Below are 44,435 nucleotides of genomic sequence, written 5' to 3'. Positions count from 1 at the left end.
GGCCGGATCGTCCTTCAGGCGCCCATAGGCCTCGGAGAGCTGCCGCAGCGGCTCCATCAGGGTCTCGGCGACGAACTGGCCGCCATAGGGGCCAAAATGGCCCTTCGCATCGGGAAAGTCGTAGGCCATCGTGTTGCCCGGCGAGCGGCAAAGGCTCAGGACTCGCCGGCACTGGCGGGCAGGAAGCGGAGCAGCTGGTTGCGCAGGCTCTCGTCCTGCTGGAATTTCCCGCGCAGGCTGCTGGTCAGCATGGAGGCTGCCTGCTTCTCGACGCCGCGCATCAGCATGCACATGTGCCGGGCCTCCACGATCACCGCAACACCCCGCGCCAGGGTGACCTGCTCGATGCACTGGGCGATCTGCTCCGTGAGGTTCTCCTGGATCTGCAGGCGGCGGGCGAACACATCGACGATCCTGGGAATCTTGGAAAGCCCGATGACCTTGCCGGCAGGCAGATACGCCACATGCACCTTGCCGAAGAACGGCAGGATGTGATGCTCGCAGAGCGAGTAGAACTCGATATTCCTCACCAGCACCATGTCCTGGCTCGTGGACTGGAAGACCGCACCGTTCACCAGCGACTCGATGTCTTCGCGATAGCCCCGGGTCAGGAATTCGAAAGCCTTGGCAGCCCGGTTGGGGGTGCCCACCAGCCCTTCGCGCCTAACATCCTCGCCGATGCCTCGCATCAGTTCCCGGTACAGGCCCGCCAGGCGATGCTCCTGGGGGGCATCGACCTCGCCCTCCGGTCCGGCGGTTTCGAATTCCTTGGATTCGGTCGAAAAGGGGTGAAGGTCGTCCACGGCGGTTTCCTATACAATAGATGAACAGTGGCGATGCTACATCGCTTCCTCTTCAATAGCTATACAAAAGAGATCTGCGCCGTCTCGAGGGTGAGCCTCCAATGAAAAGCACCGACCCCCAACCCGCCGCCGCCCGTGAGGATGCCTATCGCATCGCGGCGGTTTCGAGGCTGACCGGGATGCCGATTCCGACGATCCGCATGTGGGAGCGCCGCTACGGGGTGGTGGCCCCCGCCCGCAGCACCGGCAACGGTCGCCTGTACTCGCGGAGCGACATCGACCGGCTGGTGTTGCTAAAGGCGGCGGTGGACGCCGGGCATGCGATCGGCACCATTGCCTCCTTGAGTGACGACCAGATTCGCGCCCGCCTCGGCGGCGCGATGCACCGGCTGCCGCCCCAGGCGCGCTCGAGTTGCCGCATCGGCGTGGAAGGCGCGGCCCTGCTGGATCGCCTCCGCCAGGCTTGGAGCGCGCGCACGGACATCCAGCTCTCGGCGGCGTCAGCATCGCCCGACAGCCCGGGCGAGGAGGGGCTGGATGCCTTGATCGTCGAGATCGCCACGCTCGCGCCGCCCGCGCTGAAAGCCCTGAGGCAGCTCCGGTCCGCAGTGCGGCCGGGCCTGACCGTCGTGGTCTACGGATTCGGCACCCGCCAGGCACTGGCGCGCCTCGATGAGGAAGGCGTGCTGGCCGTGGGAATGCCGGCCGATCCTGCCCACCTGGCGAGAATCTGCCTGCTGGGGGTTGCCTACGCGGAGTCTCCCAGGGGCGGCATCGAGCAGATGCTGCTCCAGCCGGCCGGCCCTCGGCGCTACGACGCGCAGTTTCTCGCCGCCATCGCACGCCGGCCGGGCGCCATGCGCTGCGAATGTCCCAGCCATCTTTCGGATCTGCTCGTAAAGCTCAATGCCTTCGAGCAATACAGCCTGGAATGCGAAAGCGCTGAATTGGCGGACGCCTCGGTGCACGCGCTGCTCTACTCTGCGGCGGCTCATTGCCGCGAAGTGCTGGAGCATGCCCTCGAGCGCGTGCTGGCGCACGAAGGCGTGCAGCCGCCCCCGGCGCCGTTGCGGCAGGGCGGCGCCGATCCGGCATGACGCCGATCCGGAGGCCCTCGAAAAAAAGAGGCCGGCAGAGTCGGCCAGGGCGATTGATCGTCGGGGGGCGCTTGGGAATGAGCAGGAGAGCGCCGGATCAATCAGGCTTCAGGATAGGCGACGCGTTCGGTATTGTAAAGCTTTAGTTAAGTTTTACTTAAAAATAAGTATACAAAAGATTTTCAAGTAGATAGAGTCTCGGTCGTCAGGATTGTTCTGGGACTGCCGATGAGCTACTTGCTGATAACGGGCGCGAGCGGAGGGATCGGCCAAGCCGTGGCCCGCCTGGGTGCCTCGCGAGGCTTCGACCCCATTTGCGTCGGCCGTTCGGACGAACGCCTGGCGGATCTGTTTCCCGGCTTCCGCCGCCTCAGGGCCGACGTCAGCACGGAGGAGGGCGTGGAGGCCGTTTTTTCCGCCCTGGAGGCGGCGGATATCGTCCCGCAGGCCTTGGTGCACTGCGTGGGTTCCGCTCGGGCCGGCTCGCTGGAGCGGGCCCGGCTCGAAGATCTGGCCGAGGCCCTGCGGATCAACCTTCACTCCGCGTTCCTGATGAGCCGGCAGTACGCCGCCTTGCTGCGCCGGCGGGTGCTTCCCGGCAGCGTCGTGCTGTTTTCCTCCGTGGTGGCCCGTATCGGAGTGGCCCAGCATGAACTGATCGCCGCGGCGAAGGCGGGCGTGGAGGGCTTTGCGCTTTCTGCGGCGGCCAGCCATGCCGAGCAGGGAGTGCGGTTCAACGTGGTTGCGCCGGGCCTCACCGAGACGCCGCTGACACAGAAGATCCTGGCCGGCGGCGCGGCGCGTGCCGCCGCCGAGCGGCAGTATCCCCTGCGGGGGGTCAATCAACCGGGCGATGTCGCCGAGGCGGCGCTCTGGCTGGCCTCGCCGCAGTCGAGCCGCGTGACGGGCCAGGTGATCGGCGTCGATGGCGGCTTTTCCCGAATCCGTCCCCTGGTGCGCTAGACGCCATGTACGAGACGCTTCTCAACGAGCATGTCGATGTGCGGCGACCCTTGCAGGATTGCTTTCGCTACCTGCTCGATTTTTCGACGGCGGAGCAATGGGACCCCGGGGTGTACCGGGCGGAAAAGCTGACGCCCGGACCGGTGCGCCTGGGTTCGGAGTTCCGGCTGGTTCTCGCCGGCCTCGGCCGCGGCACGGTGATGCAGTATCGCCTGACCGGCTTGCGCCACGGAGAGTCCTTGCACCTGACGGGGGTGGGCGACGGCGTGCAGGCCGAGGACTCCATCCGCTTCCTGCCGCTGGCGGCAGGCCGGACGCGCATCAGCTACGCCGCGCGACTCCGGCTGCCAGGGTTCGGCGGCCTGTCCGGGCCCATCCTGCAGCCGCTCCTGACGCGGCTCGGCCGCCGTGCCGTCGCCGGTCTCGGGGCGGCGCTCGAAGAAACGCGGCCCGGCATTTCCGGCCCGCGATCGCCCACCCTGTCGCAGCGCCTGCTGCTGCCCGCCGCGATCGGATTCACCGAGCGCGGCTACCTGGCGATGCCGCGCAAGGCGCTCAGCCGCTTCATGGACGGGAAGACCGTGCTGATCACCGGGCCCACGAGCGGAATCGGGCTGGCGGCGGCTTGCGAGATCGCCCGGCTCGGGGCGAGATTGATCCTGGTGGGCAGGCACTCGCGCAGGCTCGAGGCTGCCGCGGAGGTCATCGAGGACTTTGCGGGAACGCCGAGCGGCCTGCGGCTGATCGAGGCCGACCTCTCGGAGCGGGAGCAGCTGCAGCGGGCGGCCGGCGAAGTCCTGGCCCTCGAATCGCGCCTTGACGTTCTGGTCAACAACGCCGGCGTGCTGCTCGACCGGCGCGAACTGACGGCCGAGGGGCAGGAACGATCCCTGGCGACCAATCTCCTGGCGCCGCTGCGCCTGGCGCGCGCGCTCATGCCCCTGCTGGCGCGCTCGCAGGGACGCGTCATCAACGTCTCGTCGGGAGGGCAGTACCTGCAGGCGCTGGGTCGCGATTACCCGGCGGGGAACGATGGCCGCTTCAACGGCATCAGGGCCTATGCCGAGGCCAAGCGAGCGCTGGTCTCTGCCAGTGCCAGCCTGGCGGCCCGGCATCCCGATGTCGCCTTCCATGCGATGCACCCGGGGTGGGTTGCGACGCCTGGAGTGAACCGCTCGCTGCCGCGATTCGAGCGTGCGATGAAGCGATGGCTGCGCGACGCCCGCATGGGTGCGGACACGATCGTATGGCTGGCGTCGGAAGATGCCGCATTGCTCGGCACCGGCAACTTCTGGCTGGACCGCCGCGTGCAGCCCAGGGATGTGCTGCCGACCACCGTCATGCTTCCTGAAAGGGAGCGCCAGTTGATGCTGGCCCTGGATTCCCTCTCGTAAGGCGGGCGCGCGAGGTCGCCGTGCGGAACGGCGAGGTGGGCGAACCGGGCGCGTGCACGCCCAGTGCCGATGATCAGAGGAAGAAATCCTGGTTCTCTCCGCCCAGGAGGGCGCTGCCGAAATTGCGGGCGAAAGGAACCGGATGATTGGCGATGTGGGCGCGGGCGACGTGCAGGTCCAGGAAGCGCTGCTGGATTTCACTGCCGCTGTATACAGAGCGGCCGCCGGCGACCGAGAACAGGCTGTCGACCACCGACAGGCATTTCTCGATCACGACGGACGCCTGGTACCGGAACTTGATCCGATCCAGCATCGAAACGTCCTCCCCCGCGGCTGCCCGGTCCATGAGGTGTCCGAGGTTGCGGTACATCACGACCTCGATCTCGTCCAGGCAATGGGCGGCCTCCGCGATGCGTCGCTGCGTGTCGACATCCGCCGCCAGCTTCGTGGGGTCGTTTGACGAGGGGCCCTTCACGCCGGCGATGTGGAGCTCCAAGGCGGCCTTGGCGGCTCCGATGGCGGCGCAGGAGACGGTGCGTACGAAGAGCTGCCCCCAGGGTATGCGATACATCGGATGGCTGTCGGGAGTCACGCCCGGATTGGTGAGCCGGAAGCCGTCCGACTGACGGTGAGTGCGGTGATGGGGCACGAACGCGTCCTGCACCACGATGTCGTTGCTGCCGGTGCCCTGGAGGCCCATGGAATGCCAGGTGTCCTCGACGCGATAGTCCGACCTCGGCACCAGGAAGGTCCGGTATCCGTCGCCGGGAACGATGGCGCCAAGCAGTGCCCAGCTGCAGTGGTCGCTGCCGCTGGACCAGGCCCAGCGCCCGCTCAGGCGAAAGCCGCCTTCCACGGCGGACACCCGGCCGACCGGGGCATACGCCGACGAAACCAGGGTGTCCGGATCGCTGCCGAAGACATCGTCCTGCGCCCGGCGATCCATCAGCGCGATCTGGAATGGGTGTACCGCGATGATGCCGCCCGCCCAGGCGGTCGACATGCAGGCCTCGCCCAGCATGACCTGCAGGCGGAAGAATTCGGCGGGCGGCAGTTCCATGCCGCCGAACTGCCGGGGAAGAAGGGCGCGGAAGAATCCGCAGGCCTTGAGGTCCGCAATGGTCTGGTCGGGAAGGCGCCGCAGGGACTTGGCTTGCGGCGCGCGCGCCCTCAATGCGGGCAGCAGGGCCCGAACCTGCTGATGAAGTCCTGGCGCGGCGTCCGTCGCGGACGACGGCGGGGTCAAGGGGATCATGGGCCCGGCTCCGAAAAAGGTCTTGCAGTCAATGAATCTTGTCGGCGGGTGTCAGTGTCTCGATGCGAAGCTGCTCCAGCCCGCGCCGCACCCAGGATTTGATGGTGCCGAGGGGCGCGCCAAGAATGCGGGCCCCCTCCGCATGGGAATGTCCGGCGTAGCAGGTCAGCAGGATGCTGTCCCGGACGGTAGCGGGCAGCGCAGCAAGCGGTGCCGCGAGGCGGCGAAGCGCCAGGGCCACGTCGGTTTCCCGTTCCAGATCGACACCGTCGTCCGCCTGCGCGGCCGCGATGGATTCGAGCTCATCGAAGCATTCCTCCGGAACCTTCTTCCGCAGTGCATCGATGCCCTGGTTGCGCGCCACCGCCGCCAGCCAGGCCATGGCCGATCCCCGCGAGGGATCGTAGGTCGAGGCCTTCTGCCAGATTCTCAGGAAGCACTCCTGCAGCACGTCCTCGGCCATGTCGCGGCGCCCCAGTCTGCGGATGAGAAGGCCCAGCAGAATGGGACTTGCGGCCTCGTAGAGCCGCCGGAAGGCCCGGTCATTGCCCTGTCCCGTGGCGACGATGAGGTCGGCCAGGAAATCAGGCTCCTTGGCGCCCTCAGGCATGGGGCTGCCCGCCCGGGGTGGAGGCTGCGACGCGCGGGGCAAACCGGCAACTGCGCCTGGTGTCAAGGATTTGTCCATGTATCGAGTGCGGGGATCGCCGCGGTCCGCGGCTTCCGCGGCGGAGGACGTGGGAGGCCCGGAATCCCCACGGACCGGTGATCTCGACTGGACGGCGGCGCAGGTCTGAGCGGTTTGTCACGGCAGGGCCCCCATGGGATTTGGCGTTTATATTATGTATATTTTTTACCATACACAATATTTATATCCGAGCGGTGCTCAGCCTCACGAGGCGAGGCTGGCCAGCCCAAGCGCGACCGGGGAAGCTGCCGGCTGCAGTCCGGCTCCAATGAATGCCCCGGTCAGGGAGCCGCCTCCGGCCAATGCTGGGGAATACGGACCAGCTTCGAGGTGTCGTATCCCCAGCTGGCGATCAGGGCGGCGTAGCGGGCGTAGTCGTCGTCCGACATGTCCGGGCTGCGGCTCATGAGCCAGACGAAGTCGCGGCGGCTGCGGCCGATGATCGTCACCGAATAGTCCGGCTCCAGGTGCGAGATGCGGAACTCCAGCCCGAGGGGAAGCCAGCGAATGAAGCGCATGGCCCATAACGCGTTGCCGCTGCCCTCCTGGACGTGCCCTATGGGCCGGGAGATTTTTTCCGGGGCCTCAAAGCTGCCGGGCCTGCGGCGATAGGTGGTGCTGACGCGTCCATTTTCGAGCACGTAGCTTTCCACGGCGTTGTGTGCGTCGCGGTCGATGCCGGGAGGGATGTGGGCGATGACATACCAGTCGCCCATGAAGCGGGGAAGATCCACTTCGGGTGCCAGCGGAACGGCGGCGGATGCGCCGCCCAAGGCTGCGGTGCTCCAGGCCAGCAGTGATGCCAACAGGAATGCGCCCAGGTGTCTTCTCATGCCGTGCCTCCGGCCTTGCGTTTTCCTTTCCTACGCAAAATGCACGGCGATGGATGACGGGAGCGACCGTTCCGTCGCTGGGGCTCACCAGCCGCGGAGCGTCATGCCGATCAGCGGGGCGCCGGAATCCAGCGCTGGCGCTGCGACGGCGAAGGCTGAAGGCGCCGCCAAGCCCTGCCTCTCCCTGCGGGCAGAGGACGATGGGCCCACGCAGGATCGAGCCGGCGGCTCATGCTTTTCGGCGAGCCGGATCAGCAGGCTGGATCGACAGGAATCCGTCCGACCGGCGGGAGCAGGGACGCCGCGGCGTCCCTGCTCCCTCGACCGGGGTCAGGCCGCTTGCTCGATGGACACGACGTTGGCGCCCGCCACCGGCTTGGGTTCTGCGTTGACGGTGATGCGGCGCGGCTTTGCTTCTTCCGGCAGGCGGCGAACCAGGTCGACATGCAGGAGGCCGTTCTTCAGCGTGGCGCCCTGAACCTCGATGTAGTCGTCGAGCCGGAAGGACAGCTTGAAGGCGCGCTGCGCGATTCCCTGGTACAGGTACTGCGCATCTTCCTGGGCCGGCTCGCGGCGGGCGCTGCTGATGGTCAGCACGTTGCGGACGACCTGGATGTCCAGATCCGCTTCCTCCATGCCGGCAGCCGCCACCACGATGCGATAGGCATCGTCGCCGCGCTTTTCGACGTTGTAAGGGGGGTAGGAAGCAGCCTGGGTCGTCAGGGCGGTCTCGAAGAAGTCGCTCAAGCGATCGAAGCCGATGGAGGAGCGGAACAGCGGGGTCAGCGACATCGTATTCATAACAACCTCCTAGGTATTAGCGAAGTCAGGTCGAAGCCCGTACGGCGGCGCCTCGACGAGGCCGATGTAGGTGCCCACCCGGGATTTTCAAGGGGGCGCCAGGGTCAGCCCAGACCGCTCGAATGGGGCTCGGACCCCCCCTCCCGTCGCCGGTGGATGACCCCCTCATGAGGCCATGGTGGGAACCTTTTGCCCGGCGGCGCCGTTCTCCCACCCGCAGGCCGGGGCTTGAGGTTTTGCGGACTCGCCCCCAAGGGCTTGAACAGCGGGAAGCCGATCCGCGGGAGCATCCGAAGGTGGGAAATGACGTTTCGTCCATGGCATCGCCAATCTGATCCGTCCGTATCGTCCAGCGCTCGCGGAGGATCGAACCTGCTGCTGCTCGCCCTGGTCGCTGCGGTCGCCTGGCTCTATGTCAGGCCGCCGGCGGCAGTGCCTTCAGGGGAGCCTCGCGTCGTCGCCGCCCGCGGCGCCTTGGCGCCGGACGAGCAGGCGACGACGGCCCTGTTCGAGGCGGTGAGTCCATCGGTCGTCTTCATCAGCACGACGGGAAGTGCCGTCGATTTCTGGACGCGCAATGAGTTCGAGGTTCCGCGTGGTACCGGAACGGGCTTCGTCTGGGATGAAGCCGGCCATATCGTGACCAATTATCACGTCATCGCCGGAGCCACGAGTGCGGAGGTGCGTCTGGCGGATCAGCGCAGGTTTTCGGCGAGACTGGTCGGCGCGAGCCCTGACCACGATCTGGCGGTGCTGAGCATCGAGGTGCCTGACAAGGCTCCGCCGAAAATCGCCCTGGGGACGAGCCGAGACCTCAAGGTCGGCCAAAGCGTTTTCGCCATCGGCAATCCATTCGGCCTGGACCAGTCGCTGACCACAGGCATCATCTCCGCCCTGGATCGCAGCATTCCCGGTGAAGGGGGGCGCGAAATTCATCATCTCATCCAGACGGACGCTGCAATCAATCCCGGGAACTCGGGAGGGCCGCTCACCGACAGCGCGGGCCGGCTGATCGGTGTCAATACCGCAATATTCTCACCCTCCGGTGCCTATGCCGGCGTGGGTTTCGCGGTGCCGGCGGATACGGTCAACCGGGTGGTTCCTCAACTCATTGCGAAGGGCCGGTACTTCCGGCCGGCGCTCGGCATTACCGCCAATGACGAATTGTCCGCGAGGGTGGGTGCGGCCATGCAGATCACGGGCCTGCTCGTGCTGGAGGTGCAGCCAGGTTCGCCGGCCGAGCGTGCCGGCCTGCGCGGATCGCAATTCCAGCCGGAGGGAGGCTTGATCCCGGGCGACTTCATCACGGCCGTGGACGGCAGGACGATCGAAACGCTTGATGATCTTCTGGCGATCATCGACGAGAAAAAGGGCGGCGAGCAGGTTCGGCTTGCGATAAGCCGCAAGGGAAAAGCCGGCGTCCTCACGGCGCGGCTCGAGAGCGACGCTGCGCCTTAGCCAAGGGCAATGCCGCGGGAACCGGGTACTGACCGCTTCTGCAGAGGCTTCTCATCCGGAGGCGGGAGGCGCGGAGCCGGCAGGGAGATGGCCTTGAACCCTCCGCGCCTGACGGCGAATGGGCGTTGGTGGCTCTAACGCTAACGCCGGATATGTGGCTTGCAAAACGCCACATTTCCCTTCCCGCCGCTTTGCGAGTAGGTTAAGCACTCGCCCGCCGGGCGAAATCAACAAGATGCGGAGGGCACATGGATTGTGGCCGTAAGGTCGGACCTTCAGGTCCGGCATCTCGCGAGGGCTATGTCCCCGCGCAGCCGGGCTCCAAGCCACGGACCCCGGCACATTCGGATCGGCAAGACCCCGTCGTCGTAGCCGACGGACCTGCTGCCGTTCTCTTCCGGTTCACCGATCGCCTTTACCGCGCCTCGAACATCCGCGAGGTCTACCCGGCGGCGCTGGAAGCCATCATGTCCGCGATGGGCTGCTCCCGCGCTGCCATTCTGCTCTCGGATCAGGACAGCGTCATGCGCTTTGTGGCCTGGAACGGGCTGAGCGATGGCTATCGTGCCGCCGTGGAGGGCCACTCCCCCTGGCGATTGGACGATCCCAACCCGCAGCCGGTCTACATCCCCGACGTTGCGAGTGCGGATCTTGGCGGAGCGCTGAAGTCGGCCGTGCTGGATGAGCGCATATTGAGCGTCTGCTTCATGCCTCTCGTGGCCGAAGGCAGGCTCGTGGGGAAGTTCATGGCCTACCATGACGCGCCCCATGGCTTTGGCAAGGACCAGATCTCGCTGGGGGTTGTCGTGGCCCGGCAGCTTGCATTCACGATCGAGCGGCAGCGCAGCGCGCAGCAGGCCCGGGAGGCCGAAGCGTCCTTGCGGGAGGCGGACCGCCGCAAGGAGGAGTTTCTTGCCATCATCGCCCACGAACTCCGCAATCCCCTGGGGACGATGGCGCTGGCACTGGATGTTCTCGAGAGCTGCCGTGCGGATGCGCAAGCACAGAGCAATGCGCGCCAGGCCATCCGGCGCCAGAAGGATCTTCTCGCCCGGCTCGTGAACGATCTGCTCGACATCGCGCGAGTGACGCAGGGAAAGCTGGAATTGCGTAAAGGCCCTGTCATGGCCGCCGATGTCCTGAAGATGGCGATCGAGATCTGCCAGCCATTGCTGGACCAGAAGCATCAGCGCCTGGAAATCGCAGGCCTCGATCAAGGCCTTGCCCTGAATGTGGACCCGGCTCGCGTGGCCCAGGTGCTGTCCAATCTCATCGGCAATGCTTCGAAATTCAGCAACGAAATGGCCACCATATGGCTGGAAATCCAGGCCATGCCCATGGCGGTGGAGATTGCCGTGCGGGATGAAGGCATGGGGATTCCCGCGGAGTTCCTGCCGCATATTTTCGAGATGTATTCGCAGGATGATCGCACCAGGCCCCGCTCCATCGGCGGCCTGGGCATAGGGCTGCACCTGGTGAAGCGCCTGGTCGATCTCCATGGAGGCAGCGTGGAAGCGACGAGCCCCGGCCCCGGAAGAGGCAGCATCTTTACTGTCCGCCTTCCCAGGCCCGGCTGACCGCGCATCGCGCAGGCCGTGGCGGCCCGCCAACCCGCGGCGCCAGACGTGTCGCTGAACCCATGCATACTGCACTCACGCCGAGGTATCGATGCCGCATGCGGCAGGCGTCCGGTCTCCGGGCGAGCCGCCCTGGAAGACCCGTCGGGAGGGCTGGCGGCCTGGCGCCGGCCGGTGTCGCCCATGGAGCCCCGCGCCCCGCATTCTCCCCGGGCTTCCCGCTTGCTGCAGGAATGCAGGCAAACCCTTATCCCCGCCAGCGTTCGAGCAACCCGCATGCTAGATCCTCCGATTGGCCCTGAGCGCTTGAGCCGGCCCCTGGGCGCAAGACCCATTCGCGCCGAGGATTTCCAGAGCATGGTGGAGGCGATAGGGGACTACGCCATCTTCCTCCTCGATATCAATGGCGCCATTCGCAGCTGGAACGTCGGGGCGAAGAAGCTCAAGGGCTGGAGTTTCCCGGAGGTCGAGGGAAAGCACTTCTCCATTTTCTACCCCCAGGAGATGGTGGAACGGCAGTGGCCGCAGCACGAGCTGCAGCAGGCCCTCTTGATCGGACGATTCGAAGACGAGGGCTGGAGAGTCCGCAAGGACGGCAGTCGTTTCTGGGCCAATGTGATCATCACGCGACTCGACGACGAAAATGGAGTTCCCTGGGGCTTCACCAAGGTAACGCGCGATCTGACCGAGCGAAGAGAACAGGAAATCCTGCTTCGGACCAGCGAGGAGCGGTTCAGGCTGCTGGTGGAGAACGTGAAGGACTATGCGATCTTCATGCTCGACCCTGCCGGTTTCGTCGTGAGCTGGAACGCCGGGGCGGAAAAGAACACGGGCTACTCCAGCCGTGAAGTCATCGGCCAGCACTTCGGCATTTTCTATCCCGCGGCGCAGGCCGCATCTGGCGCGCTGGAGCGCGAGATGGCCGGGGCGCTGGAGACGGGCCGCTTCGTCGATGAGGGGTGGAGGCTCCGCAAAGATGGCACTCGCTACTGGGCGGGGGTGGTCTTGACGCCGGTATTCGACGAGCGTGGCAAGCACCGCGGCTTCGCCAAGGTCATGCGAGACCTCACGGACGCACGCCGTATCGCCACGCTGGAGTCCGAAAGCCGGCAGGTCTCTTCATACCTGGCGATGCTGGGGCATGAGTTGCGCAATCCCTTGGCCCCCGTAGTGAATGCCGTGGCCATACTGAAGCAAGTCCCCTGCGACTCGGAGATGGCGCGGGCAGCCAGTGAAGTGATCGATCGCCAGATCAGCCATCTCACGCGCCTGATCGATGATCTGCTGGATGTGAGCAGGATCACCAGCGGGAAAATCCGGCTCGACCGAAAGCCTGTCCCGATCGCGGACGTGATCGACCAGGCGATCGAGTCGGTGCAGCCCGCCATGAAGCAGAAGGAGCATACGCTGACGGTCACTGCGAGGTCCCCGGCGTGGGTGAGCGGTGACCGCGTCCGCCTGGTCCAGATCGTCACCAACCTCCTCGCCAACGCCGCCAAGTACTGCCCGCGGCACGGGCGCATCGACATTTCCACCGTGGTGGTGGGGGAGAGCGTGGAGATCCGGGTGAAGGATGACGGCGTAGGAATCCCGGCGGAACTGCAGGATTCTGTTTTCGATCTCTTTGTCCAGGGCGAGCAGGATATCGACCGGCCGGAAGGAGGCCTGGGGATAGGCTTGGCGCTTTGCCGGCAGCTGGCTCACCTTCACGGTGGAAGCATCCATCTGTTCAGCGCCGGCGAGCCCGGCAAGGGCAGCGAGTTCGTCGTGGAGCTTCCCGTCATCGTCAGGCCGGAAAGCCGCCTTGCACGCGACCAGCGGCAGAAACTGGTCTTGGTCGTGGATGACAATCAGGATGCGGCGAACATGCTGTCGATGCTGGTGGCATCGCTGGGCTACCGGGCAGAGACGGCATACGACGGCCTCGCCGCCCTGGAGGCCATAAAGCGGCTCGGACCCGAGGTCGTCCTGCTCGACATAGGCCTTCCGGTCATGAATGGACGCGAGGTGGCCAGGAGGATCGCCGCCGAGATCATCGATCCCCCGAAGCTCATCGCGATCTCCGGTTACGGGCAGGACAGCGACCGCGCGGCGAGCATAGAGGCCGGCTTCCAGGCCCACCTCACCAAGCCGGTCGAAGCAGGCCGGATTGCGTCCATGCTGAAGACCTTGCTGGTGGAGCCCTAGACGGCGTCGGCCGGACAACCCGGCCCGGAGGGTCGGCGCCGAGATTCCGCGCGCCAAAGCTGGATTCGTAATGGTGGCCGGGGGCGGAATCGACAATGGCGCTGGAGCGCCATTGCGCGTAGCCCGAGCGCGAGCGAGGGGACGGCACGAGGACGTGCCGGACAACCCCGACCCGGAGGGGCGGCGGCGAGATTCCGCGCGCCAAAGCTGGATTCGTCATGGTGGCGGGGGACGGAATCGACAATGGCGCAGGAGCGCCATTGCGCGTAGCCCGAGCGTGAGCGAGGGGACGGCACAAGGATGTGCCGGACAACCCCGACCCGAAGGGTCGGCGGTGAGATTCCGCGCGCCAAAGCTGGATTCGTAATGGTGGCCGGGGACGGAATCGAACCGCCGACACGGGGATTTTCAATCCCCTGCTCTACCGACTGAGCTACCCGGCCAAACTGCGATTTGCTGCTTGAAACCCTGCCGCATTGCGCGGCGAGGGCGCGTATTAAAGCGGGGCGAGGGAGGGGAGTCAAGGAAAACGGCGTTTTCCCTGGGACTTCCCCGCGCGTTGATCAAAATTTAACCGATCTGTCCTCGCTTTTTTCCTGCCGCAAGCGTCGGCTATCGAAGCGCCGGCGTGGGGACTTTCAATCCCCGGCCTTCGGCGGCGGGGTGAAGCCGGTCTGCGCCAGGTCGCCGCCGAAGAAAAACTTCTCCATTTCTTCGGCCAGGAACTTGCGGGCCTGGGCATCGGCCAGGGCCAGGCGGTATTCGTTGATCAGGCGGGTCTGGTGGGCCAGCCAGTCGTTCCAGGCCTGCTTGGACACGCTGTCGTAGATGCGCTTGCCCAGGGGGCCGGGGTAGGGGGGGCGGTCCAGGCCTTCGGCTTCGGTGCCGAGCTTTACGCAGTGGATGGTTCGGGGCATGTCTCGTCGTTCTCGAAGGGGCCGGCTTTCCGGCGCGCGTCCAGCAGCTTGCGGATCGGCGCGGGCAGGCCTTTGTTGGGGTCGCCCATTTTAGTCCAGGCCAGCTCCGCGGTTTCGCGGACGGTGCTGGCCGGCTTGGCCCGCATCCGCAGCGGACGCAGTTCCAGGTCGAAATGGCTGAAGGCGTGGTGCAGCGGCGGCAGTGCCTGCGCGGGGCCGGGTTCCAGGGCGTAGCGCTCGCGGCAGGCGGCGGCGGGGTCTGCCCCCTCGTCCACCAGCGGCGGGCACCACAGGCCGCCCCAGATGCCCGCGGGCGGGCGGCGCTCCAGCAGCAGTTCGCCGCGCTCGTTCTCGATCAGCAGCACCTGCGTGGCCCGCTCCGGTCGCTGCTGCCTCGGCTTGGGCTTGGCGCCGGGGATCTGCGCGGTGCGGCCGGCGATGCGGGCGCCGCAGTCCTGCGTCAGCGGGCAGAGGGCGCAGGCCGGCTTGCGCGTGCTGCAGACGCTGGCGCCCAGGTCCATGATGGCCTGCGTATAGTCGGCCATGCGCACCTGCGGCAGCAGGCTTTCGGAGACCGTCCACAGCTGTTTCTGCACGCCCGGCGCGCCGGGCCAGCCCTCGATGGCGGCATGGCGCGAGAGCACGCGCCGCACGTTGCCGTCGAGGATCGCATGGCGGTCGCCATGCGCCTGGCTGAGGATCGCCCCGGCGGTGCTGCGGCCGATGCCGGGCAGCGCCTGCAGTGCCTCGATGTCGCGCGGGAATTCGCCGCCGTGTGCGTTCACCACGGCCTGCGCGCAGCGGTGCAGGTTGCGGGCCCGGGCGTAGTAGCCCAGCCCCGCCCACAGCGCCAGCACGTCGTCCACCGGAGCGGCGGCCAGAGAAGCGACATCGGGGAAGCGCTGCAGGAAGCGCTCGAAGTAGGGGATGACCGTAGCCACCTGCGTCTGCTGCAGCATGATCTCCGACAGCCACACGCGGTAGGGCGTGCGCGGATGCTGCCAGGGCAGGTCGTGGCGGCCGTGGACGTCGAACCAGGCGAGCAGGCGGTCGGAGAAGGACGCGAGCGCAGCGGTTCTCTTAGCGGGCGGCATGAGACGGCCCCCGTTCGCGCCGAGCCTGTCGAAGTGCGGGCGGTTTCAGGTAACGGCCGGCGCGGGAAATCCGTTCATGCTTCGACAGGCTCGGCATGAACGGATTTCTGGGACCTTGCTGGGGATGGCCTGGCAGGAAGCTCACTTGGCCGGCGCAGCCTCCGCGGGCTTCTGCTCGGCGGGGGCGGCCGGTTCGGCAGGGGCCGGTGCGGGCGCGGGCGCCGCTTCCTGCTTTTTCTTCTTGCCGAACAGGAGGTCGCCGAGCTTGTTGTTGAGCTCCTGCTTCAACTCCTGCTTGTCCAGCGGCTTGCCGTCCTTCTCGGTGGGGATGCCCAGCTTCTCGCCGAGCTTGGCCTTGAGCTTGTCTTCCTCGCCCTTGAGGTTCTCGCGCAGCTTCTCGGTGGCCTGCTGCTGCAGCGCGGCCTTGAGGTCCAGCGAGACCTTGGGCTTGTACATGTTCCCGCTGAGGCGGATGGGAATCATGATGCCCTTGAGCTGCTCCAGGCCCTTGCCTTCCTGGCCGGTGATCGTGTTCACGATCGTCGGCTTGGCCAGGTAGTTGATGGTCTCGTTCACCAGGTCCACCTGGCCTTCGCCAGCCACGCGGAACAGGGGGCTGGCGGCATCCAGCAGGTCGCTCTTGAGCACGCCGTTGATGATCTTGGCGGTGGCGGTGAACACGGTGAAGTCGGTGACGGGCTGCTCGGTCTCGGTGTAGTTCATGTTGCCGGCCAGCGTTGCCTTGGCCTTGCGCACGGTCTGCGCCAGGTTGAAGCCTTTCACCGCACCGTTCTCGATGCGAAAGGACAGGTCTCCGTTGAGGGCCTTCTTGAATTCGCCGTAGGTGTTGCCGCGGCTGTTCAGGCTCACGTCAAAGTTCCCCAGGCCGCTGACCGGGTCCTTGCCGATCAGGTCCTTCAGGAACGGCGCGGCCTGCAGCGCGCTGAGCTGCGTCCTGATGGCGTAGCCCGGCTCCTTTCCCGGCGTCATGGCGTTGCTCAGGGACACCTTGCCGCCGTAGAGCTGCGCGGAGATGTTCTGCGCCTGGGTGGCACCGGGCGCGCCGCTGAGCTTGAGGCTGACGTTGCTCAGCTTCAGGCCGTTGATGGTCAGCTTGCCGATGTCCAGCGTGCCGTTGGCGTTGAGCTTCTGCAGGGCCTCGGTCGGCAGCGGCTGGTCGTCGAACTTCTTGTCGCCGGCGGCGGCCACCGGCTTTTCCTGGCCCGGCTTCTTCGGCGGCAGGTAGCGGTCGGCATTGATCTCGTCGATCTTCAGCGCCATCTCCATCGCCTTGGCCTTGAAGTCGCGCAGGCCGAACATGCCCTGCATCGTGGTCTGGTCCAGCTTGAAGTTCATCTGCTCGAAGCGCGCGGAGCTGAAGGTGCCGGAGTAGTTCGCGGCCAGGCTCACGCTCTTCAGCGCCTCGGGGTCCGCCGTCTCCAGCTTGATGCCCAGCTGGTTCATCAGCGGCCGCGGGTTGAAGGGCGCGATGCTGATGGGTCCGTGCAGGCGCGGCGTGCCGCCTTCGCCCAGGCCTTCGCCGCGGATCGTGGTCTTCAGGTCCAGCCCGGCCACCGCCAGCGCGCCTTTCTCGAAGGCCATGGCGCCCTTGGCGCCGTCGTAGGAGAAGTCGCCGCTGAGCTTGAGCGGCTGCTTGCCGCCCGGTACGCCCTGGCCCGCTACCGTGCCGGTGAAGACCAGGCCCTTGGCGTTGTAGAGCTTCTGGCCGTAGTCGGCCAGGACCTGCGCCGCCAGCTCGGTGTCGGCGTCCAGGCCCATGCCCTGGCCCTTGAGCTTGAGCTTGAGGTTCTCGGTGCCCACCCGCTTCCTGGCCATGTCCACGGTGGCGGCGCCGCTCAGCTCCAGGTCGGCGTTGGCGTCCTTGCCGCCGGCCACCTGCTTGCCGGCCGCCTTGAGCTTCAGGGCCAGGTCGCTGAGCTTCAGCAGCGAGGTCTCGGCCTGGTAGTCCACGGTGGTCTTCAGGTCCAGGTCGGCGCTGGCGGCCGGCGCGCTGGCGATGGCGGTGAGGCCCAGCGCCACGTCGAAGGGCTTGCCCGGCGACAGCGCGCCGGTCTCCAGGCGCAGCTTGTCGATCTGGTAGCTCTTGCCGCTGCGGGCGTCGCTGTACTTGGCGGAGGAGTCGCTGATCTCGACGCCACTGATGTCCAGCGACTTCATGTCGAAGCCGCCCGCCTTGTCCTCCTTCTTCTCTTCCTCGGGCTTGTCCTTGGCCAGGTCCGCCCAGTTGTTCCTGCCGTCCTTGTCCACCTGCAGATTCAGGCGCAGGCCCGAGAGCTTCACCGTGCTGACCTCCACCTTGCGGTCGAACAGCAGCGGGAAGAGCTTCACGCCGACGTCGGCCTCGCCGACCTGGGCGAAGGGTTCGCTGCCGAAGTCCGGTGCATTGCCGAGCACCACGCCCCTGGCGCTGGCCTTGAGCCAGGGGAAGACCTTGAGTCCGATCTCGCCCAGCTGGAGATCACGGCCGGTCTGTTCCTTGACCTTGGCCGCGATGGTGTCGCGGTAGTCGTTGGGGTCGAACAGCGTCGCGGCGGCGGCCAGGGCGCCCGCCAGCAGCAGGATCACCACGCCAACGCCGATGAGCAGGTACTTCAGGGGCTTGTTCATGGGATCCGTCCGTGATTATTTATTTAACTTTTGTTGTTTATGCAAACAAAAATCTCGATCAGCCGCCGCCGATGGCCTGCACGATCTCCAGCTGGTCGCCGTCGGCCAGCCAGGTCTGGGCATAGGTGGAGCGGGGCACGATATCGCCGTTGCGCTCCACCGCCAGGCGCTTGCCCGCGAGCTGCAGGCGCTCCACCAGCTGTGCCACCGAGCAGGGCTCGGCCTGATGTTGGACTTCACCGTTGATCTGTAGGTTCATGCCCGGATTCTATCGCGCTGGCCTTGCAGACCAGAGTCCCTGCGCGGCCAGGGTGGTGACTCGGCGAGGCGATGGCTTAAACTGGCGGTCCTGCGCGGGTGTAGTTCAATGGTAGAACTGCAGCTTCCCAAGCGTGCGACGCGAGTCGCGTAGGTAGTTAGCCTAGTCACCACGGGGCCGAAAGGTCGCAGAGTGATAAAACTAGCAGCATCACAAGTGGTAACCCATGGGTGTCGCCGCGGTATACGGCCCCATGTCTACGCGGCGTAAGCCGCATAAGTAATTGTCTGACCGGAGTTTCGGATCAGACCAGGGTTTCTGCACCCTGTAGCCTAAGAGCGGTGCGGGTCTGGTAACGGGCCTGTGCTGAGCGCTCTGAGAATGTAGCTCCCTTCAGGGGGACAGTACCCCCGTGAGGGGGATTGTGCACGCGAGAAACGCACTCGCGGCGGCGCTAGGCTGGGTTGCAGGACTAACGCAAGTGAACTGTCGTTGAACCGTCGTCAAGCTAAACGGACGCATGGCGTTTGACGCGTCCGGCTCGCAAGAGCACGTGGTCGGATGTGCTGCTGCTTGGTCAGCGCACGCAGACAACGGGACCACCGGCGGAAAGACAGAGTCCTCGCAACACCTGTTACTTATGTGGAACGCGGTAAGCCCGTCGGGGCGTCCGGTGATCGAGCAAGGGCAGTTACATCAGCCTCCAATCGAGATCGGACAAGGTAGGCCGCAAGGTCTGCTGATGCTCAGGCGGGTAAAGGATGTCGGAAAAAGCGAATGGCAGCCTATAATGGGCTGTATAGGGGATGAAATGATCGCCCCGACGCGAAAGCGTGCTGACTTCCGGCAGGTGGCTTATCGCTAGATAAGTCTTGTAGCCACTCCGCCCCAAAGGGGAACGCAAATCCCCTGCGGGGGATACGTGCGTCTCTCCGATGGGTTTTTCCTCGGTGCGGGTGTAGCTCAATGGTAGAGCGGCGGCTTCCCAAGCCGTTGACGTGGGTTCGATTCCCATCACCCGCTCCACTGTATCAATCTGCGGACTTCCGCAGAAGTCCAAGAGAGTCTGCAAGTCGTTGCCGCACAAAGACTTTTCCTCTCTTTGACGGTCTGCCGTAGTCCACTGCGATCCGCCTACAGCCGGGACTTTTAAGTCCACAAACAAGTCCATTTTTGTGGGCGCGGCTGATTCCGGATTGTTGATGGAGGGGCGAGGTCGACGTGACCAGCATCTGGTTCCTGACTCATGTTCAGGAGCAAGAGCATGGCACTCTCAGACCTGGCCGTTCGACAGGCCAAGGCAACTGGCAAGGCATACACCCTCCCTGACTTGGATGGCCTCTCCCTGGCCGTCACGGCTGCAGGGGGCAGGACTTGGCACTTCCGCTACTACTGGGCGGGCAAGCAGAAGCGGATGTCGCTCGGCACCTACCCGGAGGTGACGCTTCGCGAGGCCCGCAGCCTGCGCGACGAAGCGCGCGCCCTGCTGGCCAAAGGCACCAATCCTCGCGTTCACCGCAAGCAGAAGCGCACCGCTGTCCGGCTCGCCGACGAAAACACCTTCGAGGCGGTGTATCGCAAGTGGCTCAAGCATCGCGGGCTCAGCCTCAAGGAAGGCCGGCAGACGACCCTCTCGATACTTCCGCGCATCTTCGACAAGGATGTGCTGCCCGCCTTGGGCAAGCGGTCGGTCTATGAGATCAAGCGTCCCGACCTCTTGGAGGTGATCGCCAAGATCGAGAAGCGCAAGGCGCTCTCCGTCGCCGAGAAAGTCAGGACGTGGTTCAACCAACTGTTCCGCTACGCGCTGGTGATCGTGCCGGGCCTGGAACAGAACCCCGCCTCCGATCTCGATGTGGTGGCGCTGCCGCTGCCACCCGTCAACCACAACCCGTTCCTGCGCATGGCCGAACTGCCGAAGCTGTTGCAGCGGCTACGCAGCTATCGCGGCAGGCGGCAGACCCAGCTCGGGCTGCGGCTATTGCTGCTGACCGGCGTGCGAACCGGAGAGCTGCGACAGGCGACGCCGGATCAATTCGATCTGGACCGTGGGCTGTGGATCATCCCGCCCGACGTCGTGAAGCAACTCCAATTGGATATGCGCAAGAAGCGGCAGCAGCCAAAGGACATCCCGCCCTACATCGTGCCGCTGTCGATTCAGGCCATGGAGATCGTCCGGCACCTGCTGGATGAGTTCAAGCCGGCCCAGCGCCACCTGTTCCGGCACGACAGCGACTTGAAGAAGCGCATCAGCGAGAACACGCTCAATGGTGCGCTCAAGCGCATGGGCTATCAGGAACGCCTGACCGGACACGGCATCCGCGGCACGATGTCCACTGCGCTCAACGAGATCGGCTACCCGAAGGTCTGGGTGGATGCACAGCTCTCGCATGTCGATCCCAACAAGGTCAGCGCGACCTACAACCATGCCGAGTACGTGGAGCAGCGTCGCCGCATGATGCAGGACTGGGCCGATCGGCTCGACCTCTTCGAGCAGAACCAGGTCGAGGCAGCCAGCATGCCGCTCACCGTGCATCTGGAAGGCGTGCCCGCGTTCCCGAGTGAGCAAACCGCAAGCGCGCCCTCCACGCCGGTTGCCGCTTCGCCAATCCTGCTGGTGACGAAGCCGGGTGACGCCATGCCGTTGGTTTCTGCCGCCGCACATCGGCTGCCGGCGGTTCCGCCCCCTCGATCGGCCGCGCCGCTGGTGCCTTCGGACATTCAGCGCGAGAGGATGGAACTGTTCGATGTCTTCGAGGCGCCGCACAACCTTCCCGTCGCTGCGTTTGCCAAGATGGCAGGCAAATCCCGCAGGTGGATCAGCTACGAGATCAAGGCGGGCAACTTGCTGGCGTTGAACGTAGGCAACCGCGGCCAGCGCGTGCCGGACTGGCACCTCGACCCACTCAAGCACGAGCTGATCCAGTCCGTCCTGAAGCTGACCAGGGGTGCGGATCCTTGGCAGATCTACCATGCACTGCTGCAACCGCGCTCGATGCTGCGGGGGCATTCGGCACTGGAGGGCGTGACGGCCAGCAATCTCGACAAGCTCGTCATGGCAGTGAGCGCAGCCGTGAAGGAAAGCGAATGGACCCCGCTGCGAGTCGGAGTCGCCTAGCAGCAGGAATGCGGGATCGTGGCGAAACCCCGATCCCCGCGCCTCTGTCAGGACACCAAGCGCGCGCGGCGGGCGAATCTGGCCTGGGTGTCCGACAAGGAAGCGTCGCGGCGGAGCAGGTAAGCCATCACGATCGTTGGTGCGCCGGCCAGCGGCCGCACGGCGATGCCTCGGCGTAAGTAGCTCGCCAGTCTCGCGGCAGGTGCAATGGCGATCCCGTACCCGGCGGCAACCAGCGTCATCGCCACATCGAATGTCTCCACCGTTTGCTCTCGCTCTTGCAGCGCGTTTTCGAACACACGCTGCACGGTCATGCGCCATGGTTCATCGGCCGTGGACTGCGAGCAGATCAAGCGCTGCTTGAGCACTTCACCGCACGGCACTTCACGGTAGGCCAGCAGGTGGGAGCGCTTGGCCACGGCGACCGCCAGCGTGTCATGCCACAGCGGTTCGCATACCCAGCCAGGCCACTGCCGGGAAACCGCAGACAAGGCGAAGTCGAAGCCGTCGTCCGGCAGCTCCGCGCCTCGACCGGGATCTGTCCAGCCGGCCAGGACGGCATGAGTCTCCGGCTCTTCGGCACGCTGCAGGGCGAGCACGTCGGCGAGCTGGGGAGGCACCCATTCGCCGAGGACGGCCATGCGAATTTCGGCGGTGATGTCACTCGATTCCACGTCCAGCTCCCCCCAGGCGGTGAACTCGTGGCAACTGATCTCGAAGCCGTTGAATGAGTTAAGTTTAACGTGGTTTAAATCGTGACCGTGTTCGACGCTCTTGGCAATGCCAAAGCGTTCGATCCAAAGGGGCCGCCCCACCGGCACCACTACCTACGAAGCGGAACCAGCCATCGCGTTTGGGGCTGCCGTGCGGGAAGAAAGAACCAACCAGGGCATCGCTCAGGAAACGCTGGCCCACATGGCCGGCATCGAACGGTCGCACATGGGCAAGATCGAGCGCGGCGAGCATGTCCCCACGCTCCCTCTCATCCTCAAGATTGCCCGTGCGCTGAAATGCAGTTCCGCCCACTTGATGACTCTGACCGAAGCCAAGCTGGCAGAGTCGGCCCCATCCGCGGATTGAAGCCGGCCCGCACAGCGGCCGCATGCCTACGCCTGATCGTCGTCCTTGCCCCCAAGGGCTGAATCTTCGCGCTTTGCGGCCTCGTTGACGAGCCGCAGGTATGGGTTGTCTGGCGGCGTCTCCTGGAACAGCGTATCCGGGCTGACGAGCAGGTAGCCGTGCAGCCGGCGCGACTTGCGCGGCCCCGTGACTTCGCAGGTCCAGATGTTCAGCCCGCTCGGCTGCTTGCGGTGCTGTCCCAACTTCTCGAAGCGCTTCTGCACCCACTGCCACCCCTCCAGCTTCTCCTGCTTGGCCAGCGCGGCGACTTGAAGGTACTCCTGCGCGTAGCGCTGGAACACGCCGGGGCTGACGAGATAGGTCGTACCGGCGACGGTATGCACCAGGGCCTTGGCGTCGTTGATGATGAGCTTGCGCGTCTGGATGCTCTGACGCAGCCAGGCCATGAAGTGCGCCCCGGAGGGCTCCGCGCGATCCTGGGAAGGCGCGAGGCTCATCTGCGGCGGGGGCACGGTCGAAGGGGCCGGCTCGGCCTCGGCGATCTCCGGCGCTGTGGATGGAGCAGTGTCGCCCAGCAGGTCGAGCAGCGCGGCCACGCCGATGTCCGTGGCTGCGGATGCGATCGGCGCCGTGCTCGCGGGTGCAGCTTCGGTGCCTTCCACGCGCGGCCCATCGGCCACCGCCGGCGCCAGCGGCGGCGGCTCCGCCTGTTCCTCTTCGACCTGCACACGGCCTGCGAACGGCGCCGGCCGGTCGACGGCATCCCAGATCATCGCCGGCGAGAGTTTCAGGAAGGTAAAGGCGTGCGACCAGCCGGCCTCGCTGGTGACGGTAGCCTTCCAGATCGCCTTGCCATCCGGCGTCGGTTGCACGATGCCGTGATCCTGCAGCACGTTGAACACCGCCGTGTTGCTCGCCGGGATGCCGTCGATGCCCTGCGACAGCAGATGTGCGCGCAGCTTGTCGGAGACGGTCTTGCTCACCAGCCACAGGGCGTCTTGGGTCAGCCAACCGTCCGCCGGGCCGGCCTGGTTCAACTTGAATTCTTCCTTGAGCAGGTAGCGCAAGCCGTCGAGCAATTTGCGTTGCAGCGCATGCTTGGGCGCCGCCAGCGCCTTGCTGGGATCGCCGCCGAGCTCCTGGGCGACCGATGCCTGGTCGGCCTGCACGACCAGCTCGCCGAGCGTGCCGGCGTGCTCGTACTGGCCGGCCAGCACGTACAGCAGCGCGGCCCAGAGGTCGGGATAGCCGCTGAGCCAGTCGAAGATGTCCCGATCGAGAAGGCGCGCGTAGAGCAGCCCGGTGGCGGCGCTATGCAGGCGGTACTCGCGCTCCTTTCGGTAACGGAAGCGGTAGGGCTTTCGCAGCGGGCCGTGCCAGGGATGCCAGACGCTGCCGTCGGCATGCTCGACGTGCAGATCGACCGCAATCTTGCCGATGTCGTGCAGCAGGGCCGCGTAGGCCGTGCCTGCGGTCCAGGCTTCGGCCTGGGCCGCCTGTGCCTCCGGCGTGACGCCCGCAGGCAGCAGGTATGACTGCCGCAATTTCAGCGCATAGGCGACGATCTCCAGGCCGTGGTCCAGCATGCCGCCCGGATAGGCGTGGTGGTGGTTCTCGGAGGCCGGGAACTGCTGGACCAGCTCGGCGTAGCGCTCCAGTGGGGCGAGGTAGAGCGTGGCGAACTGCCGGCGCGAGAGCGAGGTGCGCTGCCAGATGTGTTCCAGCAGTTTCTGCCGACGCGGCGTGGCCAGCAGCGATGCGGCCGACTCCGGCCGCGTCAACCCTTTCGGAGTTTCGATGGCGGAGGTGGGCGGTGTGCCGGCGGTGGGTGGCACCCGTTTGCGCTGGAACAGCGAGAGCATGGCGAACCCCGGATGACGGGCTGCTCGGGGCGCCTTTTGGCCTTTTCAGGATAGGGCCTTTCCCCTTGGCGCCCTTCCTTTGCCCCTTCCCAGCCCTTTGGCCTTTGTCGGAAGCCTTTGGGTATAGGGCCGCTGCTTCGCGGCTGCCACGATGAATGCGGCATGGGGCAACCCCGGCAAGTGGGGCGCTGCGGGACGTTCGTCAGCTCTGGCCCAAGCCGGTGTCGAGGGCGGCGGATTGCGCTGCGAAGTCGTCGGGACGGCGCTTGCGGAATGTTTCGAGATTGGCGAGCTTCCAGCGCAGTGCCGGCAGTTGCGCGGCGTGCCGGCACTGCACCAGCGACCAGTCCGGTTCTGCGCGCGCCAGCCCGCTCAGAAACTGCCTGTGCGCGGTGCTCAGTCGCTGTGGCAGCTCGCGCCGCATCCTGGCGCGAGCGTCGAGCAGTGTCTCCAGGGAGCAGTCCACTTCGGTCATGCCGACAAAGGCCCGCTCGTACTCGCCGGCGATGTCCTTGTCGTTGCCGAACAGCACTTCGTGGGGCGGCCGGTTGTGGCCCGCCAGATAGATCACGAAGCACTCGACCATGCCGTCGCTGATGTCGCCCGATTCGTAGAGCTGCCACACGTCGAATAGGTCGCGGGGGTGCTGCCGATCCAGCGCAGCCACCAGCTTGCTGGCGTACAGCTCGTCCGGTGCCAGAACCGGCAGCTCGAACTCGACGCCGAACAGATCGCTGGTCTTGGCATTCAGCGGCCGCCGCTCCACGGGCAGCACGCTGCCTCGGAACACGACGTTGACCTCGATCTTCACCTGGTTGGCGTCGTTCTCGACGATCAGCTTGGTGTCCCCCAGATCCTTGGCGCGAACCAGGCGTGTCTGCACGCCCAGTGGTGCAACGCGCGTGGCGATGGCGGCCAGCTCCTGGTTGATGGCTTGCAGCGCTTCGTCGCGCGGCGTCTGCCACGGGAGGTACACCACGTCGATGTCCACCGACAGGCGCGGCATGTCCCGCACGAAGAGGTTGATGGCCGTGCCGCCCTTCATAGCGAAGATGTCGTTGGCGAACACGTCGGGCGCGACGGCCAACAGCAGGCGAACGGTGTCCGCGTAGGTCTTATCCATGAGGTCTCAGGCTCAGCAAGGTGCCGTCATCGAGCCGGCTCATCCAGCGCGTGTTGCTGCCGGTGCGAACCGGGTACTGCTCCAGCAGGGCATCGACATCCACGAGGCTGGTCTCGCGCGCCCAGGTGAGGAACAGGCGCACGGCCTTCACGCTGGTGCAGCAGGACAGCAGTTGCCCGAGCAAGTCCTTGCGGGGGGAACGCAGTCCATCGAAGAGGTTGCGGGCCTCTTCGAGGCTCTGCTTGACGCCGGCTTCGTACAGCAGCTCCAGCACGGCACGTTCGGGGGCTGCCACCCGCAGATCCTCGGGCAGGCCAGGCGGCGTGGTCAGGGTCTTGCCGGCCAGCGCCGTGTCCGGCCAGTCGAACAGGCGGGCGTGGACGTAGCGGGCCGGAAAGCGCGAAGTGAACCAGACCGGCAACGCAAAGCGACCGTCGCCCCACAGCACCAGCGCCTCCCGGCTGCCCAGGTTGTGCCGCACACCCTGCAGGGCCAGGGCGCTCTTGCCGCCGACGTGCAGGCCGGGCACGCGCTGTTGCAGGAACTTCAGCGCACCGTAGACCCCGAATTCATCGTTCGGGAAGGCATAGACGCCATGGGCCAAGCGCACGAGCCACCCGCCGTCGGCATAGTGGGCGGCGAGCTGGGGCGACACCCCGAACTGGCTCAGGGTGGCAAGGTCGAACGGCGCCCCGCGGGGGAGTCCCGCCTGCAGCCGCTTGATTACCTGATGCCTAGAATTTCCATCCATGCTGTAAAAATAGCACGGAATCCAATCAGTCACTAGAGCCATTGCAAGAACGTGCATGGAAAGTAGCATAGAGTTTGAGTTATCGTGCAGAATCTAATCGACCTGCGACCCGAGCCAACCCGACTCTGCTAGCCGCAACCCGCCCTCCTGATCGCGGTCTATGCTGGAGGGCAGGCCACGACCGGCCACTCCGCGAGGTGAGGCACCACTGAAGCCGAGGCATATGAGCATGACCACCAACACGCACAACGGGCGCTGGAGCCACCGGCTGGGCCGGGGGGCTGGCCGTGCCTGGCGTGGATACCTGCGCCGCGAGCAGCGTGTCGCCGGCTGGCTGGTGACGCGCGGGGTGCCCGCGAGCGCGGCGACGGCGGTGCTCTGGATCGTGAAGCTGGCCGTGCTTGGTGTGCTGCTCTACTCCGCGTTCTGGCTGGCGCTGCTGCTGGCCTTTGCAGGGATCGCTGCCTGGATGGTACGCAACGTCGATGCCGACGAAAGCAGTGATGATGACGAGCCTCAATGGCGAAACGGCCTGGACGGATACGGTCTCTACCGGGGCGAGGTACGCATTGACGGCGGCAGCGCGGACGACGAGTAGCTCGCCACTCTCGGCGCTACTTCGCCTTCGCTGCTTTGATTGCAAGGTCAGCGCCTTTGCCTCCCGCAGATTTGGCGCCATCGGTGGCTGCTGAGAGCATCTGCGAAATGTTGCCTACGCGGACACCAACCCACGCGAGCGCAGCTACCCAGAAACCCGGTAGCACGATGAACATCATCGCCATGACGAAGTTAAGGAGCATGTCGCCAAAGGCGTTGTTCAAACCGATCAACGGATCGAAGTTCGTGTGCGGCCTGTCCGCGCCAAACCCCCAGCCGTAGAGCGCGTCCAGGATCGTGCTGTCGATCCAGCGCGCGAGCTGGAACCAGAAGTCCACGAAGAACAGCGCGAACTGGACGCAGCTCACCGTCACCACCGTCTTCAGGTCGTAGGTGCCGATCAGCAGCACCAGCGGGATGCAGATGACGAGCGCCATCTTGAGCATCGTCAGCACCATCGGCAGCGCCTGGCGCACCACGTCCATCGCGGGAAAGAAGGCCAGCGAGCCGACGGTCAACCCCAGGTCGCTTGCGCCGCGCGTGACAACGTTCGGCAGCGTCTTGTCGATCTGGCCACCGTAGTCGGTGTAGACGGCGCCCTGGTTCATCTTCTGCTGTCGCGGTGAGACCACGGCGCGGATCACCGAGTCATTGACCTCGCTCTGCGACAGGAAGCCCGCCCAGCGCCCGATGCGGGTCAGTAGGTCCGGGTCGACCTGTGCCAGCAGCCGGCTGCGCAGTCCCTGGCCGCCATCGGCCCACCACTGCCGGCAGGACGGATAGCCGCCGCCGCTGTCCACCTGTGCCAACCCTGCATCGCGGGTCGCGTCGTAGGGCCAGGCCGTGCGTGGGGTCTTGGCGCGATAGGTGTCATAGAAGCCGGGCGTGTCGAGGAAGTAACTCGACCCGATCCAGGTGACGTCGTTCATTTGCTCGTCGGAGAGCGTCGGCCGGTTCATGAACAGCTTGGCGCGCGACGGCCCGTAGCAGTCGTGCGTGAAGTCGGCGACCTCCTGTGCCAGCACCGGATCGTCGATGCGCGTGGCATCCACATCCATGCGAATCTGACGCAGGTCCGTGCCGCAGGGAATCGCCGCCACCGCGGAGCCCGTCACGGCTTTCGACAGCGCGTGCATGAAGAACCACCACACCGGCACCAGCGCGCTCTGGTCGTTGAGCGCCGTGTAGACGTTGGACCAGCCCGTGTCGTTGGGCAGCGGGACACTGACCTGGCATTGCGCGGAGCGCGTGGTGTCGAACCTGATCGTGGCGAGATCCACCGGGATGAACGGGATGCCGGCGAACATGATGACCACGATCGCCACCCACACCCGGTTCTCGATGCGCATCGACGACAGCACGCCCTTGTTGCCCTCGTCCGCACCTTCGCTGCGGGCCTTGAGCCATTCCTGGATCACGATGGCCACGAACGGCAGCGCGAACACGCCGCTGGCCACGAGGATGCTCCAGATGCCGTTGTTGACCACCCAAGCCACCAGGGTCAGGTAATACTCCAAGTAGTCCGTGGTGTAGAGCGTCATGCCTGCCTCCCGGTCTCAGCCGTGCCGCAGCAGCTGGCTGGCTTCCAGCGCGACCACGGCGATGACGGCCGCGATCTCCGTGCGCAGCAGGCGCTGATGCGTCTCGCGGGACGGCTCCCGCCGCAACAGGCGCCGACGCATCCACCACCAGCCGTAAGCCGTCGCTCCGTAGAGGCACAGACGCCACACGAAGAAGTGGCCGGCGTGCGCCTGCAGCCAGTGCTGCCAGCCCTCGACGCCGCCGACCACGTGGATGCCGGCGATGTTCACCGCCACCGCGGCGGCGACCACCAGCAAGGTCCACAGCAGCGCCACGCCGACGCGGCGGTTGAACAGCCATGGCAGCCGCAGCCAGGCGAGCCGGCTCATGGCGTACCGCTCCGCGGCTTCTGGACTTCCCGCAGACGGTCGCGCGTGGTGTCGCCCTCGAAGACGCCGCGCGAGCCGGCAGCGCGGGTACTGTGGCGCTGGATGATCGCCATCGCCGAGTTGCCGGCCAGCGTGCGGCGCAGCTCCAGCTCGGTCTTGAGGTTGTTGATCTCCTGCTCCAGCGCGCTGTTCTCCTGGTCCACCGCCTGCACGGCGAGCTCGTTGGCGGCGACGTTCGGCTCCTTCTTGCCGGTCAGCAACGTGCGTTGCAGCAGCAGGGCCTTCTCCAGCACGCTGGACAGCGCAGCCTCGGACGCGAGGCGCCGGCCCAGCACGTCCTGGTCGGGCTCGTCACGCAGGGCCTCGATCACGCCGCGGGTGATCGGCAGCGAGCTGCTGCCGGCCGCGTCGAGATTGGCCAGTGTCGTCGGCCGGGCGCCCGTCACCAGTTCCTGCAACACCTGCAGCTTGGTCTCGTACTCTTCCTGGATCACTGGCGTGAGCCCGACGCCAGGCGTGGTCTGGGTCTTCGTGCAGTTTTCGCAGGTGCGTTGCTCGCGTTCGCCCAGCACGCGGTTCGCAAAGGCCGCGGCCGCGCCAGGCGACGACCAGGTCTGGCAGGTCAGGCGGTTGCCGCAGGCGCTGCGCGCGATCGACGAGGTATCGGTGGCGCTGCGCCCGTTGAGCAGGTTGTAGCCCGCGCGCGTCACGTCGCCGACCACCTTGATCGAACTCTGACCAGAGCCGCCCGCGTTGCCGCCGCCGACCCAGGGCACGCCGTTGTTCCCTTTGTTGGACTCGGCCTGCTCGATAGCGGAGACGGCATCGGTGCTGCTGACCGCATCCCGCAGCGCCATCCCTTCGGCGAGCTGGTCCCAGCCGGCCTGGCCGCCGGCCATGTCCGCCATGCGATTGGCGATGGCACGGCAGGTCATCTTCGAGCGGTCGAAGTCCAGGCGCGCCTGGAGGATGCCGTTGGTGAGCAGGTTGTACAGGCCCGGGTCGGCGCGCTGGATGATGAGCGCCGGGAGTGACGCCACCGCGGCAGTGGCGTTCTGGATCACGTTGCTCATGATCGTCTGGAAGCCGTTGGTGATGCCGTTGAGCTGGTTCTGCAGCGTCGTGGTGATGCTCATGTCGCCGCAGATCAGGTTGCTGTTCCAGCCGACGCCGACGCCGATGCTCTGCATGTTGCCGGCACCACCCATCGACACGGCCCGGCCGCCGCCGATGCTGTAGAGCACGTCGTCGCCGATCACGCTGCCGCTGACGTTCACGCCATTGGGGTCGATGCGGGTCTGCGCCCAGGCGACGCCGACGACCAGCGTGATGGCCGCCACGAGCAGCGTGGCCCGCAAGGGCGATTTCGCGCGGCGCAGAAAGTCAGGGAGGGAGGCGTTCATCGTGGGTTCCTCACATGAAATCGACGCTGCCGAGGAAGACCTGGCCACGGCGCCGGCAGCAGGAGTACGGCCGCCACAAGGCCCAGGCGTAGTCGCCCTGCTGGGCCTGCACGCGGGTGCGGCTGTGCGGGAAGACCACGCAACTGTTCGAGAGCGTGGGCGTCAGCTCCTGCCACTTGCCCGTCGAGGCGCCGGTCTCCATCAGCGCGCCGGCCGGCCAGTAGCCGTCGCGGGCGTTGGCCAGCAGAGGCTGGTACACGTGAATCTGGTTGCGGCGCGTCACGATGTCGCCCGCGCGCTGCGCGACCACGGCGCCGCTCTTGTGGTCGTCGGTCTGGTGCAGGAAGCCACCGCGGGGATACACGTTGCCCCAGAGGTTCAGGCCGGTGCGCGTACCGATTTCGCGCCGGCCGGGGATGAGCGCTTCGGGGTAGAACGCTTCCGGGATGTTGTAGCGCCAGGCCATCGTGTCGAGCGTGCTCAGCAGATACGGCATGAAGGCCGTGCCAGCGCCTTCGCAGGTGTAGCCGGAGGCGCTGGCGAACTGGCTGAACACCGTCCCGGCCGGATGGCCGATGACATCGGCGTTCTTGAACTTGGCGAGGTTGTTCTCGTTGTCGTGATTGGTCGTGCCGTCACCGCCAGCCTTCGCGGTCGGGTTGGGCATGCTCATCGCCCTGACTTCCAGCCACGGGTTTTCGCCGGTGTTCGAGTAGCTCGACACCACCGCATCGGGGACGTAGTGGCGCACCTTGACGGAGGTGCGAACCGAGCAGCCGAAGGGCGTGCAGTACAGCCAGTAGCAAATACCTGCGACGCGGTACTCCAGGCAGTCGGGGGACAGCGCAGACGAGACGATGGTGGCGGTGTCCAGGGCGAACGTCGATGTGGCCGCGCCCAGCAGCAGCGAGGCGGCGGTGGCGCGCAGACGCCGGGACGCCAGCAGGAGGCTCATGGATGCGTGCTCCGGTAGGCGTTGATGCGCGCGACGGCGCGGGACACGTCGGGCTCGCCGTAGACCACGTAGCGTCGATCGACCACCACGGCGGGAATCTTGGCGATGCCCAGTCCCCAGGCATCCGCGACACCTTGGTAGGCGTGGCCGATGCGGCGTTGAAGGGCCTCGCCGCCGTCATGCAACCGCTGCCGCACCAGGGCTGCAGCCTGTTGCGGGTCGGCCGGCAGGTGCGCGGCGAGTTCGACCTCGATGCGCGTGGCCTGGTCCAGCTCGATGACCCGCACGCCGGCCGGGGCCTGCACCGGATGACGGCTGTCGGTGACGACGAGCACATCGGCGGCCGCAGCCTGGGTGAACATGAACAGCACTACCCACAGTCCGGGGGCAATGCGGATGGTCGGCAGCCGGGGCGAAGCCTTGAAGAAGGGGGGCGGCATATCGGGCGTCCTTGGAGTCGATCAAGGTCACAGTCGACTTCAAGTGCCGATCTGACGCGACAAGGAAACCGCATTCGGCCCCTGCCGGTTTCATGCGCTACGCCGCTGTGGGCGTTGTGTTTGCCCCCTGTCGGAGGCGGAGGTCAGGTGCGTGGCTCTGAGGTGCCCGCGAACCCAAGAAACGCGATGCAAGCGAATCGGCATCGACGGCTGGGAGCGTTTGCATTCGATGCCTTGAATTGACGCTTCAGCTTCAATTGAGTTTTAATTATAACGCGATGTAGAATCTATTACATTCATCACTGCTTGCTGACCAAGGAGCCCGTGCTTGAGCTTTATTGCCCTATTCGTCAGCCTGCCCACCAAGGCATCGACCGGCCGCATGCGCGTCTGGCGCTCCGTCAAGGCGCTGGGCTGCGCGACGCTGCGCGATGGGGTCTACCTGCTGCCTGACTCGGCCGACAGTGCGGCGGCGCTGGACGAAGTGGCGGCGCAGGCGGTGGAAGTCGGGGGCAGCGGCGAGGTCTATCGACTCTCGGGGTGTGAGGAAGCCCAGGAGGGCGCGCTGCGCGCCCTGTTCGACCGGGGCGAGGAGTACGCCGGCATCGCCGAGGAGATCAAGGAACTCGGGCGGAGCTTGGCATCCCTGGATGGCGCTGCCGCCGCGCGCAAGCTCCAGCCGCTCGTGCGCCGCTTCGAGCAGGTGGTGCGCATCGATTTCTTTCCCGGTGAGGCGCAGCGGCAGACCCTGAGCCTACTGGACGACCTGCGCGACGCGATCACCCGCCGCATGTCTCCCGACGAGCCGACCGCCCGGCAAGCGGATGTTCCGCGGCTGGACCGCGCCGACTATCAGGGCCGGACCTGGGCCACGCGGGCGCGACCATGGGTGGACCGACTCGCTTCGGCCTGGCTGATCCGGCGGTTCATCGACCCAAGCGCTCGCATCGTCTGGCTGGCGAGTCCCGCCGACTGCCGCAATGGCTGGCTCGGCTTCGATTTCGACGGCGCGGCCTTCAGCCACGTAGGCACCAAGGTCACCTTCGAGACGCTGCTGGCAAGTTTCGGACTTGATTCCGCCCCTGCACTGGTACGTCTGGGCGAACTCGTGCATTGCCTGGATGTTGGGGGACTCCCGGTCGCGGAAGCGCTGGGCATCGAATCGCTGCTCGCCGGCCTGCGGGCATCCGAACCCGACGACGACGCGCTGCTTGCCCGCGCATGCGAAGTCTTTGACTGGCTATTGAAGAGTTACGAGGAAAAAACAACGTGAACGCCCCGACCAGTCCTCAGACCGCTGCCACGACTGAAGCGGTCCCTCCAGCGATGAGCTACCTGCAGCTCTTCGCGCGCTTCCTCAAGTTCGGCTTGCTCGCATGGGGCGGGCCTGTGGCTCAGATCGGCATGTTGCGCCGCGAGCTCGTGGACGAGGAACGCTGGATCTCCAGCAGACGCTTCAACAAGCTGCTTGCGGTGATGCAGGTGCTGCCCGGACCCGAAGCGCACGAAATATGCGTTCATTTGGGCATCCGGGCGAAGGGGCGGCTGGGGGGCGTACTGGCGGGACTCGGGTTCATGCTTCCCGGGTTCTTGCTGATGTTCGCGCTGTCCTGGCTGTACTTCCAGATCGAATTCGTTGGCACCTCGCTGGGCGCGGCGTTCCTTGGCATCCAGGCGGCCGTGATCGCCCTGATTGTGCGCGCCGTGCACCGTATCGGCGAGCACATCCTGCTCGATCGCTGGTTGTGGGCCATTGCCATCGTTTGCGCGCTGGCCGCCATGGCTCGTGTCGACTTCTGGATCACCCTGCCGGCGAGCGGCCTGGTGTACGCGCTGCTCGTGCTGAAGCATCGGGCCTTGGCGCTCTTGGTGACACTGGGCGCGGTGGCGCTGGCTGCCGCCGTGGCTTGGTGGGATGCGCCGGCGGCGAAGCTGGTGGAAACGGTCGTTCAGGGCCAAGCCTCGGTGCTGCTCATCTTCGCCTCGGGCCTGAAGGCCGGCTTGCTCACCTTCGGTGGTGCCTACACGGCGATCCCGTTCGTTCGCAATGACGCCGTCGGGCGCGGATGGATGACGGATGGGCAGTTCCTGGACGGCCTAGCGCTGTCCGGTGTGCTGCCGGCACCCCTCATCATCTTCGCCACGTTCGTCGGCTATGTGGCAGGGGGGCCGATCGGGGCGGTGGCCATGACGGTGGGTGTCTTTCTTCCGGCCTTTGCGTTCTCGTTGATTTTCTACGACCGGCTGGAGGCTGTCGTGGAGAACAAACGGCTGCACGCGTTCCTGGACGGCGTCGCGGCCGGCGTAGTCGGCCTGATCGGCGCAACTACCCTCGACTTGGCGCAGGTCACGGCTGAACGTGTCCCATCGCTGGCGATGGGCATGTCGATCTTCGCCGCAGGCTTGGCGTTCCTTTATGCCTGGAAGAACAAGCTCAACGTCGTCGTCGTGATCCTCGCGGCGGGATTGGCGGGCTGGCTGGTGTTTCCGAACCAAGGCTGAACCTGATCGAGTCAGCCTTCGTCGCGCCGTTTCCGATCCACCTTGCTGAGGAAGCCAAGATGCCTTACGAACTGAAGCCCCTTTCGTGCGATCCAGCCAAGCTCACCGGCCTGTCCGAGAAGCTCATCGTCAGCCACTGGGAGAACAACTACGGCGGCGCGGTCAAGCGTCTCAACGCCATCGAGCAACAGCTGGCGCAATTGAACTGGGGAGCGGCGCCGGTGTTCGAGATCAACGGCCTCAAGCGCGAGGAGATGATCGCCAGCGGTTCCATGATCCTGCACGAGGTGTACTTCGATTCCCTCGGCGGCACGGGGGGCGACCCCGACGGCGCGCTGAAGGCGGCCATCGAGCGGGACTTCGGCTCCGCGGATGCCTGGCGCACCGAATTCACGGCCATGGGCAAGGCCCAGGGCGGCGGCTCCGGCTGGACCCTGCTGGTATGGAGCCCGCGCCGCGAGCGTCTCGTGAACACCTGGGCCGCCGACCACGCCCACAACCTGGCCGGGGCCACGCCGCTCGTCGCCCTCGACATGTACGAGCACAGCTACCACATGGACTTCGGCGCCAAGTCCGCAGCCTATGTGGACGCCTTCATGCAGAACCTGTCCTGGACCGTCGCCGAGGCGGCTTTCACCCGGCTTGGCGCCTGAACATGGACCGCGCCATCAAACCCGAAACCGTGAGATCCAATCAAGGAGGCAGCATGTCCCGTAAAACCCGAGTCCTTTTCGCCGCAGCGACAGCGGTCTGCATGCAAATGGCCGTTGCGGCCGGACCGACGGTAGATACCGCAGCGATCGAGTCCGTGACGGGACTCAAGGGCGACTACAACAAGGCCGAGAACGTCTTCAAGATCAGCAAGCCGCGCGATGACGTGACGATCAGCGTGGATCGCTGGACGATGCCCCCCTTCATGGGCCTGACTTCGTGGGCCGCGTTCACTCCGATGGCTGGCAGCACGATGATGATGGGCGACACGGTGCTGTTCGAGGACGAGGTCAATCCGGCCATGAGCGCCGCTCTTGAGGCCGGCCTGGAAGTGACGGCGCTGCATAACCACTTCTTCTTCGACCGACCCAAGGTCTACTTCATGCACATCGGCGGGATGGGCGATGCGCGTCATCTCGCCACTGGGGTCAAGGCTGTGTATGACCGGGTCGCGCAGGTGCGCGCCAGCCAACCCAAACCCGCAGATGCCTTTGGCGGCACCATTGCCACACCCAGCAGCCTCACCGCGGCGCGCATCGAGGAAGTCCTCGGCGCCAAGGCGCAGGTGAAGGACGGCATGGTCAAGGTGAGCTTCGGGCGCGAGGCGAAGATGCATGGCACGCCCGTCGGCAATGCCATGGGCGTCAACACCTGGGCTGCGTTTGCAGGGACCGACGAGCAGGCCGTGGTGGACGGCGACTTCGCGATGCGTGAGGACGAACTCCAGACGGTGCTCAAGGTGCTGCGGCGAGAAGGCATCAACATCGTGGCGATCCACAACCACATGACGCACGAGGAGCCGCGCTACGTCTTTCTGCACTTCTGGGGCAAAGGCAAAGCAGCGGCGCTGGCGCAGTCGTTGAAAAGGACTTTGGACGCGCAGAAAGCCGTGAAATGACGCCTCGTAGTGCCTTTTCCGTTTTCTGAGACGCCCCCCTTTATGACCTCAAGGTCGAAGAACCGCGACATGTTCCGAAACGGCAACAGGAGATCATCATGCAATGGATCACCCGTGAACGCCCGAAAATCGACCGCATCGCCTGCCCCTGGTTGATCGCCCGCTTCATCGACGAGAACCCGGAGTTCCTCTACGTGCCTTCGGGCGAGGTCCTGAAGGTCGCCGCCGACACCGGCGCGATTCCCTATGACGTGCCGAATGTCGAGCTCGGCCACCATGGCGACCGCTGCAGCTTCGATGCCTTCATCGCGCAGTACAAACTCGACGACCCGGCCTTGAACACGCTGGCGCTGATCGTACGCGCCGCCGACTGCGCCCAGCCGCAACTGGCGAAGGAAGCGGCCGGCCTGCTCGCCATCTCGAAAGGGCTGTCGCTCAACTTCGCCGACGACCACGAGATGCTCCGGCACGGCATGGTGATGTACGACGCGCTCTACGCCTGGTGCGCCGACACGCCACTGAAGAAGGTTGCCCGCCTGCTTGGCTTGAAGTGATGCTGCTGCCCGCCGGAGCCGCGCCCGATGCACGTCTGCTGCTGATCGGCCGGGCACTGCGAGCCTTCACCGACGGCTTTGTCGCCATTCTGCTACCGGTTTACCTGCTCACGCTCGGGCTCGGCAAGTGGGAAGTCGGCTTGATCAGCACCGCCACCCTGCTCGGATCGGCGCTGGCGACCGTGGCGGTCGGGCAGTGGGGACATCGCTTCCCGCAGCGCCGGCTACTCCTCGCCGCCGCCTGGCTGATGGCCGCCACCGGTCTTCTGCTGGCCGGCCTGGGCGGCATCGGCGCCTTCTGGCCGCTGCTGATCGTCGCCTTCGTCGGTACGATGAACCCCAGCTCCGGCGACGTCAGCGTATTCCTGCCGCTGGAGCATGCGCGGCTGGCCGAATCGGCGCACGGCGAGGCGCGCACTTTCCTGTTCGCGCGCTACACCTTCGTCGGCGCCTTGTGTGCCGCGACCGGTTCGCTGGCGACGGCCATCCCGCAAGTGCTGACGGATGCCGGCCTGGCCCAGCTCGACGCGTTGCGCCTGATGTTCGTCGCCTACGGGCTGACCGGCGTCTTGATCTTCGTCCTGTATCGCGCCTTGCCGGACCACCGTATGCACGAGCAGGCAGCGTCGCCCGAACCGCTGGGGCCTTCGCGCGGCATCGTGATCAAACTGGCGGCGCTGTTCTCGGTCGATGCCTTCGCTGGCGGGTTGATCGTCAATACCTTGCTCGCGCTCTGGCTGTTCGAGCGTTTCGACCTCTCGCTCGCCGCTGCCGGCCAGTTCTTTTTCTGGGCCGGGCTGCTGTCGGCCGGCTCCCAGCTCGCCGCCCCCTGGGTAGCGCGCCATATTGGCCTGATCAACACGATGGTGTTCACCCACATCCCGTCGAGCGTCTGTCTGGTCCTCGCCGCCTTCGCCGACAGCCTGCCGGTGGCGCTCGCGCTGCTGTTCCTGCGCAGCGCCCTGTCGCAGATGGACGTGCCGACGCGATCGGCCTTCGTCATGGCGGTGGTGACGCCGGCCGAGCGCGCCGCGGCGGCGAGCTTCACCGCCGTTCCCAGGAGCCTCGCCGCCGCAGCGAGCCCCGCCATCGGCGGCGCCCTATTCGCCGCTGGCTGGCTGGCGCTGCCGCTAGTGGCCTGCGGCCTGCTCAAGATCGCGTATGACGTTGCACTTTGGCGCGCGTTTCGGAAGTACGAGGAACCCTCCTCTTGAGAGCGCTCGCGCGCAAGCACATGGCGCGCTTCCGAAAATCGTGACCATCAGACAGAGCGCATCGCGAACGTGGCAACCGGAACTTTCCATGGCAGTTCTTGTGGAGAGGGGCAAGAGGCACAGGCGCCCCCCGGAAGGGACGCCTGCGGTGCGGACTACAACAAGCCGGCTTCCGCGAACGAGTACGGGCTGCCCTTGCCGACGATGAAGTGATCCAGCACCCGGACATCGACGGTGGCCAGGGCGCTCTTCAGCCGCTCGGTGATCGCACGATCAGCGGCCGAGGGCTCGGTGTTCCCCGAGGGATGCTGATGCGCCAGGATCAGCGCCGAAGCGTTGAGCGCCAGCGCACGCTGGACCACCACCCTCGGATACACCGAAGTCTGGTCGACCGTGCCCTGGAACAGCGGTTCGTAGGCGAGCACCTGGTGCTGGTTGTCGAGAAACACGACGGCGAAGATTTCGTTCGGCTCCGCGACCAGTTTCAGGCGCAGGTAGTCGCGCACGGCGGCGGGACTGCCCAGCGCCGGACCGGCCTTGAATACGCGGTTCTCCAGCAGGGTGATGGCCTGCCGGATGATCCAGTCTTCGTGCTGGGCGGCGATCAGGGTGAGCGACTCCGGGCGGGAGTCGGCGATGACAAGAGACATGGCGAACCTCCAATGGATGAGATCGGAGGGCGCCTGCCCCTGGAGGGCAAACCCTCCTGGGGACGTTGGGGATGGAACAGGTGACGAGCGGGCATCCGCCACCGCGGATGCGGTGGCTGTTCGCGTCAAGGGATGCGATGCGAACGGGTTTCGATCAACGCGGACGAGCCGCGCCGCAGCCTTGAAGATCGATGGCTACCTGGGCATGTCACCGGCAACGCCGGCGGGCATGTCTGGGGGATGGGCGGGTTCGGCCACGGTCGTGTTGCCGGCGGCGAGCAGGTCGATGGCCGACAGCAAGGCATCGCCTTCGACGGGACCGTGCAGCAGGAGGGTCTTGCCGGACTCGCGGTCGCGCAGTTGCAGGGCCGGCGTGGCCGCGATGCCCTGCTGTGCTGCTTCCACCGCCTGGGCACGGATGACCGCATCGGGGCGCTCGCTGTCGAGACAACCCTGCATGGTTGGTGTGAGGTCGGGATAGCGCAGGCCCTCCGGCAGGCCGTGGCCGTCGCCGCGGGTGTTCGAGTAGAGCCACGCCACGGCCTGCCAGAACGTGGCATGTCCGCCCGTCTCGCCCGCGCACTCGGCCAGGCGTGCCTCGGCAGTCGCGGCCGGCTCGTGCATGGACAGCGGCAGGTGGTGCCACTGCCAGTTCACCTCGGGATGGGCGTCGATCCAGCGCTTGAGCGCGGGGAAGTAGGCCCGGCAGTACGGACACTCCAGGTCGGCGTACCCGACCACCGTGAAGCGCGCATCGGCACGGCCATACAGCCAGGGCGGGCCGGCCGGTTTCGACGCTTCGGACCCGGCGGCGGCCAAAGACATGGGCTCGGTTGCCGGATGCGGCGCGCGCAGCAGCATCCACGAGGCCACCGCAATCGTCGCCACGATCAGCAGACCGATCCAGGGATGACGGCGGGCGAATGAAGGCAGGCGCATCGTGTCGCTCCCGTCAGGCCAGCGTGTCCAGCGCCAGGGGTTCGATGCCCCGCGCACGGTCGATCTTCTCGGCCACGCGGAAGGCGGCATCCAGCTCGCTGATGCCGTGCTGCTGCATCAACTGGAAGCGTTCGGCCTTCTCCTCGGGCTCGGTCATCGCCATCGCCAGGTAGAGGCTGGGCGGCACGGCGCGGAACAGCACTTCCATCGACTTGGACAGGATGACGCCCTCGCTGAACTTGCCGGCCTCCTTGCGTGCCGAGAGCATCAGCGCCTTCTGCGAAGCGTTGAGTTCGCGGAAGCGCGCGATCTTCTCGACTTCATCGGGCGGCATCGACAGGCAGATCCACCACTCGATCATGTTGAGCATGGGCTCGGCCGCTTTCGGCAGGTCGTCCAGGTTCTGCGTGGCGAGCCAGAACCAGGCGCCGAGCTTGCGCCACATCTTGGTGATCTTGACCACGTAGGGCGCGAGCAGCGGGTTCTTGGTGATGATGTGGCCTTCGTCCGTCACGTTGATGATCGGGCGGCCCAGGAACTGGTCGCGCTCGGCGATGTTGTTGACGGTGTTGATGAGCGAGATGTAGGCGATCGAGAGTTGGGCGTTGTAGCCCTCGCGCGCGAAGGTGGCCAGGTCCACGATGGTGATGTCCGCCTCGGGCCACGGCGTGCCGGACCGGTCGAACATCTCGCCGTCCACGCCCTGGCAGAACATGTCCATGGCGTCGGCCATCTCCAGCAGCCGTGCGCGCCGCATCTCGGGCAGCGTGGCGTCGCGGGCGCGCTCGCGCAGCGCGTCGCGCACATCGCGCGTGAGCACCGTGCGTCTGTCCGTCACGCAATGCTGGGCCGCATCGAGAATGCACTGGCGGATCAGGCTGCGGTCGGCGCGCGTCATGCGCGCTTCTTCCTTGTCCTCGCCGCCGGTGATCATCAGTCGTGCAGTGATCTCCAGCTCGCCGAGCACGTCGCGCTGCTCGTCGCCTTCCACGGCCATGCCGGCATCGGTCTGGTCCTCGTCGAGCGCGTCGGCGTCCAGCGTCTGTACCTGGCTCGGCGTATCGACCAGGCGCCAGGCGTCGGCGAACGGAGCCAGACTGACGCCCGCGCCAGGCGCGAGCTTCACGCGATGCACGGTGAGGCCCAACCGTGCCGCGAAGTCGCCGAACAGGCCGAAGCTGTTGCCCGCCTCGACGATGAACAGGCGCGGCCGATAGATCGCCGTCACCTGATTCAGGATATTGTTGAGCGTCGCGCTCTTGCCCGAACCCGTGGGGCCGAACAGGAACAGATGCGCGTTCATCTGCCGGTCGAGGCGGTTCAACGGATCGAAGGTGATCGGACCGCCGCCGCGGTTGAAGAACGTGATGCCCGGATGCCCCGTGCCCTGGCTGCGGCCCCAGACCGGCGCCAGGTTCGCCGCGTGTTGCGCGAACATGAGCTGGGTGTACCACTGGCGCTTGTCGGCCGCCGGATCGAATACGCACGGCAGCCAGCGCAGATAGCTGTTCAGCGGCGCCACCTCGTCCTCTTCGCGTACCGGTTGCAGGCCGGCGTTGAGCATCACGTTGACGAGCTGCAGGCCGCGCGCATCGAGCTGGGCCAGGTCGCGGCCGCGCAGGTAGAACGCCAGCGCGCCGCGGTAGAGCTTGTGCGCGCTGCCGATCAGGCCGCGCGCCTGCTGCACGTCCTGCCGGGTCTGCTCCGAAGCCAGGGTCTCGCCGACGGCCTTTCTGGCGAGGTGGTTGAGGTGCGCCTCCAGTACGTCCTGGGGTGTGGCGACCAGCGTCAGGCACATCACCGTGTCCTCGGGCATCTGGTCGAACAGCGCGTTCATGGCATCGCCGCCTTTGCGCGTCTCGCCCGTCAGATGGCCCGTCACGGGTGGCGTGCGCAGGCGATCCATCACGATCACCCGGTGCGGCATGCCGTCGAAGAACCACAGGCCGTTGGGCACGTCCGAGCGGGGTTGGCCGAAGAACAGCCGTTGTGCGAAGTCGGTGCCGCTGGCGAGTTCGATCTCACCTTCCTCCCGTTCTTCCGGGTAGCGGGTCAGCGCGTAGAAGCGTTCCCGATCTTCGGCAGTGGCGCCGAGCAGGGTCGGATTCGGGTTGAACCAGCGCAGCAGCCAGGCGTGGATGTCCGCCGCGCCGAGACGTCGGGCTCTCACACCGGCATTGGCCAGCCCGCCGACGAGGCGGTCGCAGATCGTGGTCAGCGCCTGCTCGGGCGCCTGGCCGCGCCGTGGGGTCGGCGCCGCGGACGTGCGGCGGTAGACCACCATGCGCACGCGCCGGACTTGGCCGCGCCACGGCAGGCGCGTCACCGTGGTGTCCTCGAACAGGCCACCCGGCTTGGCGATGGCCCGCAGGTGATGGGCGAAGAAGCGCAGGTAGAAGTCGCTGAACGCGCTGCCCTGCGCACGCGGCTGCAGATAGTTCGCCAGGGAGCGCAGGTAGTTGTCCCAGTCGGCCTCGTCCTGGGCGTAGAGCTGCACCACCCAGGGGTTGTCGTCCAACTCGTCGAAGGAGTCCTGCAGGGCGTTCTCCAGCGCATCGCGCGCCTGCCATAGCCAGGCCATCTCGCGGCCCTCGGTGCCGACCGGCGCCAGCTCGAAGAAGGCCGCCACCGACTGGCCGTCTTCCAGCAACATGCACTTGGTGTCGGGCAGGTACTCGACCCAGGGCAGCAAGTCAGCGAACGACGGCGCGACGCCATAGAGCGCATCGTGGTCGGCCTGAGTGGCCGGCCTGCGCCGGCCCCGGCGGAGCGCGCTGCCCGGCTCGGCGACACCCTGTGCCGCCAGGGCCGTCACGTGCCGTGCCCAGGCATCATCGGCCGCATCCACGGCGGCAGCAGGCGATGCGCCGGGCTTGCGTGACCACGGCAGCGACCAGGCCATCAGTAGTCCTCCACGCGCTCGCCCGGCATCGCGTACTGCACGCGCTGGTAGAGCGGGAACACCGTGCTGTAGCCGGGCACCGGCACCGGGTCGGTGCCCGCCAGGTGCGGGAACACGTACATCACCAGGTCGGGGTTCGGCAGGCGGTGGAACTGGCGGTAAATCTCGTTCTGCGCGGTGCGGGTGTAGCGTGCCTGCACGCCGGGCGCCGCCTGCACATCGGCATCGGCCAGCGGCCGGCGCAGGCCCTGGCGCGCATCGAGCAGTTGCCGCGCGGCCTGGCCGCCGCCCGCGCTGCCGCCGGTCTCCTGATGCCAGATGTCGAGCATGGTGCTGTCGCCGTGCGGCAGCAGCTTCTCCTTGCTGGTGGCGCAGCCGCCGAGCAGGGCGGCCGCCAGCAGCACGGCGGCCGCGTCAATCCAGATCTGAGGCATGGGCTTCTCCGGTGCGGTGGTGGACCCGACGCCCCTTGGCGTCGTAGTCGATGTCGAGCGGCTGCTCCAGATGCACGGCCACCTTGGCGCCGGGCTGCACGTAGACCGCCGCGAAGGCCTGGCCGTAGAGCTTGTTGACCCAGTCGGCCATGTCGCGCACGCCGCCCGCGAGGATGCGGCCCATCGCTTCGTTGCCGCTGATGCCGACGGTGCCCAGCGAGCCGTTGTTGTTGGCGACCACGGCCACGCTGCCGTTGTCGGACTTGATGAGCGAGGCCGCGCCGGCGCCGGCTGCGGTGATGAGCGCCTGGCTGCCCAGGTACTGCTGGGCGTTGCTGCGCCGCTCGCCGCTGACGCAGGGAATGCCGTAAGGGTCGCTGATCCAGCCCAGGCCGCCCTGGATGCTGGCGCCGTTGTGACCCGAGTTGCCGCCGCTGCTGCCGCCCTTGCTGCTGTCCTCCGGCACCGTGCGGATGGTGCCGTCCTGGAACACGAACGTGACCGAGCGGATTTGCCCGCGCACGCACGAGAGCGTCCAGTCGCCCGAGGCCGTGCCGCTGACCACGGCGCCGGCCACGTCGGGGATGTCGATGCCGTTGGCCGTGAGGTTGTCCGGGCCGATCAGCACCTTGAACGGATAGGGATCGTTGACGGTTCCATCGATCGGCACGCGCCCGATCAGCGCCGTCATGGCAATCGACCCCATGAGCGTCGAGTTCGACGGCACGGTGTAGACAGCCTTCGTGGATGCGCCCACCGCGCGGCTGCCGACGTCGGCGACGGATTCCACTGCGGCCGACAGGCTTTTCTGGGCCGGCCCGAAGCTCAGGGGAAAGCTCGGCTCCTTGCTGCTGTTCTTGGCGTCGACCTTGGCATCGTCGGGCTCGACCCACTGCGTGCTAGCGACGCCGCGGTTGAAGCGCTGGCCGTCACCCTCTTCGAGCCCCAGCCCGACGGGCAGATCGGACGGGCCACCCTTGCCGGAAAGGCCGTCCAGTTGCCGCTGCAGATCCTGCAGCAGCCCCTGGGTCTGCTGCCTGTCGCTGGCCACCTGATTGCGCTCCTGCTCCAGGCGGCTGCGCTCGCCTTCCAGCGCGCTCTGGATGCGTTGGTCGATCGCGCTTTCCCGCGCGCGCAGGCGCTCGTTCTCGGCCTTGTGCTGCTTGTTGTCGCCCAGCGCGCTCTGCAGCTCGGTGCGCAACTGCTTCACCTGGGCCACCAGCGTGGCGACGGTATCGCGCGGCGTGTCGCCAGCGATGCCCAGGGCTTTCATCTCCTCGGGCGTGAGCGTACTGGCCGCGCCCTTGGGAGCGGGCTGGCCGCCGGGCGCGCCGGAGAACAGCTTGATGCCGACGAACACCAGCAGCAGCGCCATCGGGATCAGCAGCCACTTGAGCAACGGATTACTTTTCATCGCGCGCTCCTCCGGTCGAGCCGGCCGCGGCGGCCGGCGGCAGGTTCACGCTGGCGTCGATCGGGCTCAGCGCCGGCAGCAGCGACTCGGCCAGGCCGTGGCCGCGCGTGACCAGGTAGAGCACCGTGGTGTCGGACGCGGTGCCGGCCGGCCCCAGGTTCGGATGCTGGAAGGTCGCCGCCACGAAGTTCCCCTGCAGGGCGCGCGGGTCGAGGTCGAGCCAGCGCGCCGAGGTATTGGTGAGTCGCACGGCCGTCACCCACTGGTCTTCCAGGCGCCACGCGGCCAGTGCCCGCGCGTGCACCGGCAACGTCGGCAGTAAGGTGTCCAGCGCGAGGCCGCGGCGCAGGTTCACGCGCCCGATGCCGGCGACCGGCTCGACGGTGCGCAGCGGCGCGTACAGGCTCTGCGCGGCATGGCGCGTCAGCACGACCGGTACCGGCGTTTCGCGCCGGAGAAGGGGTTTGTCCGCGGGCGCATCGGCCTGCTCGTCCGCGCCGCTTGCTGCACCGCCGCCGTAGCGCTTCGCGGGGGCTTCCGCTTCCACGATGCGCACCGGCTCCAGCGGCGCCTGGCCGTCCTTCGCCGGCTCGGCGGCGATGTCGAGCAGGATCAGCGCGCCGGATTCCACGTCCTGCAGTTGCAGCCGCGTGGGCGGAATCGGCTCGCTCGCCCGCAGGTAGATCGCGCCGCCCGCACTCTGCACGCGCAGGTGGTCGCCGACGCTGGCCGGCACGCCGACGCGCACATTGCGGTCGATGAAGACCACGCGCTCCTGGCCGACCACCAGCGGCACCGGCAGGGGCAGGCGCTCCCAACGCAGGATTTCCACGGCCTGGCTGGCCGGCACGAAACCGAGGATCAGCAGGACGCCGGCCAGGGCCGACCAGTTAACGGGCTTCATGGGGAGTCTCCCTGCAGATGGCCGGAGGCATTGGCGGGCACGCCGGCCTGGGTCGGCGTCGGCGACGGTTCGATGCGCTGGGGTGCGCTGGCGTAGCAGTCCAGCGCCAGGCCGAAGGGG

The 44,435-nt window shown here is 66.5% G+C and carries 40 protein-coding genes, 2 tRNA genes and 1 pseudogene (1 of these 43 cut by a window edge); 16 read left to right on the top strand and 27 right to left on the bottom strand.

Going from position 1 to position 44,435, the window contains the following annotated elements:
* Positions 1 to 129: pseudogene (locus C3942_RS22965) on the bottom strand (tryptophan synthase subunit beta); the annotation flags it as partial.
* 26 nt (positions 130 to 155) lie between these two features.
* Positions 156 to 713 (bottom strand): GTP cyclohydrolase I FolE, encoded by a 558-nt coding sequence (gene folE / locus C3942_RS11655; RefSeq protein WP_207766061.1) that lies wholly within the window; start codon positions 711 to 713, stop codon positions 156 to 158.
* Positions 714 to 904: 191 nt separating this feature from the next.
* Between folE and C3942_RS11650 the strand changes: the two genes are divergently transcribed.
* From C3942_RS11650 to C3942_RS11640, 3 genes are all read left to right on the top strand, one after another.
* A complete protein-coding gene (locus tag C3942_RS11650; RefSeq protein ID WP_104230502.1) occupies positions 905 to 1,900 on the top strand; it encodes a MerR family transcriptional regulator in 996 nt (331 codons plus the stop codon).
* Positions 1,901 to 2,128: 228 nt separating this feature from the next.
* Entirely contained in the window at positions 2,129 to 2,863 is a 735-nt protein-coding gene (locus C3942_RS11645; protein WP_104230501.1) for an SDR family NAD(P)-dependent oxidoreductase, read from the top strand.
* Positions 2,864 to 2,868: 5 nt separating this feature from the next.
* Positions 2,869 to 4,257 (top strand): SDR family NAD(P)-dependent oxidoreductase, encoded by a 1,389-nt coding sequence (locus C3942_RS11640; protein WP_104230500.1) that lies wholly within the window; start codon positions 2,869 to 2,871, stop codon positions 4,255 to 4,257.
* Positions 4,258 to 4,330: 73 nt separating this feature from the next.
* Here C3942_RS11640 and C3942_RS11635 read toward each other — a convergent pair whose 3' ends face one another.
* The 4 genes from C3942_RS11635 to C3942_RS11620 all read right to left on the bottom strand — a co-directional run bounded on the left by C3942_RS11635 (position 4,331) and on the right by C3942_RS11620 (position 7,834).
* Entirely contained in the window at positions 4,331 to 5,512 is a 1,182-nt protein-coding gene (locus C3942_RS11635) for an acyl-CoA dehydrogenase family protein (protein ID WP_104230499.1), read from the bottom strand.
* A 28-nt stretch (positions 5,513 to 5,540) separates the two neighbouring features.
* Entirely contained in the window at positions 5,541 to 6,122 is a 582-nt protein-coding gene (locus C3942_RS11630) for a sigma-70 family RNA polymerase sigma factor (RefSeq protein WP_165797423.1), read from the bottom strand.
* 359 nt (positions 6,123 to 6,481) lie between these two features.
* On the bottom strand, positions 6,482 to 7,033 hold the full coding sequence (locus C3942_RS11625) for a lipocalin family protein (protein WP_104230497.1): 552 nt from the start codon (positions 7,031 to 7,033) through the stop codon (positions 6,482 to 6,484).
* Between the two features lie 330 nt (positions 7,034 to 7,363).
* Positions 7,364 to 7,834: an Hsp20 family protein gene (locus C3942_RS11620; RefSeq protein ID WP_104230496.1), complete on the bottom strand. Its 471-nt coding sequence runs from the start codon at positions 7,832 to 7,834 to the stop codon at positions 7,364 to 7,366.
* A 303-nt stretch (positions 7,835 to 8,137) separates the two neighbouring features.
* Between C3942_RS11620 and C3942_RS11615 the strand changes: the two genes are divergently transcribed.
* The 3 genes from C3942_RS11615 to C3942_RS11605 all read left to right on the top strand — a co-directional run bounded on the left by C3942_RS11615 (position 8,138) and on the right by C3942_RS11605 (position 13,056).
* Positions 8,138 to 9,292, top strand: a complete 1,155-nt coding sequence (locus tag C3942_RS11615; protein WP_104230495.1) for a S1C family serine protease — start codon at positions 8,138 to 8,140, stop codon at positions 9,290 to 9,292.
* 248 nt (positions 9,293 to 9,540) lie between these two features.
* Positions 9,541 to 10,869 carry a GAF domain-containing sensor histidine kinase gene (locus tag C3942_RS11610; protein ID WP_104230494.1) on the top strand — a complete coding sequence of 443 codons (1,329 nt, stop codon included), beginning with the start codon at positions 9,541 to 9,543 and terminating at the stop codon, positions 10,867 to 10,869.
* A 276-nt stretch (positions 10,870 to 11,145) separates the two neighbouring features.
* Positions 11,146 to 13,056: a PAS domain-containing hybrid sensor histidine kinase/response regulator gene (locus C3942_RS11605; RefSeq protein ID WP_279331118.1), complete on the top strand. Its 1,911-nt coding sequence runs from the start codon at positions 11,146 to 11,148 to the stop codon at positions 13,054 to 13,056.
* A 367-nt stretch (positions 13,057 to 13,423) separates the two neighbouring features.
* Here the strand turns inward: C3942_RS11605 and C3942_RS11600 are convergent.
* The 5 genes from C3942_RS11600 to thiS all read right to left on the bottom strand — a co-directional run bounded on the left by C3942_RS11600 (position 13,424) and on the right by thiS (position 17,954).
* A tRNA-Phe gene (locus C3942_RS11600) sits at positions 13,424 to 13,499 on the bottom strand.
* A gap of 195 nt (positions 13,500 to 13,694) precedes the next feature.
* Positions 13,695 to 13,973 carry an oxidative damage protection protein gene (locus C3942_RS11595; protein ID WP_104230492.1) on the bottom strand — a complete coding sequence of 93 codons (279 nt, stop codon included), beginning with the start codon at positions 13,971 to 13,973 and terminating at the stop codon, positions 13,695 to 13,697.
* Positions 13,949 to 15,067 (bottom strand): A/G-specific adenine glycosylase, encoded by a 1,119-nt coding sequence (gene mutY / locus C3942_RS11590; RefSeq protein WP_104230491.1) that lies wholly within the window; start codon positions 15,065 to 15,067, stop codon positions 13,949 to 13,951. The genes C3942_RS11595 and mutY overlap by 25 nt, the downstream gene beginning before the upstream one ends.
* 141 nt (positions 15,068 to 15,208) lie before the next feature.
* Complete coding sequence (locus tag C3942_RS11585) at positions 15,209 to 17,695, bottom strand: AsmA family protein (protein ID WP_104230490.1); 2,487 nt, start codon at positions 17,693 to 17,695, stop codon at positions 15,209 to 15,211.
* Between the two features lie 58 nt (positions 17,696 to 17,753).
* The gene (gene thiS / locus C3942_RS11580) at positions 17,754 to 17,954 is read right to left on the bottom strand and encodes a sulfur carrier protein ThiS (protein WP_104230489.1); all 201 of its coding nucleotides are present in this window, start codon (positions 17,952 to 17,954) and stop codon (positions 17,754 to 17,756) included.
* A 952-nt stretch (positions 17,955 to 18,906) separates the two neighbouring features.
* Here thiS and C3942_RS11575 point away from each other — a divergent pair.
* Positions 18,907 to 18,980, top strand: a tRNA-Gly gene (locus C3942_RS11575).
* A gap of 238 nt (positions 18,981 to 19,218) precedes the next feature.
* On the top strand, positions 19,219 to 21,072 hold the full coding sequence (locus tag C3942_RS11570; RefSeq protein ID WP_104230488.1) for a tyrosine-type recombinase/integrase: 1,854 nt from the start codon (positions 19,219 to 19,221) through the stop codon (positions 21,070 to 21,072).
* A 47-nt stretch (positions 21,073 to 21,119) separates the two neighbouring features.
* Here the strand turns inward: C3942_RS11570 and C3942_RS11565 are convergent, their stop codons facing one another.
* The gene (locus tag C3942_RS11565; RefSeq protein WP_031275171.1) at positions 21,120 to 21,746 is read right to left on the bottom strand and encodes a LysR substrate-binding domain-containing protein; all 627 of its coding nucleotides are present in this window, start codon (positions 21,744 to 21,746) and stop codon (positions 21,120 to 21,122) included.
* A 106-nt stretch (positions 21,747 to 21,852) separates the two neighbouring features.
* Between C3942_RS11565 and C3942_RS11560 the strand changes: the two genes are divergently transcribed.
* Positions 21,853 to 22,152 carry a helix-turn-helix domain-containing protein gene (locus tag C3942_RS11560; RefSeq protein WP_003282197.1) on the top strand — a complete coding sequence of 100 codons (300 nt, stop codon included), beginning with the start codon at positions 21,853 to 21,855 and terminating at the stop codon, positions 22,150 to 22,152.
* A 26-nt stretch (positions 22,153 to 22,178) separates the two neighbouring features.
* Here C3942_RS11560 and mobH read toward each other — a convergent pair whose 3' ends face one another.
* The 3 genes from mobH to C3942_RS11545 form a co-directional block, all read right to left on the bottom strand.
* Positions 22,179 to 24,014 carry a MobH family relaxase gene (gene mobH / locus C3942_RS11555; RefSeq protein ID WP_104230487.1) on the bottom strand — a complete coding sequence of 612 codons (1,836 nt, stop codon included), beginning with the start codon at positions 24,012 to 24,014 and terminating at the stop codon, positions 22,179 to 22,181.
* A 202-nt stretch (positions 24,015 to 24,216) separates the two neighbouring features.
* Positions 24,217 to 25,137 carry a nucleotidyl transferase AbiEii/AbiGii toxin family protein gene (locus C3942_RS11550; RefSeq protein WP_104230486.1) on the bottom strand — a complete coding sequence of 307 codons (921 nt, stop codon included), beginning with the start codon at positions 25,135 to 25,137 and terminating at the stop codon, positions 24,217 to 24,219.
* Entirely contained in the window at positions 25,130 to 25,888 is a 759-nt protein-coding gene (locus tag C3942_RS11545) for a type IV toxin-antitoxin system AbiEi family antitoxin domain-containing protein (RefSeq protein WP_165797422.1), read from the bottom strand. Before C3942_RS11545 ends, C3942_RS11550 begins: the two co-directional genes overlap by 8 nt.
* Positions 25,889 to 26,111: 223 nt before the next feature.
* Between C3942_RS11545 and C3942_RS11540 the strand changes: the two genes are divergently transcribed.
* Entirely contained in the window at positions 26,112 to 26,486 is a 375-nt protein-coding gene (locus tag C3942_RS11540; protein ID WP_031754974.1) for a DUF3742 family protein, read from the top strand.
* A 16-nt stretch (positions 26,487 to 26,502) separates the two neighbouring features.
* Here C3942_RS11540 and C3942_RS11535 read toward each other — a convergent pair whose 3' ends face one another.
* From C3942_RS11535 to C3942_RS11515, 5 genes are read right to left on the bottom strand one after another with little or no spacing between them, the layout of a single operon-like run.
* Positions 26,503 to 28,026 carry a conjugal transfer protein TraG N-terminal domain-containing protein gene (locus C3942_RS11535; RefSeq protein ID WP_011805401.1) on the bottom strand — a complete coding sequence of 508 codons (1,524 nt, stop codon included), beginning with the start codon at positions 28,024 to 28,026 and terminating at the stop codon, positions 26,503 to 26,505.
* A gap of 15 nt (positions 28,027 to 28,041) precedes the next feature.
* A complete protein-coding gene (locus C3942_RS11530; protein ID WP_003292115.1) occupies positions 28,042 to 28,395 on the bottom strand; it encodes a hypothetical protein in 354 nt (117 codons plus the stop codon).
* On the bottom strand, positions 28,392 to 29,798 hold the full coding sequence (locus tag C3942_RS11525; protein WP_003451236.1) for an integrating conjugative element protein: 1,407 nt from the start codon (positions 29,796 to 29,798) through the stop codon (positions 28,392 to 28,394). Before C3942_RS11525 ends, C3942_RS11530 begins: the two co-directional genes overlap by 4 nt.
* A gap of 10 nt (positions 29,799 to 29,808) precedes the next feature.
* Entirely contained in the window at positions 29,809 to 30,753 is a 945-nt protein-coding gene (locus C3942_RS11520; protein WP_104230484.1) for a TIGR03756 family integrating conjugative element protein, read from the bottom strand.
* Positions 30,750 to 31,193, bottom strand: coding sequence for a TIGR03757 family integrating conjugative element protein (locus tag C3942_RS11515; RefSeq protein ID WP_073651931.1), 444 nt, complete (start codon positions 31,191 to 31,193; stop codon positions 30,750 to 30,752). The genes C3942_RS11520 and C3942_RS11515 overlap by 4 nt, the downstream gene beginning before the upstream one ends.
* Positions 31,194 to 31,521: 328 nt before the next feature.
* Here C3942_RS11515 and C3942_RS11510 point away from each other — a divergent pair, with 328 nt between their 5' ends.
* The 6 genes from C3942_RS11510 (at position 31,522) to C3942_RS11485 (ending at position 37,072) form a co-directional block, all read left to right on the top strand.
* Positions 31,522 to 32,466, top strand: coding sequence for a chromate resistance protein ChrB domain-containing protein (locus C3942_RS11510; protein WP_073651930.1), 945 nt, complete (start codon positions 31,522 to 31,524; stop codon positions 32,464 to 32,466).
* 53 nt (positions 32,467 to 32,519) lie between these two features.
* Positions 32,520 to 33,695, top strand: coding sequence for a chromate resistance efflux protein ChrA (gene chrA, locus C3942_RS11505; RefSeq protein ID WP_073672139.1), 1,176 nt, complete (start codon positions 32,520 to 32,522; stop codon positions 33,693 to 33,695).
* A gap of 59 nt (positions 33,696 to 33,754) precedes the next feature.
* Positions 33,755 to 34,348 carry a superoxide dismutase gene (locus C3942_RS11500; protein WP_073672133.1) on the top strand — a complete coding sequence of 198 codons (594 nt, stop codon included), beginning with the start codon at positions 33,755 to 33,757 and terminating at the stop codon, positions 34,346 to 34,348.
* A gap of 101 nt (positions 34,349 to 34,449) precedes the next feature.
* On the top strand, positions 34,450 to 35,304 hold the full coding sequence (locus C3942_RS11495; protein WP_073652013.1) for a DUF1259 domain-containing protein: 855 nt from the start codon (positions 34,450 to 34,452) through the stop codon (positions 35,302 to 35,304).
* Positions 35,305 to 35,402: 98 nt separating this feature from the next.
* A complete protein-coding gene (locus tag C3942_RS11490; RefSeq protein WP_073652012.1) occupies positions 35,403 to 35,858 on the top strand; it encodes a chromate resistance protein ChrB domain-containing protein in 456 nt (151 codons plus the stop codon).
* Positions 35,858 to 37,072: an MFS transporter gene (locus C3942_RS11485; RefSeq protein WP_073654934.1), complete on the top strand. Its 1,215-nt coding sequence runs from the start codon at positions 35,858 to 35,860 to the stop codon at positions 37,070 to 37,072. Before C3942_RS11490 ends, C3942_RS11485 begins: the two co-directional genes overlap by 1 nt.
* A gap of 155 nt (positions 37,073 to 37,227) precedes the next feature.
* Here C3942_RS11485 and radC read toward each other — a convergent pair whose 3' ends face one another.
* The 7 genes from radC to C3942_RS11450 all read right to left on the bottom strand — a co-directional run.
* A complete protein-coding gene (radC, locus tag C3942_RS11480; RefSeq protein WP_073652010.1) occupies positions 37,228 to 37,722 on the bottom strand; it encodes a RadC family protein in 495 nt (164 codons plus the stop codon).
* 195 nt (positions 37,723 to 37,917) lie between these two features.
* The gene (locus C3942_RS11475; RefSeq protein ID WP_073652009.1) at positions 37,918 to 38,661 is read right to left on the bottom strand and encodes a DsbA family protein; all 744 of its coding nucleotides are present in this window, start codon (positions 38,659 to 38,661) and stop codon (positions 37,918 to 37,920) included.
* Positions 38,662 to 38,674: 13 nt separating this feature from the next.
* Positions 38,675 to 41,563 (bottom strand): conjugative transfer ATPase, encoded by a 2,889-nt coding sequence (locus tag C3942_RS11470; protein ID WP_104230483.1) that lies wholly within the window; start codon positions 41,561 to 41,563, stop codon positions 38,675 to 38,677.
* Entirely contained in the window at positions 41,563 to 41,997 is a 435-nt protein-coding gene (locus C3942_RS11465) for a TIGR03751 family conjugal transfer lipoprotein (RefSeq protein ID WP_104230482.1), read from the bottom strand. The genes C3942_RS11470 and C3942_RS11465 overlap by 1 nt, the downstream gene beginning before the upstream one ends.
* A complete protein-coding gene (locus C3942_RS11460; protein WP_104230481.1) occupies positions 41,978 to 43,411 on the bottom strand; it encodes a TIGR03752 family integrating conjugative element protein in 1,434 nt (477 codons plus the stop codon). The genes C3942_RS11465 and C3942_RS11460 overlap by 20 nt, the downstream gene beginning before the upstream one ends.
* The gene (locus C3942_RS11455; protein WP_104230480.1) at positions 43,401 to 44,315 is read right to left on the bottom strand and encodes a TIGR03749 family integrating conjugative element protein; all 915 of its coding nucleotides are present in this window, start codon (positions 44,313 to 44,315) and stop codon (positions 43,401 to 43,403) included. Before C3942_RS11455 ends, C3942_RS11460 begins: the two co-directional genes overlap by 11 nt.
* Positions 44,312 to 44,435: the end of a PFL_4703 family integrating conjugative element protein gene (locus C3942_RS11450; protein WP_003294217.1), read on the bottom strand. The gene runs 569 nt beyond the window's last position; only the last 124 of its 693 coding nucleotides appear in the window; its start codon lies off the right edge, out of view — the gene reads right to left on this strand; its stop codon occupies positions 44,312 to 44,314. Before C3942_RS11450 ends, C3942_RS11455 begins: the two co-directional genes overlap by 4 nt.

Source organism: Solimonas fluminis (genome assembly GCF_002930645.1).
In the GTDB taxonomy this organism is placed as follows: domain Bacteria; phylum Pseudomonadota; class Gammaproteobacteria; order Nevskiales; family Nevskiaceae; genus Solimonas_A; species Solimonas_A fluminis.
Note: the sequence above shows the minus strand (reverse complement) of the source record. Positions and strands in the feature narration are given on the sequence as shown.

Coding starts and splice junctions, on each gene's coding strand:
- C3942_RS11650 (WP_104230502.1), top strand. CDS start 905: ATGAAAAGCACCGACCCCCAACCCGCCGCCGCCCGTGAGGATGCCTAT.
- C3942_RS11645 (WP_104230501.1), top strand. CDS start 2,129: ATGAGCTACTTGCTGATAACGGGCGCGAGCGGAGGGATCGGCCAAGCC.
- C3942_RS11640 (WP_104230500.1), top strand. CDS start 2,869: ATGTACGAGACGCTTCTCAACGAGCATGTCGATGTGCGGCGACCCTTG.
- C3942_RS11635 (WP_104230499.1), bottom strand. CDS start 5,512: ATGATCCCCTTGACCCCGCCGTCGTCCGCGACGGACGCCGCGCCAGGA.
- C3942_RS11630 (WP_165797423.1), bottom strand. CDS start 6,122: ATGCCTGAGGGCGCCAAGGAGCCTGATTTCCTGGCCGACCTCATCGTC.
- C3942_RS11625 (WP_104230497.1), bottom strand. CDS start 7,033: ATGAGAAGACACCTGGGCGCATTCCTGTTGGCATCACTGCTGGCCTGG.
- C3942_RS11620 (WP_104230496.1), bottom strand. CDS start 7,834: ATGAATACGATGTCGCTGACCCCGCTGTTCCGCTCCTCCATCGGCTTC.
- C3942_RS11615 (WP_104230495.1), top strand. CDS start 8,138: ATGACGTTTCGTCCATGGCATCGCCAATCTGATCCGTCCGTATCGTCC.
- C3942_RS11610 (WP_104230494.1), top strand. CDS start 9,541: ATGGATTGTGGCCGTAAGGTCGGACCTTCAGGTCCGGCATCTCGCGAG.
- C3942_RS11605 (WP_279331118.1), top strand. CDS start 11,146: ATGCTAGATCCTCCGATTGGCCCTGAGCGCTTGAGCCGGCCCCTGGGC.
- C3942_RS11595 (WP_104230492.1), bottom strand. CDS start 13,973: ATGCCCCGAACCATCCACTGCGTAAAGCTCGGCACCGAAGCCGAAGGC.
- mutY (WP_104230491.1), bottom strand. CDS start 15,067: ATGCCGCCCGCTAAGAGAACCGCTGCGCTCGCGTCCTTCTCCGACCGC.
- C3942_RS11585 (WP_104230490.1), bottom strand. CDS start 17,695: ATGAACAAGCCCCTGAAGTACCTGCTCATCGGCGTTGGCGTGGTGATC.
- thiS (WP_104230489.1), bottom strand. CDS start 17,954: ATGAACCTACAGATCAACGGTGAAGTCCAACATCAGGCCGAGCCCTGC.
- C3942_RS11570 (WP_104230488.1), top strand. CDS start 19,219: ATGGCACTCTCAGACCTGGCCGTTCGACAGGCCAAGGCAACTGGCAAG.
- C3942_RS11560 (WP_003282197.1), top strand. CDS start 21,853: ATGCCAAAGCGTTCGATCCAAAGGGGCCGCCCCACCGGCACCACTACC.
- mobH (WP_104230487.1), bottom strand. CDS start 24,014: ATGCTCTCGCTGTTCCAGCGCAAACGGGTGCCACCCACCGCCGGCACA.
- C3942_RS11550 (WP_104230486.1), bottom strand. CDS start 25,137: ATGGATAAGACCTACGCGGACACCGTTCGCCTGCTGTTGGCCGTCGCG.
- C3942_RS11545 (WP_165797422.1), bottom strand. CDS start 25,888: ATGGATGGAAATTCTAGGCATCAGGTAATCAAGCGGCTGCAGGCGGGA.
- C3942_RS11540 (WP_031754974.1), top strand. CDS start 26,112: ATGAGCATGACCACCAACACGCACAACGGGCGCTGGAGCCACCGGCTG.
- C3942_RS11535 (WP_011805401.1), bottom strand. CDS start 28,026: ATGACGCTCTACACCACGGACTACTTGGAGTATTACCTGACCCTGGTG.
- C3942_RS11530 (WP_003292115.1), bottom strand. CDS start 28,395: ATGAGCCGGCTCGCCTGGCTGCGGCTGCCATGGCTGTTCAACCGCCGC.
- C3942_RS11525 (WP_003451236.1), bottom strand. CDS start 29,798: ATGAACGCCTCCCTCCCTGACTTTCTGCGCCGCGCGAAATCGCCCTTG.
- C3942_RS11520 (WP_104230484.1), bottom strand. CDS start 30,753: ATGAGCCTCCTGCTGGCGTCCCGGCGTCTGCGCGCCACCGCCGCCTCG.
- C3942_RS11515 (WP_073651931.1), bottom strand. CDS start 31,193: ATGCCGCCCCCCTTCTTCAAGGCTTCGCCCCGGCTGCCGACCATCCGC.
- chrA (WP_073672139.1), top strand. CDS start 32,520: ATGAGCTACCTGCAGCTCTTCGCGCGCTTCCTCAAGTTCGGCTTGCTC.
- C3942_RS11500 (WP_073672133.1), top strand. CDS start 33,755: ATGCCTTACGAACTGAAGCCCCTTTCGTGCGATCCAGCCAAGCTCACC.
- C3942_RS11495 (WP_073652013.1), top strand. CDS start 34,450: ATGCAAATGGCCGTTGCGGCCGGACCGACGGTAGATACCGCAGCGATC.
- C3942_RS11490 (WP_073652012.1), top strand. CDS start 35,403: ATGCAATGGATCACCCGTGAACGCCCGAAAATCGACCGCATCGCCTGC.
- C3942_RS11485 (WP_073654934.1), top strand. CDS start 35,858: ATGCTGCTGCCCGCCGGAGCCGCGCCCGATGCACGTCTGCTGCTGATC.
- radC (WP_073652010.1), bottom strand. CDS start 37,722: ATGTCTCTTGTCATCGCCGACTCCCGCCCGGAGTCGCTCACCCTGATC.
- C3942_RS11475 (WP_073652009.1), bottom strand. CDS start 38,661: ATGCGCCTGCCTTCATTCGCCCGCCGTCATCCCTGGATCGGTCTGCTG.
- C3942_RS11470 (WP_104230483.1), bottom strand. CDS start 41,563: ATGGCCTGGTCGCTGCCGTGGTCACGCAAGCCCGGCGCATCGCCTGCT.
- C3942_RS11465 (WP_104230482.1), bottom strand. CDS start 41,997: ATGCCTCAGATCTGGATTGACGCGGCCGCCGTGCTGCTGGCGGCCGCC.
- C3942_RS11460 (WP_104230481.1), bottom strand. CDS start 43,411: ATGAAAAGTAATCCGTTGCTCAAGTGGCTGCTGATCCCGATGGCGCTG.
- C3942_RS11455 (WP_104230480.1), bottom strand. CDS start 44,315: ATGAAGCCCGTTAACTGGTCGGCCCTGGCCGGCGTCCTGCTGATCCTC.